Origin of the sequence: Dactylosporangium sp. NPDC000555 (genome assembly GCF_040300025.1) — a bacterium.
In the GTDB taxonomy this organism is placed as follows: Bacteria; Actinomycetota; Actinomycetes; order Mycobacteriales; family Micromonosporaceae; genus Dactylosporangium.
Map to the genome: position 1 here is coordinate 1 of NZ_JBEPDB010000034.1, position 56,893 is coordinate 56,893.

Annotated in this window: 54 protein-coding genes and 1 pseudogene (1 of these 55 cut by a window edge); 25 read left to right on the forward strand and 30 right to left on the reverse strand. The window is 72.0% G+C overall.

The features are described from left to right. Positions 1 to 385: 385 nt before the first annotated feature. From ABT297_RS21080 to ABT297_RS21095, 4 genes are all read right to left on the reverse strand, one after another. A complete protein-coding gene (locus ABT297_RS21080) occupies positions 386 to 913 on the reverse strand; it encodes a YbhB/YbcL family Raf kinase inhibitor-like protein (protein WP_350552062.1) in 528 nt (175 codons plus the stop codon). A 67-nt stretch (positions 914 to 980) separates the two neighbouring features. After that, positions 981 to 2,831: a DUF2207 family protein gene (locus ABT297_RS21085; protein WP_350552065.1), complete on the reverse strand. Its 1,851-nt coding sequence runs from the start codon at positions 2,829 to 2,831 to the stop codon at positions 981 to 983. Between the two features lie 15 nt (positions 2,832 to 2,846). Continuing rightward, positions 2,847 to 3,413, reverse strand: a complete 567-nt coding sequence (locus ABT297_RS21090) for a LemA family protein (RefSeq protein WP_350552068.1) — start codon at positions 3,411 to 3,413, stop codon at positions 2,847 to 2,849. A 59-nt stretch (positions 3,414 to 3,472) separates the two neighbouring features. After that, positions 3,473 to 4,951, reverse strand: a complete 1,479-nt coding sequence (locus ABT297_RS21095; protein ID WP_502885608.1) for an aminopeptidase P family protein — start codon at positions 4,949 to 4,951, stop codon at positions 3,473 to 3,475. A gap of 43 nt (positions 4,952 to 4,994) precedes the next feature. On the opposite strand from ABT297_RS21095, the gene asnB reads away from it, so the two are divergent. Genes asnB through ABT297_RS21115 form a run of 4 tightly spaced genes read left to right on the forward strand, consistent with a single transcriptional unit; the run spans position 4,995 to position 9,769 of the window. After that, the gene (asnB, locus tag ABT297_RS21100) at positions 4,995 to 6,959 is read left to right on the forward strand and encodes an asparagine synthase (glutamine-hydrolyzing) (protein ID WP_350552074.1); all 1,965 of its coding nucleotides are present in this window, start codon (positions 4,995 to 4,997) and stop codon (positions 6,957 to 6,959) included. Positions 6,960 to 6,970: 11 nt separating this feature from the next. Continuing rightward, entirely contained in the window at positions 6,971 to 8,095 is a 1,125-nt protein-coding gene (locus ABT297_RS21105) for an AAA family ATPase (RefSeq protein ID WP_350552077.1), read from the forward strand. A gap of 10 nt (positions 8,096 to 8,105) precedes the next feature. Next, a complete protein-coding gene (locus tag ABT297_RS21110) occupies positions 8,106 to 9,041 on the forward strand; it encodes a carbohydrate kinase family protein (protein ID WP_350552080.1) in 936 nt (311 codons plus the stop codon). Next, a complete protein-coding gene (locus tag ABT297_RS21115; protein ID WP_350552083.1) occupies positions 9,038 to 9,769 on the forward strand; it encodes a hypothetical protein in 732 nt (243 codons plus the stop codon). The genes ABT297_RS21110 and ABT297_RS21115 overlap by 4 nt, the downstream gene beginning before the upstream one ends. A gap of 200 nt (positions 9,770 to 9,969) precedes the next feature. On the opposite strand, the gene ABT297_RS21120 is transcribed toward ABT297_RS21115, so the two are convergent. Continuing rightward, entirely contained in the window at positions 9,970 to 10,260 is a 291-nt protein-coding gene (locus ABT297_RS21120; RefSeq protein WP_350552086.1) for a type II toxin-antitoxin system RelE family toxin, read from the reverse strand. Continuing rightward, positions 10,253 to 10,543, reverse strand: a complete 291-nt coding sequence (locus tag ABT297_RS21125; protein ID WP_350552089.1) for a type II toxin-antitoxin system Phd/YefM family antitoxin — start codon at positions 10,541 to 10,543, stop codon at positions 10,253 to 10,255. Before ABT297_RS21125 ends, ABT297_RS21120 begins: the two co-directional genes overlap by 8 nt. A 320-nt stretch (positions 10,544 to 10,863) precedes the next feature. Between ABT297_RS21125 and ABT297_RS21130 the strand changes: the two genes are divergently transcribed. Further along, positions 10,864 to 11,247, forward strand: coding sequence for a hypothetical protein (locus ABT297_RS21130; RefSeq protein ID WP_350552092.1), 384 nt, complete (start codon positions 10,864 to 10,866; stop codon positions 11,245 to 11,247). A gap of 73 nt (positions 11,248 to 11,320) precedes the next feature. On the opposite strand, the gene ABT297_RS21135 is transcribed toward ABT297_RS21130, so the two are convergent. Then, positions 11,321 to 11,671: a VOC family protein gene (locus ABT297_RS21135; protein WP_350552094.1), complete on the reverse strand. Its 351-nt coding sequence runs from the start codon at positions 11,669 to 11,671 to the stop codon at positions 11,321 to 11,323. Between the two features lie 146 nt (positions 11,672 to 11,817). On the opposite strand from ABT297_RS21135, the gene ABT297_RS21140 reads away from it, so the two are divergent. Beyond that, positions 11,818 to 14,583 carry an aconitate hydratase gene (locus tag ABT297_RS21140; protein WP_350552097.1) on the forward strand — a complete coding sequence of 922 codons (2,766 nt, stop codon included), beginning with the start codon at positions 11,818 to 11,820 and terminating at the stop codon, positions 14,581 to 14,583. 54 nt (positions 14,584 to 14,637) lie between these two features. On the opposite strand, the gene ABT297_RS21145 is transcribed toward ABT297_RS21140, so the two are convergent. Beyond that, positions 14,638 to 17,595 carry an Hsp70 family protein gene (locus ABT297_RS21145; protein WP_350552099.1) on the reverse strand — a complete coding sequence of 986 codons (2,958 nt, stop codon included), beginning with the start codon at positions 17,593 to 17,595 and terminating at the stop codon, positions 14,638 to 14,640. 101 nt (positions 17,596 to 17,696) lie between these two features. Between ABT297_RS21145 and ABT297_RS21150 the strand changes: the two genes are divergently transcribed. Beyond that, the gene (locus tag ABT297_RS21150; protein ID WP_350552102.1) at positions 17,697 to 18,656 is read left to right on the forward strand and encodes a quinone oxidoreductase family protein; all 960 of its coding nucleotides are present in this window, start codon (positions 17,697 to 17,699) and stop codon (positions 18,654 to 18,656) included. A gap of 69 nt (positions 18,657 to 18,725) precedes the next feature. Here the strand turns inward: ABT297_RS21150 and ABT297_RS21155 are convergent, their stop codons facing one another. Together ABT297_RS21155 and ABT297_RS21160 are read right to left on the reverse strand one after the other, a co-directional pair. Next, positions 18,726 to 19,628: a serine protein kinase RIO gene (locus ABT297_RS21155; protein WP_502885606.1), complete on the reverse strand. Its 903-nt coding sequence runs from the start codon at positions 19,626 to 19,628 to the stop codon at positions 18,726 to 18,728. A 140-nt stretch (positions 19,629 to 19,768) separates the two neighbouring features. Further along, a complete protein-coding gene (locus ABT297_RS21160) occupies positions 19,769 to 20,419 on the reverse strand; it encodes an HAD family hydrolase (protein WP_350552105.1) in 651 nt (216 codons plus the stop codon). Positions 20,420 to 20,583: 164 nt separating this feature from the next. Here ABT297_RS21160 and ABT297_RS21165 point away from each other — a divergent pair, with 164 nt between their 5' ends. The 6 genes and pseudogenes from ABT297_RS21165 (at position 20,584) to ABT297_RS21190 (ending at position 24,942) form a co-directional block, all read left to right on the forward strand. Next, the gene (locus ABT297_RS21165) at positions 20,584 to 21,177 is read left to right on the forward strand and encodes a TetR/AcrR family transcriptional regulator (protein WP_350552108.1); all 594 of its coding nucleotides are present in this window, start codon (positions 20,584 to 20,586) and stop codon (positions 21,175 to 21,177) included. An 81-nt stretch (positions 21,178 to 21,258) separates the two neighbouring features. After that, positions 21,259 to 22,185, forward strand: coding sequence for a TIGR04222 domain-containing membrane protein (locus ABT297_RS21170; protein ID WP_350552111.1), 927 nt, complete (start codon positions 21,259 to 21,261; stop codon positions 22,183 to 22,185). Then, a pseudogene (locus tag ABT297_RS21175) lies at positions 22,182 to 22,999 on the forward strand (MbnB/TglH/ChrH family RiPP precursor modification enzyme). Before ABT297_RS21170 ends, ABT297_RS21175 begins: the two are co-directional and overlap by 4 nt. Beyond that, positions 22,996 to 23,388 carry an SCO6045 C-terminal-like domain-containing protein gene (locus ABT297_RS21180; RefSeq protein ID WP_350552114.1) on the forward strand — a complete coding sequence of 131 codons (393 nt, stop codon included), beginning with the start codon at positions 22,996 to 22,998 and terminating at the stop codon, positions 23,386 to 23,388. The pseudogene ABT297_RS21175 and the gene ABT297_RS21180 overlap by 4 nt, the downstream one beginning before the upstream one ends. A gap of 425 nt (positions 23,389 to 23,813) precedes the next feature. Next, positions 23,814 to 24,014, forward strand: coding sequence for a hypothetical protein (locus ABT297_RS21185; protein WP_350552116.1), 201 nt, complete (start codon positions 23,814 to 23,816; stop codon positions 24,012 to 24,014). A gap of 142 nt (positions 24,015 to 24,156) precedes the next feature. Further along, on the forward strand, positions 24,157 to 24,942 hold the full coding sequence (locus tag ABT297_RS21190) for a caspase family protein (RefSeq protein ID WP_350552119.1): 786 nt from the start codon (positions 24,157 to 24,159) through the stop codon (positions 24,940 to 24,942). Positions 24,943 to 25,007: 65 nt separating this feature from the next. Here the strand turns inward: ABT297_RS21190 and ABT297_RS21195 are convergent, their stop codons facing one another. The 3 genes from ABT297_RS21195 to ABT297_RS21205 form a co-directional block, all read right to left on the reverse strand. Next, on the reverse strand, positions 25,008 to 26,969 hold the full coding sequence (locus tag ABT297_RS21195; RefSeq protein ID WP_350552122.1) for an ABC transporter ATP-binding protein: 1,962 nt from the start codon (positions 26,967 to 26,969) through the stop codon (positions 25,008 to 25,010). Between the two features lie 109 nt (positions 26,970 to 27,078). After that, positions 27,079 to 27,855 carry an enoyl-CoA hydratase/isomerase family protein gene (locus ABT297_RS21200; RefSeq protein ID WP_350552125.1) on the reverse strand — a complete coding sequence of 259 codons (777 nt, stop codon included), beginning with the start codon at positions 27,853 to 27,855 and terminating at the stop codon, positions 27,079 to 27,081. After that, positions 27,852 to 28,076: a helix-turn-helix domain-containing protein gene (locus tag ABT297_RS21205; RefSeq protein WP_033359767.1), complete on the reverse strand. Its 225-nt coding sequence runs from the start codon at positions 28,074 to 28,076 to the stop codon at positions 27,852 to 27,854. Before ABT297_RS21205 ends, ABT297_RS21200 begins: the two co-directional genes overlap by 4 nt. A 651-nt stretch (positions 28,077 to 28,727) precedes the next feature. Here ABT297_RS21205 and ABT297_RS21210 point away from each other — a divergent pair. Beyond that, a complete protein-coding gene (locus ABT297_RS21210; RefSeq protein ID WP_350552129.1) occupies positions 28,728 to 29,546 on the forward strand; it encodes a hypothetical protein in 819 nt (272 codons plus the stop codon). Between the two features lie 29 nt (positions 29,547 to 29,575). Here the strand turns inward: ABT297_RS21210 and ABT297_RS21215 are convergent, their stop codons facing one another. Then, entirely contained in the window at positions 29,576 to 31,174 is a 1,599-nt protein-coding gene (locus tag ABT297_RS21215) for an ABC-F family ATP-binding cassette domain-containing protein (RefSeq protein WP_350552131.1), read from the reverse strand. Between the two features lie 196 nt (positions 31,175 to 31,370). On the opposite strand from ABT297_RS21215, the gene ypfJ reads away from it, so the two are divergent. Together ypfJ and ABT297_RS21225 are read left to right on the forward strand one after the other, a co-directional pair. After that, positions 31,371 to 32,312, forward strand: coding sequence for a KPN_02809 family neutral zinc metallopeptidase (gene ypfJ, locus ABT297_RS21220; RefSeq protein ID WP_350552133.1), 942 nt, complete (start codon positions 31,371 to 31,373; stop codon positions 32,310 to 32,312). After that, positions 32,309 to 33,013: a DNA alkylation repair protein gene (locus tag ABT297_RS21225; RefSeq protein ID WP_350552136.1), complete on the forward strand. Its 705-nt coding sequence runs from the start codon at positions 32,309 to 32,311 to the stop codon at positions 33,011 to 33,013. Before ypfJ ends, ABT297_RS21225 begins: the two co-directional genes overlap by 4 nt. On the opposite strand, the gene ABT297_RS21230 is transcribed toward ABT297_RS21225, so the two are convergent. From ABT297_RS21230 to ABT297_RS21270, 9 genes are all read right to left on the reverse strand, one after another. Next, entirely contained in the window at positions 32,967 to 33,614 is a 648-nt protein-coding gene (locus ABT297_RS21230) for a LysE family transporter (protein WP_350552139.1), read from the reverse strand. The genes ABT297_RS21225 and ABT297_RS21230 overlap by 47 nt on opposite strands. Before the next feature lie 398 nt (positions 33,615 to 34,012). Continuing rightward, on the reverse strand, positions 34,013 to 34,339 hold the full coding sequence (locus ABT297_RS21235; RefSeq protein ID WP_350552143.1) for a metal-sulfur cluster assembly factor: 327 nt from the start codon (positions 34,337 to 34,339) through the stop codon (positions 34,013 to 34,015). Continuing rightward, positions 34,336 to 34,797 carry a Fe-S cluster assembly sulfur transfer protein SufU gene (gene sufU / locus ABT297_RS21240; RefSeq protein ID WP_350552146.1) on the reverse strand — a complete coding sequence of 154 codons (462 nt, stop codon included), beginning with the start codon at positions 34,795 to 34,797 and terminating at the stop codon, positions 34,336 to 34,338. The genes ABT297_RS21235 and sufU overlap by 4 nt, the downstream gene beginning before the upstream one ends. Continuing rightward, positions 34,797 to 36,044 carry a cysteine desulfurase gene (locus tag ABT297_RS21245; protein WP_350552149.1) on the reverse strand — a complete coding sequence of 416 codons (1,248 nt, stop codon included), beginning with the start codon at positions 36,042 to 36,044 and terminating at the stop codon, positions 34,797 to 34,799. Before ABT297_RS21245 ends, sufU begins: the two co-directional genes overlap by 1 nt. A 9-nt stretch (positions 36,045 to 36,053) precedes the next feature. Further along, positions 36,054 to 36,830 (reverse strand): Fe-S cluster assembly ATPase SufC, encoded by a 777-nt coding sequence (gene sufC / locus ABT297_RS21250; RefSeq protein WP_350552152.1) that lies wholly within the window; start codon positions 36,828 to 36,830, stop codon positions 36,054 to 36,056. Further along, positions 36,827 to 37,153 carry a bifunctional 3-phenylpropionate/cinnamic acid dioxygenase ferredoxin subunit gene (locus ABT297_RS21255; protein WP_350552154.1) on the reverse strand — a complete coding sequence of 109 codons (327 nt, stop codon included), beginning with the start codon at positions 37,151 to 37,153 and terminating at the stop codon, positions 36,827 to 36,829. The genes sufC and ABT297_RS21255 overlap by 4 nt, the downstream gene beginning before the upstream one ends. After that, positions 37,150 to 38,304, reverse strand: coding sequence for a Fe-S cluster assembly protein SufD (gene sufD, locus ABT297_RS21260; protein WP_350552157.1), 1,155 nt, complete (start codon positions 38,302 to 38,304; stop codon positions 37,150 to 37,152). The genes ABT297_RS21255 and sufD overlap by 4 nt, the downstream gene beginning before the upstream one ends. Beyond that, positions 38,301 to 39,707, reverse strand: a complete 1,407-nt coding sequence (gene sufB, locus ABT297_RS21265) for a Fe-S cluster assembly protein SufB (protein ID WP_350552160.1) — start codon at positions 39,705 to 39,707, stop codon at positions 38,301 to 38,303. Before sufB ends, sufD begins: the two co-directional genes overlap by 4 nt. Further along, complete coding sequence (locus ABT297_RS21270) at positions 39,704 to 40,465, reverse strand: helix-turn-helix transcriptional regulator (RefSeq protein ID WP_502885609.1); 762 nt, start codon at positions 40,463 to 40,465, stop codon at positions 39,704 to 39,706. The genes sufB and ABT297_RS21270 overlap by 4 nt, the downstream gene beginning before the upstream one ends. A gap of 154 nt (positions 40,466 to 40,619) precedes the next feature. Here ABT297_RS21270 and ABT297_RS21275 point away from each other — a divergent pair, with 154 nt between their 5' ends. After that, a complete protein-coding gene (locus ABT297_RS21275) occupies positions 40,620 to 41,564 on the forward strand; it encodes a COX15/CtaA family protein (RefSeq protein ID WP_350552166.1) in 945 nt (314 codons plus the stop codon). On the opposite strand, the gene ABT297_RS21280 is transcribed toward ABT297_RS21275, so the two are convergent. Together ABT297_RS21280 and ABT297_RS21285 are read right to left on the reverse strand one after the other, a co-directional pair. Further along, a complete protein-coding gene (locus ABT297_RS21280) occupies positions 41,516 to 42,019 on the reverse strand; it encodes a GNAT family N-acetyltransferase (RefSeq protein ID WP_350552169.1) in 504 nt (167 codons plus the stop codon). The two genes, ABT297_RS21275 and ABT297_RS21280, sit on opposite strands and share 49 nt — an antisense overlap. Further along, entirely contained in the window at positions 42,016 to 42,762 is a 747-nt protein-coding gene (locus ABT297_RS21285) for a DUF4184 family protein (protein WP_350552171.1), read from the reverse strand. Before ABT297_RS21285 ends, ABT297_RS21280 begins: the two co-directional genes overlap by 4 nt. Positions 42,763 to 42,903: 141 nt before the next feature. Between ABT297_RS21285 and ABT297_RS21290 the strand changes: the two genes are divergently transcribed. From ABT297_RS21290 to ABT297_RS21300, 3 genes are all read left to right on the forward strand, one after another. Then, positions 42,904 to 43,218, forward strand: a complete 315-nt coding sequence (locus ABT297_RS21290; protein ID WP_350552174.1) for a hypothetical protein — start codon at positions 42,904 to 42,906, stop codon at positions 43,216 to 43,218. Between the two features lie 111 nt (positions 43,219 to 43,329). Beyond that, complete coding sequence (locus tag ABT297_RS21295) at positions 43,330 to 43,941, forward strand: ATP-binding cassette domain-containing protein (RefSeq protein WP_350552176.1); 612 nt, start codon at positions 43,330 to 43,332, stop codon at positions 43,939 to 43,941. A 1-nt stretch (position 43,942) separates the two neighbouring features. Continuing rightward, a complete protein-coding gene (locus ABT297_RS21300; RefSeq protein ID WP_350552178.1) occupies positions 43,943 to 44,635 on the forward strand; it encodes an ABC transporter permease in 693 nt (230 codons plus the stop codon). A gap of 49 nt (positions 44,636 to 44,684) precedes the next feature. Here ABT297_RS21300 and ABT297_RS21305 read toward each other — a convergent pair whose 3' ends face one another. The 5 genes from ABT297_RS21305 to ABT297_RS21325 form a co-directional block, all read right to left on the reverse strand. Continuing rightward, positions 44,685 to 45,422 carry a TIGR03089 family protein gene (locus ABT297_RS21305; RefSeq protein ID WP_350552181.1) on the reverse strand — a complete coding sequence of 246 codons (738 nt, stop codon included), beginning with the start codon at positions 45,420 to 45,422 and terminating at the stop codon, positions 44,685 to 44,687. 17 nt (positions 45,423 to 45,439) lie between these two features. Then, a complete protein-coding gene (locus ABT297_RS21310) occupies positions 45,440 to 46,081 on the reverse strand; it encodes a fibronectin type III domain-containing protein (protein WP_350552183.1) in 642 nt (213 codons plus the stop codon). 57 nt (positions 46,082 to 46,138) lie between these two features. Continuing rightward, entirely contained in the window at positions 46,139 to 47,023 is an 885-nt protein-coding gene (locus ABT297_RS21315; protein ID WP_350552185.1) for an ATP-grasp domain-containing protein, read from the reverse strand. A 55-nt stretch (positions 47,024 to 47,078) separates the two neighbouring features. Beyond that, positions 47,079 to 47,402 carry a hypothetical protein gene (locus ABT297_RS21320; protein ID WP_350552188.1) on the reverse strand — a complete coding sequence of 108 codons (324 nt, stop codon included), beginning with the start codon at positions 47,400 to 47,402 and terminating at the stop codon, positions 47,079 to 47,081. 290 nt (positions 47,403 to 47,692) lie between these two features. After that, entirely contained in the window at positions 47,693 to 48,880 is a 1,188-nt protein-coding gene (locus ABT297_RS21325; RefSeq protein ID WP_502885607.1) for a heme o synthase, read from the reverse strand. Positions 48,881 to 49,179: 299 nt separating this feature from the next. On the opposite strand from ABT297_RS21325, the gene tkt reads away from it, so the two are divergent. The 5 genes from tkt to ABT297_RS21350 all read left to right on the forward strand — a co-directional run. Further along, on the forward strand, positions 49,180 to 51,321 hold the full coding sequence (tkt, locus tag ABT297_RS21330; protein ID WP_350552191.1) for a transketolase: 2,142 nt from the start codon (positions 49,180 to 49,182) through the stop codon (positions 51,319 to 51,321). Between the two features lie 17 nt (positions 51,322 to 51,338). Further along, positions 51,339 to 52,448: a transaldolase gene (gene tal / locus ABT297_RS21335; RefSeq protein WP_350552194.1), complete on the forward strand. Its 1,110-nt coding sequence runs from the start codon at positions 51,339 to 51,341 to the stop codon at positions 52,446 to 52,448. A 141-nt stretch (positions 52,449 to 52,589) separates the two neighbouring features. Beyond that, positions 52,590 to 54,146: a glucose-6-phosphate isomerase gene (locus tag ABT297_RS21340; RefSeq protein WP_350552197.1), complete on the forward strand. Its 1,557-nt coding sequence runs from the start codon at positions 52,590 to 52,592 to the stop codon at positions 54,144 to 54,146. Positions 54,147 to 54,493: 347 nt separating this feature from the next. Then, positions 54,494 to 56,011, forward strand: coding sequence for a glucose-6-phosphate dehydrogenase (gene zwf / locus ABT297_RS21345; protein ID WP_350552200.1), 1,518 nt, complete (start codon positions 54,494 to 54,496; stop codon positions 56,009 to 56,011). Positions 56,012 to 56,042: 31 nt separating this feature from the next. Continuing rightward, positions 56,043 to 56,893, forward strand: partial view of a glucose-6-phosphate dehydrogenase assembly protein OpcA gene (locus ABT297_RS21350; protein ID WP_350552203.1) — the 5' portion only. 166 nt of this gene lie beyond the right edge of the window; 851 of the gene's 1,017 nt are visible here — the first part of the coding sequence; its start codon is at positions 56,043 to 56,045; its stop codon lies off the right edge, out of view.

Sequence of the window (56,893 nt, forward strand, 5' to 3'; positions counted from 1 at the left end):
GATGCGCTGCCTCGGCGAACGCGGCTTCGCCATCCTCACCGGCCGTTGGCGAACCCTCCGTCACACCACCGCCAGCCCTCGCACACTCGGCGACACCGTCGCCGCAGCTCTGCATCTCACACACTTCGAATACCGGTACCTACCGCAATCTCGTTGAGATCACGTCACTGCGACGACGCAGCGACTGGCGAGGGCGCTTCTTGTCAAATGCCACTTGCGCTGACACGCTCCCAGCCGTACCGCGTGGTGCCGGCCTGGGGTTCAGTCGCGGCCAGGCAGGATGGATCTCCTCGTCCGGTCGAGGGGTGTGAAGCCGAGGTTCAGCGCCGCGGTCTGCGTGCCGCAGGCCCGCCGGCGGGTGCGCGGCGGGCCTGGCGGACGTGGGTCAGAAGCCGAATGACGAGACGAGGATCGCGCGGGCGAGGGTGTGGGCGGTCAGGTTGAAGCCGACCACGTTCGCTGACGAGTCGGCGTCGACGGCGAGGGAGTCGGTGTCCAGGGCATGTACCACGAAGAAGTATCGGTGCGGCGCGTCTTGCGGTGGGGGTGCGGCGCCGCCGAAGTCGCGGGTGCCGTAGTCGTTGCGGGCGTGGATCGCCTCGTCTGGCATGCCGTCCTTGTCGCCGGTGCCGGCGCCCGTGGGTAGGTCGGTGACGGTTGCGGGCAGGTCGTAGACGATCCAGTGCCAGAATCCGCCGCCGGTGGGGGCGTCGGGGTCGTAGCAGGTCACGGCGAAGCTCTTGGTGCCGGCCGGGTAGCCCGACCAGGACAGGTGCGGCGAGGTGTTGCCGCGCGCGTAGACCTGGGCGTCGGGCAGCGTGCCGCCGTCGGTCAGGTCCTCGCTTCTCAAACTGAACGCCGGCACCGCGGGCAGGAAGTCGTACGGCGACGGCGGGCGCGGACGGTCGGTCATGCGCATTCTCCTTGCGAGGTGGCTACAGCTGTCTACCGGGCATCCTCTTACCCAACGACCGGCCGTCTCAAGTGAGGCGGTTGACCGCGAGTCCGAGCAACCACACCAGGTACGGCTGATGCACCGGCCCCGCGGAGCGCTGCTCGATCCGCACCACCGTCTGCCCGCGCCGGGCGACGGCCCACTTGCCGGACGCGAAGGCCTCGTCGCCGACGCCGGGGACCGCCGTGCCGCCGCGGTTGGCCCGGATCGCCAGCTCCGCCGCAATGCCGGTGGCCACCAGGATGCCGAGCGCCGAGCCGTCCGCCGCCCGGAACTCCGCCATGCTCATCGGGCCGACCGCGACCCCGTGACCCGCGCCGCCGGACACGGACACCGGCCGGCCGAGGACCCGTCCCACCTCCTCGGCGGTGATGAGGTCCGCGGGCGAGACCCGGGCCGGGCGCACCGCCGTGGCCAGGGCGGGTGCCCCGGCGTTCATCGCCCGCTGGATGAGCTGGTCGGTGTTCTCGTCGCCGAAGCTCTGCGAGCCCGACCGCGCGCTGGACTCGACCCGCAGCTCGAGGACCCGCCGGGTCCAGCGCCGCGCGGTCAGCGTCACCACGTCGCCGGGCGAGGCGCGGCCGGCGAGCCCGGACGGGCAGGCCCAGGCGACGGTGCGGTCGGAGGCGCCGGAGTCGACCGCGAGGTAGTGCAGCCAGGGGATGGACGGGCTGTCCTCGCCCTGGCTGCGGGACTTCCAGGTCTCACTCCACAGCACCTCGCCGGTCAGCGTGACCGGGGTGAACAGGTCGACGAGGGTGGCGATCAGGGTGTACCCGCCGTAGAGCAGCGGCCACAGGATGAGCACCCGGACGGCGAGCGTGATCCAGTCGGTGACCGAGCCGGGCGCGAGGTCGAACGCGATCGTGTTGAACCGCACGACGAGCGCGGCGACGGCGAGGCCGGCGAGGGCCTTGAGGATCAGCGGGACCGCCTTCTGGCCGTACCGCGGGAACAGGCTCGGGTAGCTGACCCGCACGCGGTGCCACGTGCCGCCGAACGAGGACCACACCCGGCGGCGGTTGCCCATGCCGAGGTCGATCACGGCGCTGCACACGCGGGTCGCCCCGACGGCGTCGCCGTAGGACAGGTAGCGGTCCCACACCGTCACTGCCGCCGGCGGCAGGTCTTCGAAGCTCTCGTGGGCGCGCAGGAACGTCTTGAGGCCCAGCCAGCGCGCGGCGGCCGCGCGTCCCTGCGGCGTGTCGCGTTCGCCGCGCGACTTGCCGGCGAAGATTCCCAGCGCCGCCCAGGCGAAGACGGCGACCCAGATGGCGCCCGTGGCGTCGCCGCCGGTACGGCGTTCGTGAAGCGCGACGGCCAGGCCGGCCGCGAGCGACGGGATCGCGGCGATCACGGTCAGCGCGGTGACGATCGTGGGCGAGAAGCGGCGCCGGGACAGGCCGCGCGAGCGGGCGTCGGCGACGATCGCGGCGTTGAGCCGCCTGGTCCAGCCCTTGGCCTCGGCCTCGTCGCGGAACGTCAGCGCGGTCAGCGGCACCATGCCGCCCACGGCCAGGCCGCGGATCCGCTCGAAGATCATGGTCTCGTACGCGTTGAGCCCCGACGGCCGTTCCTGCCGGACGTGCACCGTCGTCTGCAACGGGTCGTTGCCCGGCTGGCGGAACTCGAGCACCTTGCGGGCCGCCAGGTCGATCAGCGTCGACTCGGCGCCGTCCTCGGTCAGCTCCCAGCGCCCGGTGATCAGGCTGACCACGGCCGGCGACTCGGGGCCGCCGAAGTCCTGGGTCGGCGGGGGCGCGTCGATCGGACGCGGGCGGGTGAGCAGCAGCGCGCCCCAGAACGCGAGCAGCCACACGCCGAGGCCGGCCAGGGCGATGCCGGCCTCGACCAGCAGCACCGGGTCGATGTCCATCGGCCGCGGGGCCCGTCAGAACCGGACGTTGACGTCGGCGCGCTCGCCCGCGGCGGCCTCGAAGTACGGCCGGGGGTGGAACCCGCCGACGCCCGCGATGAGGTTCGTCGGCAGTGTCTGGATCTTCTGGTTGTACGTCTGGATCGCGCTGTTGTAGAACTGCCGCGCGTAGGCGATCTTCTCCTCGGTGTTGCCCAGCTCGCCCTGCAGTTGCAGGAAGTTCTGGTTGGCCTTCAGGTTCGGATACGCCTCGGCCAGCGCGAACAGCCGGCCCAGGGCAGCCGTGAGGAAGCCCTCGGCCTGGGCCTGCTGGGCCGGGCCGGCGCCGGCCGAGCCCGCGGCGGCGTTGCGGGCGGCGACGACGGACTCCAGGGTGCCGCGCTCGTGCGCGGCGTAGCCCTTGACGGTCTCCACCAGGTTGGGGATCAGCGAGTGGCGGCGCTTGAGCTGGACGTCGATCTGCGCCCATGACGCGTCCACCTGGGTGCGGGCCCTGACGAGCGAGTTGTATGTCGCCACGGCCCACGCCACGAGCGCGATCACGAGCACGAAGAGCACGCCGAGCACGATGACAGCAGTCATGGGCGCATGGTGACCGCTGCGGGTCACCGCCTGCCGGTAAGTGTCGCCGATCCGACAGTTCAGGGCAGGTGATACCCCTCCGAACGGCGTGCGGCCAGCCAGGACTCGACGTCGTCGGCGCTGCGCGGCAGCCCGTCGGAGAGGTTGCGGGCGCCGGTCGGGGTCACCAGGATGTCGTCCTCGATGCGCACCGCCAAGCCGTGCAGCTCGGCCGGGACCAGCTCGTCCTCGGGCTGGAAGTACAGGCCCGGCTCGACGGTGAGCACGTATCCGGCCTCGAGGTGGCCCTCGCGGTAGCGCTCCTTGCGCGCGTGCGCGCAGTCGTGTACGTCGAGGCCGAGCATGTGACCGAACCCGTGCAGGGTCCAGCGCCGGTACAGGATGGCTTCCTTGTCCATCGCCTCGTCGACGCTCACCGGCAGCACGCCGAGGCCGGCGAGACCCTCGGCGAGCACGCGCATGCATGCCTGGTGTACGTCGTCGAACGCCACGCCGGGGCGGATCGTGTCGATGCCGGCCTGCTGGGCGCGGTGCACGATCTCGTAGACCTCCCGCTGCAGCGGCGTGAACGTGCCGGAGACGGGCACGGTCCGGGTGACGTCGGCCGTGTACAGGTTGCGGTTCTCCACGCCCATGTCCATGAGCAGCAGGTCGCCGGGGCGGGTGTGCCCGTCGTTGTGCGTCCAGTGCAGGATCGCGGCGTGGGCGCCGCCGCCGACGATCGAGCCGTAGCCGACGTCGTTGCCGTCGTGGCGGGCGCGCAGCCCGAACACTCCCTCGACGAGCCGCTCGCTGACGGGCCGGTCAGCCGGCAGGGCCCGGGCGGCGTCCTCGAAGCCGCGCACGGTCGCGTCGATCGCGTCCTGCAGCTGCTCCAGCTCCCAGGCGTCCTTGACCAACCGCAGCTCCGACAGCGTCCGGGTCAGCTCCTGGTCGCGCTCCGGGGCGGCGGCGCGCACCCGCCCGTCGACCGACGGGTCGAAGCCGCGCAGCACCCGGGTGCGCCCCGGCGCGCTGTCGTCCAGCGCCTCGGCGAGCTCGTCCAGGTGCGCGGTGTGCAGCTGCAGCTCGGTGGCCTTCTCGGCCAGGGTGTGCCGGCGGCCGATCCACAGCTCGCCGTGGTTGCGGTCGGTGAAGAACTCGTCGGTGTCGCGGGGCGAGCGGGGCCGCACGTAGAGGGTGGCGTCGTGCCCGCCACCGGTCGGGCGCATGACGAGCACCGCCTCCGGGTCGTGCTCACCGGTCAGCCACACGTGCTCGGTCCCGGGCCGGAAGGGGTGGTTCGTGTCGTTGGAGCGGACCCGCTCGACGCCCGCCGGGATGACCAGCGTCTCGCCCGGGAACGCGGCGGACAGCTCGGCACGCCGCTTGGCGTGGTCGGGCGCCTCGACCCGGGGCGCGACGTCCAGCGTCGTGTCGCGCCAGCCCGTGCGCATGAACGCCCTGAACCGTTCGGGGAAGTCGGGGTCGTGCGACTGGCTACCAGCCGATGCCTGACCTGCTGATGCCACCGTGACCCCGCTCTCACCGCCGCGAATTCGTGCTCCACCTGCGACCGTACCCCGTGCGAGGATGCTTGCCATGGCGGGTCTTCTCACGTTCGTCAGCGCGCGCGGCGGCGCGGCGGCGCACCGGGATGCGATCGCCGACGCGCTCGGGCTGCTGCGCCACCGCGGTCCGGACGACGAGCGGGTCGTCGCCAACGACGACGTCGTCTTCGGCGCGGAGCGGCTCGCGGTGACCGACCCGCCGGGCGGGCGCCAGCCGCTGTCGTACCCGCCGACCGGCGTCACCGCCGGGCGATACCTCATCGTGCTCGACGGCGCCGTGTACAACGCCGCCGAGCTGCGCGCGGAGCTGGTGGAGGAGCGCAACGCCGAGTTCGCCACCGACAGCGAGGCCGAGGTCATCCTGGCCGCCTACCACCACTGGGGCCCCAGCGCGGTCAACCGGCTGCGCGGCATGTTCGCGTTCGTGATCTGGGACGGCTCGGCGCGCCGCGCGTTCGGCGCCCGCGACCCGTTCGGCGTGAAGCCGCTGTACCAGCTGCAGACCCCCGCCGGCGTGTACCTGGCGAGCGAGAAGAAGGCGCTGCTGCCCTTCGTCGCCGAGCCGGCCGCCGTCGACACGGTGCGGCTGCAGCACTACCTGACGATGCAGTACGTGCCGGAGCCCGCCACCATGCACCCCGACGTGCGGCGGCTCGGCGCCGGCGAGTCGTTCGTGTACACGCCGGGCGGGCCGCTGGCGAACCGGCGGTACAGCCAGTTGAACTTCCGCCCGGCGCCGGTGACCGACGAGGACGCCGTGGTACGCCGCATCGCCGACGCGCTGCGCGAGAGCGTCCACGCCCACCTGCGCGCCGACGTGCCGGTCGGGGCGTTCCTGTCCAGCGGCATCGACTCGACCGCGATCGTGGCGCTCGCCGCCGAGAAGGACCCGGCCCTGCGCACGTACACCGTCGGCTACGACGCGGTCGGCCCCCAGGCGCAATACTCCGAGATCGACATCGCCGAGCAGTCGGCCCGGGCGCTCGGGGTGCCGCTCATCGACACGGTCGTCACCGCCGCCGACTTCATGCGGGCGCTGCCGCGCATCGTGTGGCACCTCGACGACCCGGTCGCCGACCCGGCCCTGGTCCCGCTGTTCTTCCTGGCCGAGCGGGCCGCGCAGGACGTCACCGTCGTGCTCGGCGGCGACGGCGCCGACGAGCTCTTCGGCGGCTACCCGATCTACCGCGAGCCGCTGTCGCTGTCGACGGTGAGCCACCTGCCCGACTCGATGCGGCGCGGCCTGCGGGCCGTGTCACGGGTCATCCCGCAGGGGGTGAAGGGCAAGAGCTTCCTGGAGCGCGGCACCACCCCGATCGAGGAGCGCTACTACGGCAACGCCCGGATCTTCACCGACGAGGAGAAGGCCGCGCTGCTGCGCCACTACGAGCCCGACGTGCGCCACACCGACGTCACCGCGCCGGTGTTCAAGGAGGCCGGGGCGCTCGACGAGGTCACCACCATGCAGTACATCGACCTGTACACCTGGCTGCGCGGCGACATCCTGGTCAAGGCCGACCGGATGACGATGGCGCACTCGCTGCAGCTGCGCACCCCGTTCCTGGACCGGGCCGTGTTCGAGGTCGCCGCGGCGCTGCCCACCGAGCTCAAGGTGCCGCCGCGCTCGCAGGAGACGAAGGCGGCGCTGCGCCGGGCCCTGGCCGGGGTGGTGCCGGAGCCGATCGTGCACCGCAAGAAGCTCGGCTTCCCGGTGCCGATCCGCCCGTGGCTGCGCGGCGAGATGTACGACTGGGCGCACGGCCTGCTCGACTCCTCCGCCGCCGGCGACCTGCTCGACCTCGACGTGGTCCGCGGCCTGCTCAGGGCGCACCGCAAGAAGGAGGCCGACCACTCCCGCAAGCTCTGGACGGTGCTGGTCTTCTGCGTCTGGCACGCCGTGTTCGTCACGGGGACCATGAGGCCGGGCTATTTCCGTGGTGACCCGGGTGGTGAAACGGGCGCCGAGGCCCGTACCGGGCAGGAGAGCCGCCTCTAGCGTGATCGGCGATGCTGCTCACGTTCCGCGTTCAGAACTTCCGCTCGGTCCGCGACATCCAGGAGCTCACGCTGCTGGCCGTCCCGCCCGAGCCGCCCGGCTCCGGCCTCGTGGCGCCCCTCGTCCACGGCCCGGCGGTGCACGTCTCGCCGCTGGCCGGGGTGTTCGGCGCCAACGCGTCGGGCAAGTCGACCGTGCTGCGCGCGCTGGGTACGCTGCGTGCCCTGGCCGCGTCCGGCAGCGACGCCCGCGACGCCGCCCGCCGCTTCGACCCGTTCCGGCTCGACCCGGCGACCCGGCTGCTGCCGACCCGGTTCGAGGCGGAGGTGCTCGCCGAGGGGGTGCGCCACGTGTGGGGCTGCGCCTACAAGCAGGGCGAGGTCGTCGGCGAGTGGCTGCACGCGTACGGCGGGGACCGCCGCACGGTCTGGTACGAGCGGAACCGGTCCGGCGTGCGCACCCTGCCGCAGGCCCGGCTGGAACCGCTCGCCGTCGCGGTGGCCCGCGACCCGTCCACGACCCTGCTGGCGCTGGCCGCCGACGCCGAGCACGCCTGGCTCGCGCCGGTCGCCGCGACCCTGGCGGCGCTCACCCCGGTGCGCGTCACGCCGGGCGCCCGCCTGGTCCACGACCTCGACCACCTCGCCGCCCGGTGGAGCGATCAGCTGACCCTGCTGGTGGCCCGGGCCGGGCTCGGCATCGCCGGCGTCGACACCGGTGACGGCTCGGTCCGGCTCGTCCACGATGCCGGCCCGGACGCCCGGACCGGCGCCCGCCCGCTCGGCGCGTACGGCGAGTCCGACGGCACCATCGCCTGGCTCGACCTGCTCGCCGCGCTGCTGCCGGCCCTGGAACGCGGCGGCGTGCTGCTCGTGGACGATCTTGACGCGGTCCTGCACCCGAGCCTCGTCGCCGAGGCGCTGCGGTTGCTCGGCGACCCCCGGCTCAACCGGGCCCGCGCCCAGCTGGTCTTCGCCGCCCGGACCGTGCCGCCGACGACCGCCGAGTCGCAGCGCTGGTACGCGGTCAAGTCCGGCGGCGCCACCCGCCTGCTGCGCGAGCCCGGCGGCCCCGGCCTCAGCCCCGGCGAGCTGGCCCGCGAGCTTTGGCTGGCCAAGCGGCGTTCCGCACCGTGATACTGGCCGGATGACTGGTTACGGCGTGGTGATCGGTGAGGCGCTGATCGATCTGCTCGAATCGACGTCGGACGGTGACCTCGTCTACCGGCCCGCCGTCGGCGGCGCCCCGTTCAACGTCGCCGTCGGCATGGCCCGCCTCGGCGCCCCAGTGCACTTCCTCGGCTCGTTCGGCGACGACCCATTCGGCGCCCGCCTGCTGGACTTCCTGGACAAGACCGGCGTCGGTACGGCGGGGACCGTCACCGTCCCCGGCGTGGCCACGACCCTCGCCGTCACCACGTTCCAGGGCCACGAGCCGACGTTCCGCTTCTACGGGTCCCCGCCGTCCTACGGCCTGCTCGACGCCCCCGACGTCGACGAGTCCCTGGTCGCCGGCGCCAGCCTGCTGTACTGCGGCTCGATGTGCCTGCTCGCCCAGCCCGTGCTCGCCGCCGCCCGCCGCGCCTGGGCGGTTCGCGGCCCGGGTCCTGGCCCGGTGCGCGTGTTCGACCCCAACGTCCGCCCGACGGTCGGGCTCAACCCCGACGTCGTCGCCGAGTTCGCCGCCACCGCCGACCTGGTCAAGCTCAGCTCCGCGGACGCCACCGCGCTGTGGGGCGACTCCCCGGAGGCGGCGGCCGGCCGGCTGCTGGACCTCGGCGCCGGCGCGGTGATCGTGACCCTGGGCGCCCAGGGTGCCCTGGTGGCGCACGGTTCCGCGACGGTACTCGTGCCCGCCCCCCGCATCGCCCCGCTCGACACCACCGGCGCCGGCGACGCCACCATGGCCGGCCTGAGCTGGGGAATCCTCAGCCAGGGCCGGCCCGCCGACCTCGGCGGCTGGGCGACCCTGGCCCGCGTCGCCGTCCACGTGGCGGGCGTGGTCTGCGAGTCGCCGGGCGGCGCCGTGTCGATGCCGACGGTCGCCGACCTGCGCGCCCGGTTCGTAGACTTGGCCGTGTGACGCCCGCCCGGTTCGGCCGTTACGTGGTGGCGAGCAGGGCGACGGCCGTAGCAGTCGCCCTGCTGATCGTCGCGCTCCGGGTCGTCTACGAGTTCGGGGTCACGCCCGCCGACACCCCGGTCTGGGCCGCCGTGGCCCTGCTGCTCGCCCCCATCGTGGTGCTGAGCGCCGCGTTCATCGTCTTCGGCATCGTCTTCCGCCCGATCCACCACCCGCCCCCGGCGGCCCTGCGCGTGCGCGGCGACGCGTTCGTCGTGCCCGGCTCGCCGGTCCTGCTGGGCCGGCTCACCATGGGCTGGGCCCTGTTCGGCACCGTGTTCCTGGAGAGCGACGGCACCCTGTCGCCGACCACCCGCCTGGGCATCAACGCCGGCGCCGCGCTCGTCATCGCCTGCGCCGCGCTGCCGCTGCTACGCGGCCCCCGGATCGTGGTGAGCCCGGCGGGCCTGAGCATCCGCGCCGGCGGCCACCGCAAGCTAGGGTGGGACGACCTGGTGCGGGTGCCGATCACGCCGCTGCCGCTGACCGTCCGCGGCCCGAAGCTGGCGCTGAGCATCCGCCGCCCGGACCGCGCCGAGCCCGGCTGGCTGCTCGTGCCGCTCGACCTGCTCGCCGTCGAGCCCGTCTTCCTCGGCTCGGTCGTCGAGCACTACGTGGAGAATCCTGAGCGCCGAGCGGCGATCGGCACCCCGCAGGAGTACGCCCGTCTGACCGGCGTCTCACCCTAATCCGATGCCTTGAAGATTCACCCGAGCAGGTCACCGCGCATCTGGACCGCGCCTACGACACCGGCCCGAGCCGGGACCCTCCTCGCCGAGCTGGGCTTCGACGCCGACATCGCACGCAAGCGCATCCCCGCCCCGGTCCGCGACGAACAGGATGCCGGTCAGGCTGCCCAGCACGGCGGACGCAGTACCAGTGGTCCAGGCTACGAGTGGTAGACGTCGGCACGGTGATCGATGCGCACAACATGCACCGCGCGCGTCTTGTCATCGATTCGGTATACGACGCGGTAGGCGCCGCGCCGGGCCGAGTGATAGGCGGCCAGCTCGTTGGTCAATGGCTTGCCCACGACGTAGGGCCGCTGTAGCAGCGGTCCTAAGATGAACTCCCCGACGGCAGCGGCCACTCCGATGGGCAGGCCGATCGGGGGCCCCTCGGTCAACGATCGGCGCGCGGCCGGCGCAAGCGACAGCTTGTAGGCTTCTTCCTCAGTCACGCCGCTCCCGCTCCGCACGGGCGGCGAGCTGGCGGCGGAGCTCGCCGGCGTCGATCGCATCGCCGGCGGCGATGTCGGCCTCGGCCTGTTGGATCTGCTCCAGCGCGCCCGGAGTGGACAGCAGATCCAAGGTCTCCTCCAGCGCCTCCAAGTCGGACACGGCCATCAGGACCGCCTCCGGCCGCCCGTTACGGGTGATCACCACACGTTCATGGGTGTCGCGGACCTCGTCGAGAACAGCCGACAGCCGCGCCTTGGCATCAGCCAACGGAATCGTCGCCATGACCAGAATTCTAGTCACATCGTGCCACTTCGACAACCGCGTGGCATTCCCGGATTGCGACTGCCAACCGGGCAGTGAGCCCTGGGGTGCTACGCAAGAATGCCGGTGCCTGCTGGTACGACGGCGAGGGCCCGCCCTGCCTGCGGAGAACGCACCCCGTGAGCCCGCCGATCAGGGCGCCCGGCAGTCGACTCCACCACCTACACGTGCACCTCGATGACTGCGAGGCGAACTCGTACAGTACGAACCCGGTTGTCTCGCGCCCATGAGGGAGCGTCGAGGGCAAGCCGTTTGCAAGCCGCCCCGGCCATCCTGTCAACGTGACCGCTTTGCTGTTGGTGCGCCGGGTGCCCCCGGGCCGCTTGGACCTCACCCGTGCGACCGCGCAGCAGTGGAACGACGGCCTCGCCCGCGATGCGGCGCTGCAGTGGTGGGAGCTCGTCGACCCGGCCGCCGAGGACGGCCACCCCGCCGCCGCCCTCGCCGCCGTCCGCCCCGGCCCGGACGTCGTCCGGCTGGCCGGGGTGGCCTCGCCGCCCGGCCGGCGCGACCGCGCCGTGCAGGTACTGATGGCCCTGGTGGATGCCCTGCGGGCCACCTCGGCCCGCACCCTCGAGGCGGCGCCGTCCGCCGAACTCCTCGGCATTCTGCGCGACGCGGGTTTCCGCGCGGCCGGGGACGGCCGGGAGGTCGTCGAGCTGTAAACGTTGGTACCGCGGCGCCACGCCCGCCTGCACGCCGGGCACGTGTCCGGCGCGCAGGCGCATCATCGAAGCGCTAGACGGGGGCCAGGAACTCCAGCCGGTTGCCGTGCGGGTCGAAGGTGTGGAACCGGCGATGCCCCGGCAGCTCGTCACTCCACGTGAGCTCGTAGCCGGCGGCAGACAGGCGGGCGGCCAGGCCGTCCAGGTCGGGCCACAGCAGGCCGGGGTGGGCCTTGCGGGCGGGTGCGAAGGGCTCCTCGACGCTCAGGTGCAGCTCGATGCCCTGGCCCTTGAACCAGCACCCGCCGCGGACGGCGAGCGCCGGCGGCTTGGCGACCTCGGCCAGGCCGAGCAGGTCCGCGTAGAACGCGCGGCAGGCCGGCTCAGAGCCTGCCGGACAGGTGATCTGAACGTGGTGAATCATGGCTCACAGCTTGATACAACCTTGCCTATTTAACAAGACGGACGTACGGTTTTCTTGACACCCCGAACCCCGCGGCTTCGGTCGGCGCGCGCTGGGGAAGACTGGCATACGGGAAACACGAACTTGACGGAAGAGGAGCACACGCCGTGGCGAGCCTCGACTCCTTCGGAGCAAAGAGCCAGCTGAGCGTCGGTGACGCCAGCTACGAGATTTACCGGATCGGCAAGGTCGAGGGCGCCGGGCGGTTGCCGTACAGCCTGAAGATCCTGCTGGAGAACCTGCTGCGGACCGAGGACGGCGCGAACATCACCGCCGAGCACATCCGCGCGCTCGGCGGATGGGACGCCTCGGCCGAGCCCAGCGTGGAGATCCAGTTCACCCCCGCGCGGGTGCTGATGCAGGACTTCACCGGCGTACCGTGCGTGGTCGACCTGGCCACCATGCGCGAGGCGGTCGTGGAGCTCGGCGGCGACCCCAAGCGCGTCAACCCGCTCGCGCCGGCCGAGCTGGTCATCGACCACTCCGTCATCGCCGACCTGTTCGGCCGCCCGGACGCCTTCGAGCGCAACGTCGAACTGGAGTACGGCCGCAACCGGGAGCGCTACCAGTTCCTGCGCTGGGGCCAGACCGCGTTCAACGAGTTCAAGGTCGTGCCGCCGGGCACCGGCATCGTGCACCAGGTCAACATCGAGTACCTCGCCCGGGTGATCATGGCGCGCGGCGGCCAGGCCTACCCGGACACGGTCGTGGGCACCGACTCGCACACCACGATGGTCAACGGGCTGGGTGTGCTCGGCTGGGGCGTCGGCGGCATCGAGGCCGAGGCCGCGATGCTCGGCCAGCCGGTGTCGATGCTGATCCCGCGGGTCGTGGGCTTCAAGCTCTCCGGCGAGCTGCCGGAGGGCACCACCGCCACCGACCTGGTGCTGGTCATCACCGAGATGCTGCGCAAGCACGGCGTGGTCGGCAAGTTCGTGGAGTTCTACGGGCCGGGTGTGAGCGCGGTGCCGCTGGCCAACCGGGCCACGATCGGCAACATGAGCCCGGAGTACGGCTCGACGGTCGCGATCTTCCCGATCGACGACGAGACCATCAAGTACCTGAAGCTGACCGGCCGCGACGAGGCGCAGGTCGCCCTGGTCGAGGCCTACGCCAAGGAGCAGGGCCTCTGGCACGACCCGGCCGCGGAGCCGGACTACTCCGAGCGCCTCGAGCTCGACCTGAGCTCGATCGAGCCGTCGCTGGCCGGTCCGAAGCGGCCCCAGGACCGGGTGCCGCTCAAGACCGCGAAGCCGCTGTTCCGTTCGGTGCTGAAGGACTACGTCGGCGACGGCGTGGAGGGCCCGGCCGACGAGGCCAGCGCCGAGTCGTTCCCGGCCAGCGACCCGCCGGCCAACCACCTGGTGAGCGACGGCGACCGCCCGCACGAGCTGGTCTCGGCGGCCGCCGGGTCGAACGGCCGGTTGTCCAAGCCGGTGCGGGTCGAGGACTACGAGCTCGACCACGGCGCGGTCGTCATCGCCGCGATCACGTCCTGCACCAACACGTCCAACCCGCAGGTCATGATCGGCGCGGCGCTGCTGGCCCGCAACGCCGTGGAGAAGGGCCTGACCCGCAAGCCGTGGGTGAAGACCACCCTGGCCCCGGGCTCGAAGGTGGTCACCGACTACTACGAACGGGCCGGCCTCACCCCCTACCTCGACAAGCTCGGCTTCAACCTGGTCGGCTACGGCTGCACCACCTGCATCGGCAACTCCGGCCCGCTGCCGGAGCCGATCAGCGCGGCGGTCAACGAGCACGACCTCACCGTCGTGTCGGTGCTGTCGGGCAACCGCAACTTCGAGGGCCGGATCAACCCGGACGTCAAGATGAACTACCTGGCCTCGCCGCCGCTGGTGGTCGCCTACGCGCTGGCCGGGACGATGGACGTCGACCTGACCAACGACCCGCTGGGCATCGGCTCCGACGGGCAGCCGGTCTACCTGCGCGACATCTGGCCGGACACGAAGGAGATCGAGGACACCATCGCCGCGGCCATCGGCGCCGATCTGTTCTCGACCCGCTACGCCGACGTGTTCGCCGGCGACGAGCAGTGGCGATCGCTGCCGACCCCGACCGGCGACACCTTCGACTGGGCGGGCGACTCCACCTACGTGCGCAAGCCCCCGTACTTCGAGGGCATGGCCACGCAGCCGGCCCCGGTGAGCGACATCGCCGGCGCCCGGGTGCTGGCGAAGCTCGGCGACTCGGTCACCACGGACCACATCTCGCCGGCCGGCTCCATCAAGGCCGACTCCCCCGCCGGGAAGTACCTCGCCGAGCACGGCGTGGAGCGCAAGGACTTCAACTCCTACGGCTCCCGGCGCGGCAACCACGAGGTGATGATCCGCGGCACGTTCGCCAACATCCGGCTGCGCAACCAGCTCGCGCCGGGCACCGAGGGCGGCGTGACGGTCAACCACCTCACCGGCGAGCAGACCACCATCTACGACGCCTCGGTCGCCTACGCCGAGACCGGCGTGCCGCTGGTGATCCTGGCCGGCAAGGAGTACGGCTCCGGCTCCTCGCGCGACTGGGCGGCGAAGGGCACCGCGCTGCTGGGCGTGCGGGCCGTGATCGCCGAGTCCTACGAGCGCATCCACCGCTCCAACCTCATCGGCATGGGCGTGCTCCCGCTGCAGTTCCCGCAGGGTGAGTCGGCCGACTCGCTGGGCCTGTCCGGCACGGAGACGTTCACGATCACCGGGGTCGAGCGGCTCAACGAGGGTTCCACCCCGCGCACGGTGAAGGTGAGCACCGACACCGGCATCGAGTTCGACGCGGTCGTGCGCATCGACACCCCCGGCGAGGCGGACTACTACCGCCACGGCGGCATCCTGCAGTACGTGCTGCGCAAGATGATCGAGGCGTAACCCGCTCCGGTCGCCAGGCGGCGGCGGGCGTCCACCTCGGACGCCCGCCGCTCGCTATTTGGCCGCGGGAATGCCGAACCGGTACACCTTGGCGTTCTTGTCGTCGAACAGCACCATCGAGTCGTCGCTGACCGAGACGTCCAGCAGCAGGGTGGGCACCTGGCCGGAGCCGACCGGCTTGCCGTCGAGGGTGTAGACGCAGGCCATCCAGGTGCTCGTGCCCGGCTTGATGGTTTCGATGACCACTTTGTTGCCGTAGCCGGCCTGAACGTTGCGGGCGGGCAGGCCCTGGCCCAGTGGGGTCTGGTCGTTGCCGTTCGCCGGGTCGAGCACGGCCGCGTCGCCGATGGTGGTGAACACGCCGTGGCCGCCGACGAGCTTGCCGTCCAGCACGTACCAGTTCGGCTTCTCGGTGCCGGAGATGACGCCGCCGCGGTCGCGGATCGAGATCTTGGTCCACTTCGTCTGGCCCTCGGCGGTGTCGATGGCGATCAGCACGTCCTTGCCGGAGGTCTGCTTGCCCGCGACGCAGACGAGCTTCTCGCCGCACGGGCGCAGGTCGTCGATCGTGGTGCCGGCGACCGACTTGTACTCCCAGGCCTTGCTCCAGTCCGAGATCTTGTACGCCACGACGTTGCCGTCCGCCTCGGGCTTGAACATCGCCAGGTCGTTGTAGACCAGCCAGGATTTGGCACCGGAGTCCTTGCTGATGGTGCCGCTGGAGCGCTGCTTGCCGGTGTTGAGGTCGATGGTGGCGGCCTTGGTGTCGCTCATCAGCTGCACGGCGCTGCCGGCGTCGGCGGACAGCGACTCCTGGAACGGCACTTGGCCGGCGAAGTTGAGCTGGTAGGTGGGCACCCGCAGGTCGGTCGGGGCATTGGTGCCCGGCCAGCGCACCGATGGCTTCGCGCCGCGATCGCCGCCCATGCGGTGACCGTTGGGGTCGCCGGGGCTGCTCCACTTGACCGAGCCGTCGGCGAGGTTGACCCGCTCGATCGCGGGCTTCTTCCAGTCACGATTCTCGATGATCGCGTCAGTGCCGATGTAGACCATGTCGATGCGGCTGCCCCACTCCTTGGTCCACTTGGCGGTGTGGGTGGCGAGATCGATGACCGAGCGGGACGCCTTCTTGCCGTCGCCGCCGGCCTTGGCGTCGTTCTCACCATCGACGAGCAGCAGGTTGCCCACGACGGTCAGGCGGACCTTCGCCGGCTCCATCTGCAACTGCACGGTCCAGGACTGGCTGCCGGTGGTCTCGTAGGCGGCCACCACCGTGGTGCCGGTGCTGACCTGGGCGGTGTAGATGCTGCCGTTGCCGGCCACGGCGGCGATCGCCCCGTCGGAGCTGAGCTGGATCGGCGTGCCTGCCTTGAGCCGGTCGACCTGCCCCGGCCCGTCGGTGCTGTCGAACCCGGGGATGCCGTTCTTCACCGACTGGACCTGGTCGCCGACCCAGGTGAAGATCTTGTTGCCGCCCCACACGCACGAGCCGATGATGGCCAGCACGATGACCAGCGCGATCCACGGCCCGGTGCGCCGCCGCGACCGCACCACCGGCGGGGTCGGCCCGTAAGCGGGCGGGGCCATGGCCGGCGCCGCCATCCCGGCCTGGGCCATCCCGGTCTGAGGCAACCCCGGTTGGGCCGGTGGGTTGACCGGGCGCTGGGGGGACAGCGGCGGCTGGCCGCCGGGTGGGACGCCGGGCGAGGCGGGCGCGACCGGAAGCGTCGTCGAGGCCATGCTCGAGGCTGGGCCGGCCGGCGAGCCATAGCCGCCCGGGGAAGTCGGCGCGCCCGGCACGCCGGAGACCGGGACCGCAAAGCCGCCGGAAACGGGGTAGGACGGGCCGGAAGCGAAGGCCGAGGGGGAGACGGGCGTGCCCGGGACCGGGCGCGGGCGTGGCGCCGGCGGGGCGTCGAACTGCTGTTGCGGCGAGGCGCCCACGGCGAGCATGCCGCCGTAGGCGACCGGGAGCTCGGGCTGCTCGGGCACGACCGGGGCGACCCCGAACCGGGTGTGCAGGCGGCTGGCGACCAGCGGGATGCGGCTGGAGCCGCCGACGAGGAAGATGCCGGCGAGCTGGCGCACGTCGACCCCGGCGCGCTCCAGCACCCGGCGGGTCTCGTCGACGGCGCGGTCGATGAGCGGCCCGGCGACCCGATCGAGCTCCTCGCGGGTCAGGTGCAGCGCCTCGTCGGTGCCGGGCAGGTGCACGGGGGCGGAGGCGGACCGCGACAGCATCTCCTTGGCCGCACGGACCTCGCTCCACAGCTCCCGCCGGTCGCGGTGGGCGGCGGTGCTGTCCGGGTTGGACAGCCGCTGCCACAGCTCCGGGTTGCGCAGGTGGATCAGCTGACCCAGGTGCCCGACGAGGGCCGCGTCGATGTCGACGCCGCCGAGGTCGTCGAGGCCGCCGAGGCCGAGCACGCGCAGCCCGTCGAACTCGCGACGCACCACCGACACGTCCAGGGTGCCGCCGCCGAAGTCGAACACGGCGAGGGACTGCAGCGGGGCGACCTGGTGGCCGAGCACGCGCAGGCAGTAGGTGGCGGCGGCGATCGGCTCGTCGACGAGCACGACCGGGCCGAGGTTGGCCGCGCGGGCGGCCTCCAGCAGCACGCCCCGCCGCTGGCCGCCCCAGTCGGCGGGGCAGGTGAGCACGGTCGAGCCGACCGGGTTGACGCCGGCCTGCAGCGACTCCTCGGCGGCGCGGCGCAGCAGGGAGGCCAGCATCTCCACGACGGTGACCTCGGCCTGGCCGAGCAGGACCGAGCCGGCGTCGACGCTGCGCTTCGGATATGGCTCGAAACGCTCCGGCGCGAGCTGGGAGCGCCGCTCGGCGTCGCGGCCCACGGTCAAGCGGCCCTGCTCATCGGCGTAGATGCCCGACGGCATGACGGGCGAGCCGTCGAACAGCAGCGCCCGGGGCGCCTCCTCGCCGCGGTGCACGACCGCGACGGTGTGGCAGGTGCCGAGATCGATCGCGAGACGATGGGTCGGGGTCGGCCCCACGCGCTCACCTCCAAAGACCCCCGGATGCTACGGCAGCGGTACGACAATTCCGATCGACGGCTGGGGTAGACAAGAAACCTGACATTCGAGGAGGCGACCCGATGCGCGCGGTGGTGTTCGAGGAGTTCGGCGATCGTTCGGTGCTGCAGGTGCGGGACCGCCCCGACCCGGCGCCCGACCCGGGCCAGGCCCTGGTGCTGGTCGGCGCCAGCGGGGTCAACTACATGGACGTGTACCAGCGCAGCGGCATCTACCAGGTGCCGCTGCCGGCCCCGCTGGGCAGCGAGGGCGCGGGCACGGTCCTGCGGCTGGGCGACGGCGTGCGGGGCATCGCGCCCGGCGACCGGGTGGCGTGGACCGGCGTGCCGGGCAGCCACGCCCAGCAGGCGCTCGTGCCGGCCGAGCGGCTGGTGCCGGTGCCGCAGGAGATCTCGACCGAGCAGGCGGCCGCGGTACTGCTGCAGGGGCTCACCGCCCACTACCTCACGCACGACTCCTTCGCGGTGCGCCCCGGCGCCACGGTCCTGGTGCACGCCGCGGCCGGGGGCATGGGCCAGCTACTCACCCGGATCGTCACGCACCTCGGCGGCCGGGTGGTCGCGACCGCCTCGACGCCGGACAAGCGGGCCCTGGCGGAGGCGGCGGGTGCGGTACGCGCGGTGGAATACTCCGCGGCCCTCGACGCGGTGCGCGAGCTGACCGGCGGCGCCGGGGTGGACGCGGTCTACGACGGGGTTGGCGCGGACACCTTCGACACCAGCCTGCAGGCCCTGCGCCCGCGCGGCACCCTGGTGCTCTTCGGCGCGGCCAGCGGAAAGGTCCCGCCGTTCGACCCGCTGCGCCTGATGGCCGGCTCGTATTTCCTCACCCGCCCGACCCTGATCCATTTCATCGCCACCCGGGCGGAATTGCTGGAACGCTCCGAAACGCTCTTCCGGTGGGTGGCCGACGGCGTTGTCGACGCCGCCATCACCGGCCGCTATCCGCTGGACGAGGTCGCCGACGCATACGACGCGCTGGAGGGTCGCCGGAGCACGGGAAAGCTGCTCATCATTCCCTGACGGCGATCTTGCGGACACCCGCACCGCGACGGCCCGCCCGGCCACGAAGCCGGGCGGGCCGCGGCCCCGTCAGCGCACCCCGGCGTCGTGCAGCAGCTCGCCGATCAGCAGCTCCGGGTCGACGGGCAACCCCTTGCCGGTGAACCAGCGCGCCACGTTGGTGACGTCGCGGGCCAGGAAGGCGGTGCCGTTCGGGTTGACCACCACGTCGACGATCTGCGGCAGGTCGATGAGCACCAGGCGCTCACCGTCCACCAGCAGGTTGTACGGCGACAGGTCCCCGTGCGCCAGCCCCGCCCGCGCCAGGACGCGCAGTGCGTCGGCGAGCTGCCGCCACAGGCTCTCCAGCGCCTCCCGGTCGGGACGGGTCTGGGCCAGGCGGGGTGCCGCGGTGCCGTCCGGCGCGCCGACGAACTCGAGCATGAGCTCGGTTCCCAGCAGCTGCACCGGATACGGCACGGCGACGCCGAGCTGCCACAGGTCTGCCAGCGCGGCGAACTCGGCCGCCGCCCACTGGCCGGCGATCGCCTCCCGGCCGAACCCGGTGCGCCCGGCCATGGCGCGGGTGACCCGGGAAGCGCGGACGCGGCGGCCCTCGAGGTATCCGGCGTCGCGGTGGAACATCCGGTGCTCGGCCGCCCGGTACCGCTTGGCGGCGAGCAGCATCCGCCGGTCGGTGCCGGGCACGCCGCGCTCCACGAGGTGAACGTCGGCCTCCTTGCCGGTCTTAAGCACGCCGCGGTCGACGTCGCGGGCACCGAGGTCGGTGACCACCCAGTCGGGGACGGGCTCCGGGCCGTGCTGGACGCCGGGCGAGTCCCAGCTGGTCCACTCGCCCTCGCTGGCCTCGCCGGCCGGCTCGTCGGCGGCGTCCCAGGCGGCGTCGAAGTCGTGGGAGAGGCGCTTCAGGAAGGTCGGGTCGTCGTCGTCGAAGCGACGACGGCGGGGTGCATCGAAGTGTTGGTCGCGCAACGCGAGTTCTCCTGAGTCAACAGAAAAGGAATCGGTCCGGGCATGCGGAAGCGCGCCGTGACGGCAGCCATGCGTACCAACCCCCTCTCGACTCGAAGCTCAGCTCACCATGGGTACTGGAGGAAAATGGCGCAACCGGATTACCAGCGCGAGGCCATGACCTCGGCGATCGCGGCGATCACGCCGTCGGCGGTGCGGGTCGGCGCGTAGCGCCGCTCGCTCCAGCGGCGGCCCCGGTGCAGCCAGACGCTGTGCACGCCGGCCGCGTCCGCGCCGCCGATGTCCGCCTCGGGGCTGTCGCCGATGAGCCAGGCGCCGCCGAGGCGCATCCGCGCCCGCTCCGCGGCGATGGCGAAGATGCGCGGGTTGGGCTTGCGCACCCCGGCCTCCTCGGAGATGACCCAGTCGGCGAGGTAGCGATCGAGGCCGGTCTTTCTGAGCTTCTCCTCCTGCGTTCGCGCCTCGCCGTTGGTCACGACCACCGGCACCCAGCCGGAGTCCTCGGCGATGGCGAGCGCGCAGGCGGTCATCGGGTCGAGCCGGATCCGCTCCATGATCGCGCGGTGGATCTCCTCGACGAGGTCCAGCGCGCTGCACCGCAGGCCGTAGCGCTTGCGCAGCGCCTCGGCGACGTCCCAGACCGAGCCAATGCCGTCGGCGTCGACGGCCAGCAGCCAGTCGATGTCGTACTCGGGCGCGCCGAGCCGCCCGAGGAACTCGCCCGCCCACGCGCGGAACGCCCCGGCCCTGTCTAGCAGCGTGTCGTCCAGGCTGAGCAACAACAGGGGCACGCGGGCAGGGTACGTGACCAAATAGACATCGAACAGATCCTCATTTTCGCTCGGACGGGCGCCGGCCTCGACAAACCACCGCAAACGCGACCAAGCAGATGCGAGAAATATGCTCGCAACGCCCCAGTATGCAAACCGTATGTACGGCTTGCATAATCGACCCTGTGCCGAGGGTGAGCCAGAACCAGCTCGATGCGCGCCGGAACGAGATCCTCACCGGCGCCCGGACCTGTTTCGCCCGCCACGGCTACGAGGGCGCGACCGTGCGGCGGCTCGAGGAGGAGATCGGCCTCTCCCGCGGGGCGATCTTCCACCACTTCCGCGACAAGGAATCGCTCTTCCTGGCCGTCGCCGAGGACGACGCCGCCACCATGGTAGCCACCGTCGCCGAGCACGGTCTCGTGCAGGTCATGCGCGACCTGCTCAGCGCCGCCTCCACCGCGGCGTCCGACACCGGCGAGCCCGACGTGACCGGCTGGCTCGGCAGCCAGCTCGAGGTCTCCCGGCGGCTGCGCACCGACCCCGAGTTCGCCAAGCGCTGGGCCGCCCGCTCCGAGGCCGTCGCCGCCGCCACCCGCGAGCGCCTGCAGCGCCAGCTCGAGGCCGGCGTGCTGCGCGCCGACGTGCCGATCGGCATCCTCGCGCAGTTCCTCGAGCTCGCCTACGACGGGCTCGTGCTGCACCTGGCCACCGGCCGGCCCGTGCAGGACCTGGAGGCCGTGCTCAACCTCGTGGAGGCGGCCGTGCGGCGCAGGTGAGCCCCGCCATCCACCACAAGGTTTCCTCAAGTGTCCAAACGGTGACATGCCGCGCTCGACACCCGCGCCCACACTGAGCCCATGACGACATCGATCGTGGCGGGGCCGGGCGACACCTGGGGGATCCCGGGCCCGCAGTTCCTGTGGCTCTACTTCGGCCTCGCCGCCGTTGCGATCATCGGCGTGCTCATCTGGCGGCGCACGTACACCGCCGGCCCGTCGCTGCGCAACGCCCGCGACCTCACCGCAACCCAGGCCGCGCTGATCAACGGGGATCGCCGGCTCGCCGTCTACAGCTCCCTCGCCGCGCTGCGCGCCGCCGGCTCCATCGAGAGCGACAAGCGCGGCTACCTGCGCCAGGTCGCCCACCCCCCGACCGGCGCCTCCGAGCTGGACCGGGCCGTGTACGCGGTCACCCGCAACGGCATCACCACCACCGGCGTGCAGACGCACCACAGCGTGCGCGAGGTGCTCGACCGCAGCGAGGCCGAGCTGGCCCGCGACGGCTGGATCCTCGACGACCAGGCCCGCCGCGCGGTGCGGATGGGCGCCCTGGTCGTCTTCGCCGTCCTCGCGATCGGCATCGCCCGCCTGTTCGCCGGCATCAGCAACGACAAACCGGTCGGCAACCTCGTCCTGCTGCTCATCCCCGTCGGCATCGCCTCGTTCGCGCTGCTGTCCGTGCGGCGCGTCTCCGGCGCCGGCAAGCGAATCCTCACCAAGATGCGGCGCGACGTACGGCACCTCTCGCCGAGCCAGAAGCCGTCCTGGACCACGTACGGCCCGCAGGCCGCGGCGCTGAGCGTCGGGCTCTTCGGTGTCGGCGCGTTCTGGCTGGCCGACCCGGCCTTCGCCCAGGCGGCCGAGCTGCAGCGCCACGTCGCCCAGACCGGCCTGTCCTCGTCGTCGGACTCCGGCAGTACCTGCTCCTCGTCCTCCAGCTGCTCGTCGTCCTCCAGCGACTCCGGCGGCTCGAGCTGCGGCGGTGGCGGCGGATGTGGCGGATGACGACCTCCGCCCACGGCGTCGGCATCGGCTGGCGCCCCGAGATCGCCGGTTACGTGGCCGGCCTGCCCGGTCTGCGGTTCACCGAGGTTGTCGCCGAGTCCCTGCACACGCACGCGCCCCTGCCCGACGGCCTCGCCGAGCTCGTCGGGCGCGGGGTCCGCGTGATCCCCCACGGCGTCAAGCTCTCGCTCGGCGGCGCCGAGCCGGTCTCCGACGAGCGCGCCGCGCACCTGCACCGCTGCGCCGAGTTGCTCGGCGCCCCGCTCGTCAGCGAGCACATCGCGTTCGTGCGGGCCGGCGACCTGGAGGCGGGCCACCTGCTGCCGGTCCCCCGCACCCGCGAGGCGGTCGACGCGATCGTCGCCAACGTGCGGCGCACGCAGGCGGCCCTCGGCGGGGTGCCGCTCGCCCTGGAGCCGATCGCGGCCCTGTTCGACTGGCCCGGCCCGGAGCTCACCGAGGGCCAGTTCCTCACCGAGATCCTCGACCGCACCGGCTGCGGGCTGCTGCTCGACATCGCCAACGTGTACGCCAACGCCCGCAACCGCGGCGAGCCCCCGGCCGCGCTGCTCGACGAGCTGCCGCTGGAGCGCATCGCGTACGTCCACGTCGCCGGGGGCGTGCAGCAGGGCGGCTACTACCACGACACGCACACCGACCCGATGCCGCCGGAGGTCCTGGCCCTGGTCAAGGAGCTCTGCGCGCGCACCCCGCGCTCATGCTCGAGCGCGACGGCGACTACCCGCCGGCGTCCGCCCTGACCGCCGAGCTCGACGCGATCGCCGCCGCGGCGGGTTGGCCGGCGATCACGTGACCCCGCCCCCGGATCTCGCGGCCCGGCAGCGGGCGCTGGTGGCCGCGCTGGTCGCCGGCGGCGAGGTGCCCGCCGGTTTCGATGCCGCGGCGGTACGGGCGACGACCGCCGCCCTCCGTCGCAAACGGGCCGGCGAGGTGGCCGCCCGGTGGCCGTTTCTCGCCGCGTCCTACGGCGACGCGTGGGTGCCGGCGTTCGCCGCGTGGGCCGCGGGCCGCCCGCCGAACGGCTCGCTGCGCGACGGCTGGGACTTCGCGCGCTCGGCCGGCGACGCCCTGCCCGACCTGGCCCGCGAGGAACTGGCCGCGCGCGAGGCGGACTACGCGTACGACGGCGAAACGGCCCCCGTCCCCCGCCGTCGCGGCCTCCTGTCCCGCCGCCGCCGCTGACTGCTCCGGGTCTCGCCCCCGGCCCCTGCTCACCCGCGGTTTGGCTTCCTAGGAGGCTAGGTCGTGGGCATGGCAGCCCTTCGCCCGATCCGCGCGAACGTCAGGATCCAAACGACTGCGGAGGCCCGGCCGGTCCGGCCGGCAGAACCAGAACGACCCGCCACGATGTCGCGATCCGGACGCCGGGACGCCGGCCGTGATCGACCGCCGCAGATCGAACGGACCCGAACGACAGGAACCCGACGATCTGTGCCGCCGTGTATCAGGGGCGTCGGGCCGGCCCTCTACTCAGCGAATCGGCGCCGCCCGTGCAGCAGCAGCGGCGCCCACACGGGGACGGAGACCTCCATGAAGCCATGCCAACGCCGCAGACCGGGCGCTGGAACCGCGAACGGGCCCGCCGACGACGCGCATAAGGGCCGCATGTGGCCCGCCATCCCATGAGCGCCGCCGCCGACGCCGACGAGGCGCTGCTGGCCGAGCTGCGCCGGGTGGCCGCGCTGGCCGATCCGATGCCGCCCTGCCGATGTCGCCGCGCGGCGCCCCCGCCCCGGCGGCCCGATACGCCCGGCGGCACGACCCGGCCGGCCGCGCCGACCCCGCGCCGCTCGCCGCCGGGAGCGTGACGCCTGGCCCGGGAAACATGGCGTAACGCCCGATTTGCGCGTTTCGACGAAGGGCGTCGATTCGCGGGTGTCGCTGCCAACCTTGCCCACCTTACGTGACGCCATCAGTACGTCAGGTCCGCTTCGATCCCACGGGGGAACGATGAAACTCGCACTGTGTATCGGGATCAACGACTATCCCGGCACCGAGAACGACCTCACCGGCTGCCGCAACGACGCCGACGACTGGGCCGCCGCGCTGATCGCCCGCGGCTTCGACACCCGTCGCCTCATCGACAGCGCCGCGTCGGGTGCCGCGATCCGCGCCGGCATCCACGATCTGCTGAGCCGCTCGGCCGACGGCGACGCGGTCGTCATCACGTACTCCGGCCACGGCACCTGGGTCCCGGACGAGGACGGCGACGAGCCCGACCACCGCGACGAGGCGCTGTGCCCGTACGACATCGCTGCGAACGGCCCGCTGCTCGACGACGAGCTGCACGAGCTGTTCGCCCTGGCCGCCCCGGGCGTGCGCACGGTACTGATCTCCGACTCCTGCCACTCCGGCACCCTGACCAGGCTCAACCACCCGATCGGCGACCGCCCCGGCCGGACCCGGTTCCTGCCGCCGTCGACGTTCCTGACCTCGCGGCAGCGCCTGCGCGCCTCGCTGACGACCGGCCCGAGCACGTCCCGGAACCAGGCCTCGACCACGGTGCTGCTCGCCGGCTGCCGCGACGCCGAGTACTCCTACGACGCCTCCTTCGACGGCCGCCCGAACGGCGCCTTCACCTACGTGGCGCTGTCGTCGCTGGCCGCCCTGCCGGGGTCCGCGACCTACCGCGACTGGCTGCACGCCATCCGAGGCCGGCTCCCCAGCCAGGACTACCCGCAGACCCCGGTGCTGCAGGCCACCAGGGCCCAGCTGGCCTGGCCGGTCCTGACCTGACGGCCGTCACGACCACCTGGTCAACGAGGCGGGCTTCCCCGGCGCCGGTGCCCGGCACAGGAGTGTCACGGCGCCGGAACCGGGGGAACCGCCGGGACTGCCGGGGCCGGGGAAGACCGGGGGACGGACGGGTGGGCCAGCGGGGAATCGACGACGGCGAACTGGGTGCGATACAGCTCGGCGTAGAGGCCGCCGGCCGTGACCAGTTCATCGTGGGTGCCGCGCTCCACGATGCGGCCCGCGTCGACGACCAGGATCTGGTCGGCGTCGCGGATCGTCGACAGGCGGTGGGCGATCACCAGGGCGGTGCGGCCGGTCAGGGCCTCGGACAGCGCGCGCTGCACGGCGGCCTCCGACTCGGAGTCCAGGTGGGCGGTGGCCTCGTCGAGGATGACGATCGACGGGGCCTTGAGCAGCAGCCGGGCGATCGCGATCCGCTGCTTCTCGCCGCCCGAGAAGCGGTATCCGCGCTCGCCCACGACCGTGTCCAGGCCGTCGGGCAGGGACTCGACGAGCTCGCCGACCTGGGCGCGGCGCAGCGCCGTCCACAGCTCGTCGTCGGTGGCGCCGGGCTTGGCGTATCGCAGGTTTTCCGCGATCGTCTCGTGGAACAGGTGCGAGTCCTGCGTGACGACGCCGATGGTGTCGCGCAGCGACTGCAGGGTCGCGTCGCGCACGTCGATGCCGCCGATGAGGACCGCGCCCGAGGTCGCGTCGTAGACGCGCGGCAGGAGCATCGCGGTCGTGGACTTGCCGGCGCCGGACGGGCCGACGAGGGCGACCATCTGACCGGGGGCGACGGAGAACGTGACGCCGCGCAGCACCTCCTCGGTAACCGTGCGATCGAGGCCGGCGACGTCCTCGAGCGAGGCCAGCGAGACCTCCGCGGCGCTGGGGTAGCGGAAGTGCACGTCGCGGAACTCGACGGTGGCCGCGCCCTTGGGCACCTCGCGCGCGTCGGGGCGCTCGGCGATCGACGGGGCGAGGTCGAGGACCTCGAAGACGCGCTCGAAGCTCACCAGCGCGCTCATCACGTCGACCCGCACGTTGGACAGTGCGGTGAGCGGCCCGTAGAGCCGGGTGAGCAGCAGGGCCAGGGCGACGACCGTGCCGGCGGTGAGGCTGCCGCCCACGGCGAGCCAGCCGCCGAGGCCGTAGGTGAGCGCCTGAGCCAGCGAGGCGACCAGCAGCATGCTCACGAAGAAGACGCGGCTGTACATCGCGGTCTGGATGCCGATGTCGCGGACCCGCCCGGCCCGCTCGGCGAAGCGCTCGGCCTCGTCGTCGGGGCGGCCGAAGAGCTTCACGAGCAGGGCGCCGGCGACCCCGAAGCGCTCGGTCATGGTGGCGTTCATCTTCGCGTCGAGCTGGTATGCCTCGCGGGTGATGGCGGCCAGGCGCCGGCCGACCCGGCGGGCCGGCAGGATGAACAGCGGGAGCATCACGAGCGACAGCAGCGTGATCTGCCACGACAGGGTGAGCATCACCGCGGCGGTGAGCACCAGCTGGATGACGTTGCTGACCACCCCGGACAGGGTCGAGGTGAACGCGCGCTGGGCGCCCTGCACGTCGTTGTTGAGCCGGCTGACCAGCGCCCCGGTCTGGGTGCGGGTGAAGAACTGCAACGGCATGCGCTGGACGTGGTCATACACGAGCCGGCGCAGCGCCAGGATGATGCCCTCGCCGATGCGCGCCGAATACCACCGCTGGACCAGCGACAGCAGCGCGTCGACGACGGCGAGGCCACCGATGAGCAGCGCGACCCGCACGACCGCCGTGCCGGCGCCGGGTCCGCCAATATTGATCTTGTTGATGACGTCGCCGGCGAGATAGGGCGTGGCGACCCCGGTCGCGGCCCCGAACACGACGGTGACCAGGAAGACCGCGATGTCGCGCCGATAGGGCCGGGCGAAGCGCATGATCCGCCGGGTGGTGTCCCGCCCGAGCCGCTTCCCGGCGAGCTCGTCGGCCTTGCGCAGCGCACGCAAGGTCTCCCAACCCGCCATGCCGCTCATGGGCGAGGACATGCCACACACCTCCGGAAGCCAGTCGTACCTGCCGGGCTAAGTGTGCCCGGCAGGTACGACAACTTTTCGGGGGCGGCGTAGCTTCCCGATGGCGCGCGGGCCCTTGCGCCTACTCGCCGAGTCCCGAAAGGTCCGCGATCCGGCGCAGCTGCGCGGCGCGCTCCGCCGCCTCCTGCTGCGCGAACGTGTGCGCCGCGGCCTGCCCGATCAGGGCCTTGATCTCGATCACCGCGTCGCGCGGGCCGGCGAGGACGGCCGCCGCGAGATCCCGGGTGGCCTCGTCGAGCTCGGCACGCCCTACCACGACATTGGCCAGGCCGATCTGTGCGGCCTCGGCGGCCTGCACGCGGCGGCCGGTGACGCACAGCTCGAGCGCCCGGGCGTAGCCGACGAGCTCCACCAGCCGCTTGGTGCCGCCGAGGTCGGGCACGAGGCCGAGCTTGATCTCGGCCATGCTGAACGAGACGTCCTCGGCCACGACCCGGAAGTCGCAGGCGAGGGCCAGCTGGAAGCCGGCGCCGATCGCGTGCCCCTGCACGGCGGCGACGGAGATGAGCGACGGCCGGCGCAGCCAGGAGAAGGCCTCCTGGTATGCGGCGATCTGCGCGTCGCCGCCGGGCGAGGTCGCGAGCGCGCCGAGGTTCTTCGCCGCGGCCGCGGTGTCGAGGCCGGAGGAGAAGGCCCGCCCCTCGCCGCGCACGATGACCACCCGCACGTCGCCCGGTAGCGAGCGCCCGAACTCACGCAGGGCCGCCCAGAGTTCGGGCGTCTGCGCGTTGAGAACCTGGGGCCGGCACAACGTCACTGTTGCGACCGGCCCGTCGAGGTCGAATCGCGCCTCTCCCGGAGTGGGATCGGCGCTTGCCGAGGAGAGACTCGCGTTCACGCCTTCTTGCGGCGCCGGGCGCCGCCACGCTGACGAAGCTGAACGCCGGATTCGGTCAGCACCCGGTGCACGAATCCATAGGAACGGCCGGTGGAAGCGGCGAGTGCACGGATACTCTCACCGTTCGTGTACCGCTTCACGAGGTCCTTCGCCAGAGTCTGCCTTTCGGCGCCGACGATCCGGCGACCCTTCTCGGTGCTGGTGGTGGCGGTGGCTGCCATGCTGATCCCTCACGTCCCAGACAGAGCGGTTGGTGCGGTCCCACCTATTAGACCGCCTCGGACGATCATGCGCTAGATATCGACGGGACGCCAACCGACACGCACGGCATTGTCGCCTACCCGATACCGTGATGCGCCGTGATGTGCGAACCGCCCACCGACCGACCACGGAGTACACACCGTGAGCGCCGCGATGCGCTGTGCTGGCTCCTGCTCGCCCTCTTCGGTCTCGCGCTCGCCGCGCTCGCGGTGCAGCTAGACGCCCGTCTGGGCACCGCCGGCGCCCCCTTCCTCGGCCGGTACAGAATCAGGGTCGGGGTGGGGTCGATCCTGGCACCCACCGTAGCCGCCGTGACGCTCTGGCTCGCCGCGGCGGGCCGGTTCACCCGGCTGAGGTGGTCAGAAATTCAGCTATTCGGGTACGCGGCCGGCCTGGCGTGGGCAATTGCTTTGGCGCTTGTCGATGGTTGGGCGGGCCTTACGAAAGCCCTTGGCTCTCCGGAGGAATATCTGGGTGACGTAAGGCAGGTGGGGGACGATCCGCTCAGATACCTCAGACATTTCACGACGGACGCCGTGTACCACTCGTCGGCCGCGCGGGGTCATCCGCCGGGCCCCGTGCTCTTTTTGTGGGTGCTGCAGCGAATCGGCGTGACCGACCTCATTGTCCTCGGGTTCCTCGTCACCGCGGTATCGGTGCTGACGATTCCGCTGGTGCTCGCCGCGGTGCGCGACTCGGTCGGCGAGGAGGCCGCCCGGCGGTACCTTCCGTTGCTCGTACTCGCCCCTTACGCGATCTGGACCGCGGTCAGCCTCGACGGCCTCGTGGCGGTCCTCGGCGCGGCCGCGATCGTCTCCGGGCTACGCGCGAGCCGCCGCCGGGTGCGCGGGTGGGCGGCCACGGGCTGGGCGGTGCTGGCCGGCCTGCTGATCGGCGTGGCCTCGCTGTTCTCCTACTCCGCGCCCTGGCTCGGGCTCTCGCTCGTCTGCGTGTACTTCGCCCGCCGCCGCGCCTCGCTCAACATGCTCAGCGGCGTGGGGGCCCTGCTGCCGGTGCTGGGCGCGCAGTTGCTCGGCTTCGGCTGGGCGGACGGCCTGGTGGTGGCGGAGACGGACTACGCGAGCCGGGTGGCGCCGTATCGCTCGGTGGCGTGGTGGAGCGCGATCAGCATCGTCGTGCTGCTGCTGGCGGCGGGCCCGCCGCTGGTGGCCAGCGCCCGCAAGGTACGCCGCACGGCGATGTGGCCGTTCCTGGTCGGCGCGGGCGCGGCGGTGGTGTTCTCGATCGCGGCCGGCCTGACCCGCGGCGGCGTCGAGCACGCCTGGCTGCCGTTCTTCCCGTGGCTGACGGTGGCCGCGGTGGCGCCGGAGGTGGCCGGCGGAGATCCGCCGCCGACCCCGCTCCTGCTGGTGGGCATCGGGGCGGTGGCCGCGGTGGTGATCGAGGGGCTGCTCATCACGCCCTGGTAACGGCTGCCCGAGAGGGGAACGGAGGCGGGTCAGGCGAGCTCGACGAGCTCCAGGAGGTCGTCGCTCCAGGCGTCCTCCACCCCGTCGGGCAGCAGGATCGCGCGGTCGGGCTTGAGGGCCTGCACGGCGCCCGGGTCGTGGGTGACGAGCACGATCGCGCCAGGGTAGCGGGCGATAGCGTCGAGCACCTGCTCGCGGCTGATCGGGTCGAGGTTGTTGGTCGGCTCGTCGAGCAGCAGGACGTTGGCGCCGGAGCAGACCAGGGTGGCCAGCGCCAGCCGGGTCTTCTCGCCGCCGGAGAGCACGCCGGCGGGCTTGTCCACATCGTCGCCGGTGAAGAGGAACGCGCCGAGGATCTTGCGCAGCTCGGTGTCGTTCTGCTGCGGGGCGGCCGAGCGCATGATCTCCAGGATGGTGCGCTCGACGTCGAGCTGCTCGTGCTCCTGCGCGTAGTAGCCGCGCTGGAGGCCGTGGCCGGGGATGACCTCGCCGGTGTCCGAATCGAGCTCGCCGGCCAGCATGCGCAGCAGGGTGGTCTTGCCGGCGCCGTTGAGCCCGAGGATCGCGACCCGGGAGCCGCGGTCGACGGCGACGTTCACGTCCATGAAGATCTCGAGCGAACCGTACGACTTCGACAGCCCGCGCGCGGTCAGCGGGGTCTTGCCGCACGACTTGGGCTCGGGGAACCGCACCTTGGCGACCTTGTCGGCGACGCGCACGTCCTCCAGGCCGTCGAGCATGCGCTCGGCCCGGCGGGCCATGTTCTGCGCGGCGATGGTCTTGGTGGCCTTGGCCCGCATCTTGTCGGCCTGAGCGAGCAGGGCGCCCGCCTTCTTCTCGGCGTTGGCGCGCTCCCGCCGCCGGCGCTTCTCGTCGGTCTCGCGCTGCTGCTGGTACAGCTTCCAGCCGACGTTGTAGAAGTCGATGGTCGAGCGGTTGGCGTCGAGATACCACACCTTGTTGACGATCGCGTCCAGCAGCTCGACGTCGTGGGAGATGACGACGAGCCCGCCCTTGTGGGTGGACAGGAAGCCGCGCAGCCACGAGATGCTGTCGGCGTCGAGGTGGTTGGTCGGCTCGTCGAGCAGCAGGATGCCGCCCCCGGTGGCGCTCGCGTCGCGGAACAGGATGCGGGCCAGCTCGATGCGGCGCCGCTGGCCGCCGGACATGGTGCCGATGGTCTGGCCGAGGACCCGGTCGGGCAGGCCGAGGTTGGCGCAGATGCGGGCGGCCTCGGCCTCGGCCGCGTAGCCGCCCAGGCCGGCGAACTGGTCTTCGAGCTGCCCATACCGCCGGATGAGCCGCTCGTCGTCGCCGAGCTTCGCCTCCAGGGCCTTCATCTCGGCGTAGATGGTGTCCAGCCCGCGCGCGGAGAGCACCCGGTCGCGGGCGGTGACCTCGAGGTCGCCGGTGCGCGGGTCCTGTGGCAGGTATCCGACAGGGCCACGCCGCTCGACCTGGCCGGCGTGCGGCGTGCCTTCCCCGGCGAGCACCTTGAGGGTCGTGGTCTTGCCGGCGCCGTTGCGCCCGACGAGGCCGATGCGGTCCCCGGGCTGTACGCGCAGGTTGATGTCGCTGAGCAGGATACGCGCACCAGCACGCAGCTCAAGTCCGGTCGCCGTGATCACAGCGGAAACTCGCTCTCTGGCAGAGGTTGGAAACGGACAGACTCCGGGTGTGGTACCGCGGGTCACTCCCTCTGCGTGATCACGGCGATATTCTACCGTGCGATCCGGGTTGCCCCGCCACAGGATTACGTCACAAGATCAACGGGTACCTTGCCGCTCAAGCCGACGCCGGTCGATATCAACCCCGAGGTGTGCGATGCAGTTCAACGACGACGCCGATCTCGACACCAGCCAGGTCAACGACCTGCGCGGGTCGGGCGGCGGCGGTGGTAGCGGCTTCGGTGGCTTCGGCGGCCTGGGCGGCTTACCGATCCCGCTCGGCGGTGGCCGCGTCGGCTGCCTGATCACGATCGTCATCCTCGCGATCGTGGTCTGCGGCGGGTACTTCGGCCGCAACATGGTCGGCGGGGGCGGCAACAGCGCGAAGCCCGACAACTCCAAGATCAACCAGCAGTGCGACAAGTCGAACCCCAAGCGCTTCCAGAACGCCGACTGCCGCAACGTGCTCTACATCAACTCGGTGCAGGCCTACTGGAAGACTGAGTTCCCCAAGGCGTTCGGCAAGCAGTACCAGCCGGCGAAGACCAACTTCTTCAAGCAGTCCGTCAGCACCGCGTGCGGCGCGGCCGACTCCGGCGTCGGGCCGTTCTACTGCCCGGCGGACAGCCAGGTGTACATCGACCTGACCTTCTACAACGATCTTTCGAGCCGCTTCGGCGCCACCGGTGAGTTCGCGGCGCCGTACGTGATCGCCCACGAGTACGGCCACCACGTGCAGAACCTGCTCGGCACCAGCGCGCAGGCGCAGCAGGGCTCCCAGAAGGGCGCCAGCTCCGCGTCGGTGCGCCTGGAGCTGCAGGCCGACTGCTACGCCGGCACGTGGGCCAACCACGCGACGGAGACGAAGGACCCGAAGGGCGACGCGCTGTTCAAGTCCATCTCCGAGCAGGACATCGCGGAGGCCCTACAGGCCGCGGAGGCCATCGGCGACGACGCGATCCAGAAGAAGGCCGGCGGCCGGGTCAACCCCGACGGGTTCACGCACGGCACGTCCGCCCAGCGCAAGAGGTGGTTCCTGCAGGGGTACAACACCGGCGACCCGCGACAGTGCGACACGTTCCGCGCGACCAACCTGTGATCGACGCGCTGCTGGAGCGCTTGCGTTCCGCGTTCGGCGCGGCCGCCGACCCGCGGCGTGCCGCGGCGATGAAGGCGTACATGCGCGACCGGTTCGAGTTCCTCGGCATCCCCAGCACGCCGCGCCGCGAGCTTACCCGCCAGGTGCTGCGCGAGCTGCCCCGCCCGAGCGAGCGCGACCTCACCGAGGTCGCGCTCGCATGCTGGGCGCTGCCGGAGCGGGAGTACCAGTACTTCGCCTGCGACCATCTGCGCCGCCACGCCGCGCTGCTCACCCCCGCGTCGATGCCGGTCGTCAGCGCGCTCGTCACGACGAAGTCGTGGTGGGACACGGTCGACATCCTCGCCGCGCACGTCGTCGGCCCGATGGTCGCCGCGCACCCCTCGCTGGTGTCCACGATGGACTCCTGGACGGCGCCCGGGACCGATCTGTGGCTGGTGCGCACGGCGATCCTCCATCAGCTGCGGTACCGCGACAGGACCGACTTCCCCCGCCTGGCGGACTACTGCGCGCGCTGGGCCGGCGAGCGGGACTTCTTCATCCGCAAGGGGATCGGGTGGGCGCTGCGCGAGCACGCGAAGACGGACCCCGGCGCCGTGCGCGACTTCGTAGCCGCGCACCCCGACCTGTCGCCGCTGTCGGTGCGGGAGGCGCTCAAAAACCTCCCGGGACCACCAGCGGCACCGCCAGCACCGCGATGACCGCGCTGGAGGTCAGCGCCGTCCACAGCCGCCCACGGGGCCCGGTCAGCAGCCGGCCGAGCAGCGTGCCGCCGCCGGCGAGCAGCAGCTGCCAGCTCGCGGACGCGGCGAACGCGGCGCCGACCCACACGGCCTCGGCCCCGAGGGACAGCCCGTCGTCGGCGCGGCGGCCGAGCACGAGCGCCCCGAAGTACACGATGGTGGCTGGGTTGAGCAGCGTCAGGCCGAGCAGCGCCAGGTAGGCCCCGCCGGGCCGGCCCATCCGCCCGTCCGCCCGGCGGGCCGTGGCCGCCTCGCCCCGGTGCCGCAGCGCGTCCCGGGCCGTCTTCGCGGCCAGGCCGAGCAGCACGGCCGCCGCGACCCAGCGCAGCGGCCCGGAGACCGGCGCGATGAGCCCGGCGAGCGCCGCGCCGCCGAGCACGGCGACGACGGCGTAGATGGCGTCCGCGGTGGCCACCCCGAGGGCGGCGGACGCACCGACCCTCCAGGACGTACGCGCGGCGAGGGTGACGATGAGCGCACCGATGGCGCCGACGGGCACGGCGACGCCGTACCCGGCGAGGAGGCCGCCGACGACCACCTCACCCAACCCAGCGCTCACGCCGGCATCTCCGCTTCGCTCCGGCGGCGGCGTGAGTCAACGCTGAGCCAATGGTGAGCGGCCCCTCTGCTTCGCTCCGGACCGCTCACGGGTGCTGCTTGCGGCTCGCCTCCGTCACGGCGCCGGACTGTCGCTTCGGACCCTCGCCGGCGGCGACGGGCCGGGGCAGCGATGGCGGGCGGAGACGACTCATGCCGGGCATGATGCCCGGCACGAGTCGTGGCCCGCCAGCGGTTTAGCGCCTGTTTCATGACTGAGGCGGGGCTGCGGCGGGCCCAGATTCCGCCTGGCGGCGTCCCGCGCAAGCCCGGTTACAACACCGGTAGCCTGGCTCCCGCGGGCCACCACCAGACGAAATCTGGACTCCGCCTCGCTCCCACCCCAGTCATGAACAGGCGCTAGACGTTGAAGCCCAGGGCGCGCAGCTGGTCGCGGCCCTCGTCGGTGATCTTGTCCGGGCCCCACGGCGGCAGCCAGACCCAGTTGATGCGGATGTCGGACACCAGGCCGCCGCCCGGGCCGGTGCACAGGGCCTGGCGGGCCTGGTCCTCGATGACGTCGGTCAGCGGGCACGCCGCCGACGTCAGGGTCATGTCCAGCGTCGCGACGTTCTCCTCGTCGACGTGGATGCCATACACGAGGCCGAGGTCGACGACGTTGATCCCGAGCTCGGGGTCGACGACGTCCTTCATCGCCTCTTCGATGTCGGCGAGCGCCGTTGTCATGGGGTCTCCTCAGCAGATGGTGCAACCGAACCGGCGCGCGCCAGTGCGTCCTTGTACGCCATCCACGGCAGCAGCGCGCACTTCACACGGGCCGGGTACTTCGCCACGCCGGCGAACGCCACGGCGTCCTCCAGCAGCGCCTCGTCCGGCTCGACCTGACCCCGCCCACCCATCAGCTCGGCGAAGGCCTCGTGCCGGCGCAGTGTCTCCTCGACCGCGGCCCCCTTGAGCAGGTCGTAGAGCACGCTCGCCGACGCCTGGCTGATCGAGCAGCCCATGCCCTCGTAGGAGATGTCGGCGACGCTGCCGGCCTTGAGCGCCACGCGCAGCGTCACCTCGTCGCCGCAGGTCGGGTTGACGTGGTGCGCCTCGGCGTCGAAGGGATCGCGCAGGCCGCGGCCGTGCGGGCGCTTGTAGTGATCCAGGATGATCTCCTGGTACAGCTCGTCGAGCTTCATCAGGCGAAGACCCTCCGCACCCGCTCCACGCCACGGACCAGGGCGTCGATCTCCTCGGTGGTCGTGTAGAGGTAGAACGACGCGCGGGTCGTGGCCGGTACGCCGAACCGCACGCAGGTCGGGCGGGCGCAGTGATGCCCGACGCGCACCTGCACGCCCTCGTCGTCCAGGATCTGCCCGACGTCGTGCGGGTGCACGCCCTCGACGGCGAACGAGATGGTCGCGCCGCGGTCCACCGTGGACGCCGGGCCGATGATCCGCACGTCCGGAATCGAGCCGAGGGCGTCCAGCGCGTAGGCGGTGAGCGCCTTCTCGTGCGCCACGATGTTGTCCATGCCGACCGCGGTCAGGTAGTCCACGGCCGCGCCGAGCCCGACGGCCTCCGCGATCGGCGGGGTGCCGGCCTCGAAACGGGCCGGCGGCGGCATGAAGGTCGTGCCGGTCATCGACACGGTCTCGATCATCGAGCCGCCGCCGAGGAACGGGGGCATCGCGTCAAGCAGCTCGAAGCGGCCCCACAGCGCGCCGATGCCGGTCGGGCCGAGCATCTTGTGGCCGGTGAACGCGACGAAGTCGACGCCGAGCGCGTTGACGTCGACCGGCACGTGCGGCACCGACTGCGAGCCGTCGAGCAGCACCAGCGCGCCCACCTGCCGGGCCTTCGCGACGAGGACGTCGACCGGGTTGATCGTGCCCAGGATGTTGGAGTAGTGCACGACCGACACCAGCTTGGTGCGCGGCGTGATCAGCTCGTCGATGTCGGACAGGTCGAGCCGGCCCTCGTCGGTCAGGCCGAACCAGCGCAGCGTCGCGCCGGTGCGCTGCGCGAGCAGCTGCCACGGCACGATGTTGGAGTGGTGCTCCATCTCGGTCACGACGATCTCGTCGCCGGGGCCGAGGCGCAGCCGCGGGTCGTCGGCGACGGCGGAGAAGGCGTGCGCGACGAGGTTGATCGCCTCGGTCGAGTTCTTCGTGAAGACGATCTCGGCCGCGGAGCTCGCCCCGACGAAGGCCGCGATCCTCTCGCGGGCCCCCTCGAATGCCTCCGTGGACTCGGTACCCAGGGTGTGCACCGACCGTGCCACGTTCGCGTTGTGCCGCTCGTAGTGCTCACGGACCGCGTCGATCACCTGGCGCGGTTTCTGCGAGGTGTTCCCGGAGTCCAGGTAGACCAGCGGGTTGCCGTTGATCGTGCGGTCCAGGATCGGGAAGTCCTTGCGGATCGTCTCCACGTCGAGAGCGTTCAATGTAGGCCCCTAAGCGATCGATGCCGGGCCGGCGCCGGCGAGGTAGCGCTCGTACCCGGTGTTCTCGAGCTCCTCGGCGAGCTCGGGCCCGCCCTCCTCCACGATCCGCCCGCCGACGAACACGTGGACGAATTCCGGCTTGATGTACCGGAGGATTCGCGTGTAGTGCGTGATCAGCAGCAGTCCGGTGTCGCCCTGCTCGCGGACCCGGTTGACGCCCTCGCTGACGACGCGCAGCGCGTCGATGTCCAGGCCGGAGTCGGTCTCGTCGAGCACCGCGATCTTCGGCTTGAGCAGCTCCAGCTGCATGATCTCGTGGCGCTTCTTCTCGCCGCCGGAGAAGCCCTCGTTGACGTTGCGCTGGGCGAACGCCGGGTCCATCTGCAGCTTCTCCATGGCGCCGCGCAGTTCGCCGGCCCAGGTGCGCAGCTTGGGCGCCTGGCCGTCGATGGCCGTCTTCGCGGTGCGCAGGAAGTTGGCCACCGAGACGCCGGGGACCTCGACCGGGTACTGCATGGCGAGGAAGAGCCCCGCCCGGGCGCGCTCGTCGACGCTCATCGTGAGGACGTCCCGGCCGTCGAGGGTCACCGCGCCGCCGGTCACCTCGTACCGCGGGTGCCCGGCGATCGAGTAGGCGAGGGTGGACTTGCCGGAGCCGTTCGGCCCCATGATGGCGTGGGTCTCCCCCGCCCGGACGGTGAGGTCCACGCCGGCGAGGATCGGCTTGAGCTCACCGTCGGGCAGCTTCACCGAGACCTGCAGGTTGCTGATCGAAAGTTCGCTCACTTCGTGACTCCGTTGCTCGGGTTCAGGTCGATGTACACGTCGCCGTCGCGGACCTCGACGGGGTAGACCGGGACCGGCTCGGTGGCCGGCAGGCCGGTGGGCTCGCCGGTGCGCAGGTCGAAGCGCGAGCCGTGCAGCCAGCACTCCAGGGTGCAGCCATCGACCTCGCCCTCCGACAGCGCGACCGAGGCGTGCGAGCACTCGTCGTAGACGGCGTAGAAGTTGTCGTCGTCGGCGTGCACCAGCGCGATCTCGGTCTCCTCGACCGTGACCTGCACAGCCTCGCCCTTCGCCACGTCGGCCGCGGCACAGACTCGGATCATGCTCCGGCTTCCTCCAGCCGCGCCTCGATCGCCGCGCCCAGGCGGTCGCGCAGCTCCTCGACCGGGATCTTGTGCAGCAGCTCGTGGAAGAAGCCGCGCACGACCAGCTTGCGGGCCTGCTCGTCCGGGATGCCCCGGGACATGAGGTAGAAGAGCTGCTCGTCGTCGAAGCGGCCGGTGGCGCTGGCGTGCCCGGCGCCGGCGACCTCGCCGGTCTCGATCTCCAGGTTGGGCACCGAGTCGGCGCGCGCCCCGTCGGTCAGGACCAGGTTCCGGTTGATCTCGTACGTGTCGGTGCCCGTGGCCTCGGCCCGGATCAGCACGTCGCCGACCCACACGGTGTGCGCGCCGGCGCCCTGCAGCGCGCCGCGGTAGGCGACGTAGCTGCGGCAGTCGGGCACCGAGTGGTCGACGAGCAGCCGGTGCTCCAGGTGCTGGCCGGCGTCGGCGAAGTACAGCCCGTACGCGTCGATCTCACCGCCGCGGCCGGCGTAGTCGACGCTGGTGTACTGCCGCACCAGGTCGCCGCCGAGGGTGACCTGGATGTGGGTGACCTTCGCGTCGCGGCCCAGCCGGAACCGCAGGTGCTGCGCCTGCACCGCCTCGGGGTCCCAGTCGGTCACGGTGACGAGGGTGAGCTGGGCGCCGTCACCGACGAGCACCTCGACGTTGTCGGCGAGGGTGACCGTGCCGACCTGCTCGATCACCACGGTCGCCTCGGCGAACTGCCCGATCTGCACGACCGTGTGGCCGTAGGCGAGCTCGCTCGTCGAGCCGGACAGCCGAACCTGGGCCGGTGCGTCGAGGACCGCGCCGCGGGCGACCGAGACGACCAGCGCCTCCGCGGCCGCGCCGGCGGCCAGCGCGCTGATCCGGTCGAACGGGGTCAGCGCCGAGCCGACCCGCGGGTCGCCGCGCTCGACCATCGTGACCTCGACGCCGGCCGGCAGCTCGCCGGCCAGCGCCTTCGGCGCGGCGGCGCCGGGGCCCGACGTCGCCGAGGCGAGCCCGCGCAGGCGCTTGAGCGGCGTGAACCGCCACTCCTCCTCGCGGCCGGTGAGCGCCGGGAAGTCCTCGACGTCGAACGAGCGGACCTGCTGGGCGCGGGTCTTCGGGGGGACCAGTACCTGGCCGCTGGCGGGAGCGCTCATCCGACCGCGCCCTCCATCTGCAGCTCGATGAGCCGGTTGAGCTCCAACGCGTACTCCATGGGCAGTTCCTTGGCGATCGGCTCGATGAAGCCGCGCACGATCATCGCCATCGCCTCGTCCTCGGTGAGGCCACGCGACATGAGGTAGAACAGCTGGTCGTCGCTGATCTTCGACACGGTCGCCTCGTGCCCCATCGACACGTCGTCCTCGCGGATGTCGACGTAGGGGTAGGTGTCCGAGCGGGAGATCGTGTCCACCAGCAGCGCGTCGCACTTGACCGTCGACTTCGAGTGGTGCGAGCCCTCCAGCACCTGCACGAGGCCGCGGTACGAGGTGCGGCCGCCCGCGCGGGCGATGGACTTCGACACGATCGTCGAGGAGGTGTGCGGCGCGCTGTGCACCATCTTGGCGCCCGCGTCCTGGTGCTGGCCCTCGCCGGCCATCGCGACGCTCAGCACCTCGCCCTTGGCGTACTCGCCGAGCATGTAGACCGACGGGTACTTCATCGTGACCTTGGAGCCGAGGTTGCCGTCGATCCACTCCATGGTCGCGCCCTCCTGGCAGACGGCGCGCTTGGTGACCAGGTTGTACACGTTGGTCGACCAGTTCTGGATGGTGGTGTACCGGCAGCGGGCGTTCTTCTTCACGATGATCTCGACGACCGCGGAGTGCAGCGAGTCGGACGAGTAGATCGGCGCGGTACAGCCCTCGACGTAGTGCACGTAGGCGCCCTCGTCGACGATGATCAGGGTCCGCTCGAACTGGCCCATGTTCTCGGTGTTGATCCGGAAGTACGCCTGCAGCGGGATCTCCACGTGCACGCCCTTCGGCACGTAGATGAAGCTGCCGCCGGACCAGACCGAGGTGTTGAGCGCGGCGAACTTGTTGTCCCCGACCGGGATCACGGTGCCGAAGTACTCCTTGAAGAGCTCCTCGTGCTCCTTGAGCGCCGTGTCGGTGTCCAGGAAGACGACGCCCTGCTCCTCGAGGTCCTCGCGGATCTTGTGGTAGACGACCTCGGACTCGTACTGCGCGGCGACGCCCGCGATCAGCCGCTGCTTCTCGGCCTCGGGGATGCCCAGCTTGTCGTACGTGTTCTTGATGTCCTCGGGCAGCTCTTCCCAGCTCGCCGCCTGCTTCTCGGTGGAGCGGACGAAGTACTTGATGTTGTCGAAGTCGATGTGCGACAGGTCGGCGCCCCACGCCGGCATGGGCTTGCGGCCGAACAGGCGCAGACCCTTGAGCCGCAGGTCGAGCATCCACTGCGGCTCGTTCTTCTTCGCCGAGATGTCGCGCACGACGTCCTCGTTCAGGCCACGGCGTGCCGAGGCCCCCGCCGTGTCGGAGTCGGCCCAGCCGTACTCATACCGGCCGAGACCGGCAAGCTGTTCGGCAGTCGTCATCTCACGATCCTTTGCCTATCGGGACGGGCTCCGGGCTGTACCGGGGCCGGAATGTGGGTGGTGCAGACGCCGTCGCCGTTGGCGATGGTGGCGAGGCGCTGGACGTGCGTGCCGACGAGCCGCGAGATCACCTCGGTCTCGGCCTCGCACAGCTGGGAGAATTCCGCGGCGACGTGGGCCACTGGGCAGTGGTGCTGACACAGCTGCCCGCCGGTCGCGATCGTCGTCGCGCCGGCAGCGTAGCCCTCGGCGGTCAGCGCCCGGGCGAGGGCCTCGGCCCGCGCGAGCGGGTCCACGCCGGCCTCGGCCATGGCCGCCCGGCAGCGCTCCTCCAGCCCCGCGACCTGCGCGGCGGCGAAGGCGGCGACCTCGGCCGGGCCGCCGTGGTCGGCGATCCAGTGCAGAGCGGCGGCGGCGAGGCCGTCGTAGGTGTGCGGCAGCGTCTCCCGCGCGGCCGCGGTCAGCGTGAACACGCGCGCCGGCCGCCCCCGGCCGCGCCGGCCGCGCTCGGGCCGCTCGCGGCTCTCCACGAGGCCCTCGGCGAGCATGGCGTCCAGGTGGCGGCGCACGCCGGCCGGGCTCAGCCCGAGGGCGTGCCCCAGCTCGGTCGCGGTCGCGGAACCCTCCTGCAGCAGCAGCTCGGTCACGCGGTCGCGGGTGCGGACGTCCAGCGCGACCGACGGAGGGCCCGCCTCGGCGACGTCGTGCGGCACGGGCGCGGATCGCACCTGCGCACGCTGCGCCGCCGCACTGAGCATGGCGTCGGCGTTTTTCACAACACCAACGTTACGTAATTCACCGAGCACGGGCAAACCACCGCCCGGGTGATCCACCGCACGGAAGGTAACCCTAACCAAACCCGCCCGCGCCCGACCCCGAGGGCGATATGTAGCCTCGCGTAGTATCGCCGCCGTGGGGCGAATCGTGAGCAGGGTGAACGAGTGGCTCGACCGGCCGGCGACGCTGCGCCGCGCCGCGCTCGCGCTGCTCGTGGCCAACATCGGCATCGTGGGCACCGGCGGGCTCGTGCGGCTCACCGGTTCGGGGCTGGGCTGCCCGACCTGGCCGCGGTGCACCGACGAGTCGTACGTGACCACGACCGAGATGGGCTACCACGGCGTCATCGAGTTCGGTAACCGGACGCTCACGTTCGTGCTCAGCGCCTTCGCGCTCGTCGCGCTCGCCGCGGCCTGGCGGCAGCGGGCCCGCTCGCGCGGGGCGTTGCGCGGTGCCCTGTGGGTGCTCGCCGGCATCGCCGCGCAGGGCGTGCTCGGCGGGATCACGGTGCGCATGGCGCTCAACCCGTGGACGGTGGCCGCGCACTTCCTGCTCTCCATGGCGCTCATCGCGGTGGTGTTCCTGTTCTGGGACAGCACCCGGCCGGAGCGGCCCCGCTGGACGGCGCCGCGGGCGATGCGCTCGGCCGGGGCGGTGATCACGGCGGTGTCGGCCCTGGTGCTGGTGCTGGGGACCGTGGTCACGGGCAGCGGGCCGCACTCGGGCGACACCCAGGCCAGCCGCACCGGCTTCGACCCGGAGACGATGTCGCAGCTGCACGCCGACGCCGTGTTCGTGCTCGTCGGGCTCTCGGTGGCGATGTGGTTCGGGCTGCGCGCGCTCGGCGCGCCGCTGCGGGTCACCCGGGCGGCGGCGATCCTCGTCATCGTCGAGCTGGCGCAGGGCGTGGTGGGCTTCGTGCAGTACTTCACCGGCCTGCCCTGGCCCGTCGTGATCCTGCACATGCTGGGCTCCTGCCTGGTCTGGACCGCGACGCTCAACCTCATGGCCGCGGTGACGCCGGGCCGGGCTCAGGCCGGCTCCGGGGACCGGGACCACTCGCTGGCCAGCACGGCGTAGCGCAGCTCGTCGGTCCACTCCCCCTTCCACCAGCAGCTGCACAGCTCCAGACCCTCGCGCCGGAAGCCGCAGCGCTCCAGCAGCCGGGCCGAGCGGGCGTTGCGCGCGTCGAGCGAGGCGTGCACCCGGTGCAGCCCGTCGGTGACCAGCAGGTGTGTCACGATCCGCCGGACCGCCTCCGTGCCGTAGCCGCGCCCCTGCCACGCCGGCGCGAGCGTGAAGCCGATCTCCGCCTGGCGGCCGGCGTCGTGGCGGTTGACCCCGACGTCGCCGACCAGCGTGCCGTCGTCGCGGCGCTCGACGGCGTACTGGAACCAGCCCTCCGCCCCGGGGTCGCGGCCGGCCAGCCCCTCGACGAACGCGACGGCAGCGCCCAGCGGGAACGGGGCGTCCCACCGACTGGTAACGGGCGACGTCCGGGTCCGAGCGATAGGCGGCCAGGGCGGGCGCGTCATCGGCGCGGAACCGGCGCAGCAGCAGCCGTCCGGTCTGCAAGAACATTGGCCGACTGTACGGCGAGGGCGCCGGCCAGCGGCCCGACGGTGCCCGCCACGATGAGCCGGACCCCGAGCACGTGCACGTGCTCGGGGTAGCCGAACCACGGCCAGGCCAGGCTGTGGTCGCCGAGGGCCCACGTGAGCAGCACGCCCGCGGCGGTGATGGCGGCCGTGGCGCCCCAGAAGAGCACCGGGCGCCGCGGCACCGGCGGCGGGTCGCCGTGCCACTGGCGCAGCAGGTGGCGGCGGCCGCAGTACCACAGCAACAGCGGCATCAGCACGAGCGCGGCACCGTCGCTGGCCTGGCGGATCGCCCACCACGCCGCCACCGGGCCCGGGTGCGTGACCAGGTCCCACAGCAGGTGGCTGGCGGCGCCGAGCACGGCGGACAGCGCGGTGACGAACCAGGCGTGACGGACCCGGCCGAGCACGCCGTACTCGCGCAGCCAGCCGGGCAGGTGCGCGGCGACGACGGGCGCGCCGCGGCGGATGAGCCACGCGGTCGCCACCGCGCAGGGCAGGCTCCACCACACCACGGCCGCGACGGTATGGCTGTGGATGCGCACGCCGGTGCCGTCGAGGGCGTAGGCGTAGTCGGGGGCGCACGCCCCGGTGGCGAGGGCCACCCCGTCGAACCAGCGGGGGCGCCAGAGCTTCAGCGGCAGTACGGCGAGCGGATGCGTCGGCAGCGTCGAGGGCACGGCCCGATGCTGTCAGCGGAACCGGCGCGATCGTGCCACATCCACCGGATCATCACTAACCTCTCACACGTCAGCATTGCCATAATGTAAATTCATCTGCACTTTCTGGAGCACGGATCATTGTTGTGCAACCCTTCTGCGATGGGGCACACGGAACCGCTCATCATGCAGATCTACTGCCGCCTGGAGGTTGCGGTCACCGATCCGGAGACCGTTGCGAAGCTGGCCGGTCAGCAGCTGCGTGAGGCAGACATCGACTGGTCACGGCGGGAGGAGGACCTCGACGAGGCGGTCCACCAGCTCGAATCCGATCTGACGCAGGCATTGGCGTGCGTAATTGAACACGATCGCATGATCGAACACCTGCCGGGCGTGGAGCCGCGCGGCGGTCTGGTGTTCACGACATTCGGCGAGCCCGATGACCGATTCCGGCCGGGATTCACCGATTTCCTGTAGGCGCTCCGGCGCCGGCCCGGGTGGGCCGGCGCCGGGCGAGTCGTCCCCCGGTTCGCCTCCCGGCCAACCGACGGGCGGCCCCGAGTCGTTGATCCCAGTATGGTGAACAGCGTGGAGAACGGACGCGTGCGGCTGCGGGCTGCCGGGGTCTCGAAACGGTACGGGCGCAGGAGCGTCCTGCGGGGCGTCGACCTCACGGTCCACGCGGGGCAGGTCGCGGCGATCGTCGGGGCGAACGGCGCCGGCAAGTCCACGTTCCTGAAGATCTGCGCCGGCCTGATCAGCCCCGACGAGGGCACGGTCACCGTCGGCGGCACGGTCGGTTACTGCCCGCAGCAGGCTGGCTTGTTCCAGTTCCTGCGCCCGGACGAGCACTTCGAGCTCTTCGGGGCCGGCCGGGGCGCGGGACGGACGGCGTCGCGGCGCGCCGGCCGGCGCATGGCGCGCCAACTGTCCTGGGACGCGAGCGCGCCGACGACGGCCCGGCACCTGTCGGGCGGCACCCAGCAGAAGCTCAACCTGGTGCTGTCCGCGCTCGGCGACCCCGACCTGATCCTGCTCGACGAGCCCTACCAGGGCTTCGACCGCGGCTCGTACACCGACTTCTGGGAATGGGTCTTCCGCTGGCGGGCCGAGGGGCGCGCGGTCGTCGTCGTGACCCACATGCTCAACGTCCTCGACCGCGTCGACACCGTGCTCGACCTCACCCCGGTGGCGGTGTGACGTGCGCCGGACGCTGATCGTCGCCGAGATGGTGGCCCGCGACCTGCTGCGCCGCCGCGGCGCCCTGGCCCTGCTGGCCCTCGTGCCGCTCGCCTTCTACCTGGCCCGGCACAACGACAAGGTGGGACAGTCGATCCGCTTCGCGAGCCTTGGCCTGGCCTTCGCGGTGTGCACCCTGGCCCTGTTCTCCAGCACCGCGGCGAAGGGCCTCGAGCCGCGCCTGCGCGTCGGTGGCTACCGGGCATGGGAGCTCTACATCGGCCGCCTCACCGCGCTGATCGGCATCGGCCTCGCGCTCGGCACCGTCTACTGGTGCATCATCGCCGTGGACCAGGACCTGCGCCGGCCCGGCGCGGTCGGGCTGATGATGGCGATGACGGTCGTGGTCGCCGCGCCGCTGGGGTTGCTCATCGGCGCGATCGTGCCGCGTGACCTGGAGGGCGCGCTGCTGTTGATCACGCTGATCGGCCTGCAGTTCCTGATGGACCCGGCGAAGCAATCGGCGCGGCTGCTGCCGCTGTGGTCCAACCGGGAGCTGGGCACCTACGCGATCGACGTCACCGACGCCGGGTACCTGCAGCGGGGCCTGGCGCACGGCGCCGGCTGCGCGCTGCTGCTGGTCGGCCTGACGGCGACGCTGACGTCGATGCGCCTGCGCCGCCGCCGGCACATGCGGCTCAGCTCAGCGGCTTGACCAGCGGCACCGCGGGCGATCACGACGGTGGGCGCCACGATGGTCGTGTTCAGAGCGTGTGGCTGACGCCCTCGTCGCCGGCGCGGGCCCGCAGCGCCTCCTTGGTCGCGTTGGCGCACACGACCACCGAGGCCCCCGCGAACAGCGGCGCGAGCAGCCACTTGACCGGGTGGTCGTCCTCGGCGGCGTCGACCAGCAGTCGGTCCCCCGCCCGCAACCCGAGCCGCTCGGCGATGCCGGCGGCGATGGTGCCCCACTGCCCGTAGCTGGTCCCGTCGACGCTGGCCGCGTCGGTACCGCGGGTGCGCCCGTACGCCGGCACGTGCGGCGAGTACGCGGCGAGCTCGGCCCGGAAGTCGCGGTACCCCTCGGGCGGGCTCCCGGTGAAGAACGCGAACTGATGGGTCGCCGCGGGGATGTCCTCCAGCCATGAGCCGATCCGGTCGGCGGCGACGAAGGTCGCGTCGAACGGCCCGTCGCCGCCGGCCTCGAGCACGGGCAGCCCGGCGGTCGCCCGGCCACGGAACGACAGCGCGATCCCGGCGGACCAGGCGCCCAGCAGCGCCGCGGCGGTGAGCCAGTGCGGCGGGAGCAACACCGCGGCGCGGTCGCCGGCGCCGAGGCCGCAGCCCTCGCGCAGCAGCCCGGCGGCGCGGGCGGCCCACCCGCCGAGCTCGGTCGCGGACAGCTCGGTGCGCTCGCCGGTGGCGTCGTCGCAGTAGGTGAGCAGGGGCGTCTCGACGCCGGCGGGCGCCGCCGCCCGCTGGAGCACCAGGTTCTCGGACATACGCGCCAGCCTATCCGTCACCGCATGCGCACCGCCTCGCTGCGGGCCACCTCGGGCGCGGTCGGCGGCAGCGAGTCGTACCGCTTGAGCACGGCGTGGATCACGAACACGTACGGCACGCCGGAACTCAGCCCGCTCACCGTGGCGCTCACCCGGGCGCATCCCTTGCCGGGCGGCACCCGCTGCCAGGTCCACGCCGGCTGCGGCCCGCCGTACAGGTCCTGCGAGACCGCGGCCAGCTGATACTCGATGATCGCCGGATCCCCGATGTTCCACCAGCTGACGACGGCGGAGGTGGTGCCAGGCGCGACGTCGGCCCCGTTCACCACTCCCTGACGGATCGCGCCCGTGCAGTCGGCCGGGCTGCTGTAGACGGGCGTCGCGGTCGAGCGGGTCCGGCTGGGCAACGGGGAGAGCGACGCGATCGGGCCGCGCACCGGCGTCCCCGTGGCCTGGCCCGCCGACGGGGCGGCCGCCTCCCCGCGCAGGTACACGGTTCGCTCCGGCAGGTCCACCGCCCGGCCGGCCCCCGGCCTGCCCGAGCCCGAACCGGTGCCGTCCGAGGATCCGCCGCCGAGGCCGGGCAGCACGCCGCAGCCGGCCACCCCGGCCAGCAGCGCGGAGGCCAGCACGAGACCCGCGCCGATGCGCCGTTTCACCCACGCCACATCGGCACGCCGCCCCGCCACCTGAGGACGAGCCCGCGCGGGGGCGCGCTATCCGAGGAGGCGTTCGACGGCTGCGGCGAAGCGGTCGGCCGAGCCCGGGGCCTGCGCGAAGAACAGCGAGGGCTCGGTCAGCTCCACCTCGATCACGACCGGGCCGTCCGGCGAGGGCAGCAGGTCGACGCGCGTGTACAGCAGCTCGCCCGCCGGCACCGGCAGCGCCTCGAGTACGCGCGTGCCGAGGGCGAGCTCCTCCGCCGATGGGACGCGCGGCGAGATGTTCTCGTTCTGGTACAGCGCGTCCACGCCCACGTACGGCCCGGTGAGGATGGCGCCCTTGCGGATCGCGTGGCTGAAGACGCCGGCGAAGTAGAGCAGCGAGGTCTCCCCCGCCGTGTCGACCTCGCCGAGGTACGGCTGGATCATCACCAAACGGCCGGCGTCCTGCAGGCGCCGCACGTGCGCGACGGCGAGGCCGGCCTGGGTGACCGGGTCGTACCGGCCGGTGTCGATGCTGCCGACGCTGATCGCGGGCTTGACGACGATCTCGCGCTCGCCCTCGGGCCGCCACTCGTCGCCGGGGTGGACCCAGGCGGTCGGCACGATCGGGACGCCGGCGGTGGACAGGTCGAGCAGGTAGCGCTTGTCGGTGTTCCACTCGATCACCGCGGCCGGGTTGGCCAGGCGGGGCACCGCGGCGGACCAGGCCACGAACTCGTCGCGCCGCCTGGCGTAGTCCCAGGTGTTGCGCACGACGGCGAGGTCGTACGCGGCCCAGTCGGCCTCGGCGGTCCAGACGACCGGCTCGGCGGTGATCCCGCGGGCGGCGAGGGCGGGGATGAGTGCCCGGTCGTCCTCGTCGAGGTCGGGCAGGTCGGCGCAGGTAACGAGAGCGACCCGGGCGGCGGCCCGGGTCGCGGCTGATACGAAGGTCACGCCATGACGATCTTGGTTCACCCGGCGAAGATACCCACGGAGGGCGGGCTCGGCGCTACCGGGAGAGCGTGCGACGCCCCATGGAGCGCCACAGGTCGTTACTGGGCCGCATCTGCTCCAGCAGCTCGCGCTCCCAGGCGTTCTCGATCGTGACTCCGGCCTGCGCGCAGGCGGAGCGCGCCACGTCCGTACCCTCGGCGAACTGGTCGCCCCAGACGCCGTCCTCTCCGACGAGCACGATGCGGGCACCGCGCCGGCCGACGTACTCGATGACCGCCTTGGCGCCGCCGTGGTCGTCCGCGAAGGACTTGATGCCGGCGATCAGGCTGCCGGGCACCGGGCGGCTCAGGGTCATCGTCGTATCGGAACCATCTGCCATGAGCGCCACATTAGAGGGACTTAAAGCGAGCCGCGGGTGTTCTGCGCGTCCGTTGTGATCGTTGTAACCAACGGGTTTACAGAGGCCGTCGTCGATTCGCCCCGCTATGTCGGCAAATATCCGGATTTTTCTCATGGCGTGTCGCGCCAGACTGCGAGACGCGGGTCACGTGCTGTGCGCCGTGACGAACTTGGCGGAGAATTCGGGCGTTTCTGGTTTAACTTTCGCTTAGAGGCCCATTTCGCGCGCGGTTAGGGCCATCGGTGCTTGCCGTGGCGCGTGGCCGGCGATCACTGGATCAGCGCGTCGATGGCCACCGCGACGAACAGCAGCGTCAGGTACGTCACCGACCAGTGGAACAGCCGCATCGGCTTGAGCGGCTCCTCGCGCCGGGCCCGACCGTACAGCCGGTGCGCCTCGACCAGCAGCAGCGCGCCGACGACGACCGCGACGACGCCGTACACCGGGGTCATCCCCAGCGGCCAGAGCGCGACGGAGGCGGCGACGGTGAGCCAGCTGTACACCACCGTCTCGAGGCCGACCCGGCGCATGCTCGCCACCACGGGCAGCATCGGGATGCCGGCCCGCGCGTAGTCGTCCTTGAACTTGATGGCCAGGGCGTAGAAGTGCGGCGGCTGCCACAGGAACACGACCGCGAAGAGCACCCACGCCTGCCACGACAGCCCGCCGGTGACCGCGGCCCAGCCGATGAGCACCGGCGCCGCACCGCAGGCGCCACCCCAGACGGTGTTCTGCGGGGTGGTCCGCTTCAGCCACAGCGTGTAGACGAGGTCGTAGTACACGATCGCGCCGACGGTGAGCAGCGTGGCGAGCAGGTTGGTGAACGTCGCCATGAGCACCGTGGACACGACGGCGAGCGTCAGGCCGAAGATCAGCGCGCTGCGCGGCGACACGGTGTGCGTGGCCAGCGGGCGCCGCGACGTGCGCTTCATCACCTGGTCGATGTCGCGGTCGATGTAGCAGTTCAGCGCGTTGGCCGCGCCGGCCGCCAGGGAGCCGCCGACGAGCACCACCAGGACCAGCCACAGCGACGGCAGGCCGCGGGCGGCGAGGAACATCACCGGGACGGTGGTGATCAGCAGCAGTTCGACGATGCGCGGCTTGGTGAGCGAGACATACGCCTTCACCACCGCGGCGATGCCGGCGCGCCGGCCGGCCTCCCGCGCCTGCTGTGCCCGGGCCAGGGCTGCCGCCGACGTGGGACGGACCGGCTCGGACGCGCGCTTATCAACGACTCCATGGTCGACGAGCTGCGTCACGTCTGAATTGCCACCTTCCGGCGTCGGCCGCGCCCGCTTCCCGGCGGCCCTGGCCTGGCGACAGGCCTTGCGACCGGCGGGACGAGGTGTGCGGCGGAGCGAGAGTCCCGCCGCGTCGGCGGTCCCCTCCTGTTGGGACGCATCGTAGAACAGGATCGGCGCAGGTCGGACGGCGCCCCCGGCCGTGTGTGCGGTCACGGGGTGGCACGAATCACGGCCTACCGAATCCGATGGATCTCCGGAAGACGGCGGGCGTCGATTTCGCGCAGGGCTGAACCGGTCGAGGTGCGAAGTCCTCGTCCCGGTCGCGGCTCATCGGGCCGGTCGGGCCCGATCCGACCATCGACTACGGTGGCCGCAGACAGTGTCGCCGATGTCCGAAACATGGTCGAAACATGGTCGGCTGAGCGTGCGGCCACCCGATCGTGGGTAGGGTCGACCTGATAACCCTTCGAGGAAAACACGCAACCTCGCCGTTCGACAGGAGCAGCACCGCCGTGAGCGATGAAGAGGTCAAGGGTCCCGAGTTGTCCTGGTCCGACGTCGACCGACGCGCGGTCGACACGGCCCGGGTGCTGGCGATCGACGCCGTCGAGAACGCCGGCAACGGCCACCCTGGCACCGCCATGAGCCTGGCACCGGCCGCCTACCTTCTGTTCCAGAAGGTGATGCGGCACGATCCGACCGACCCCGGATGGCTCGGCCGCGACCGCTTCGTGCTCTCCTGCGGTCACTCGAGCCTGACGCTGTACGTCCAGTTGTACCTGGCCGGCTACGGGCTCAGCCTGGACGACCTGAAGTCGCTGCGGCAATGGGGCTCGCTCACCCCGGGCCACCCCGAGCACGGGCACACCGCCGGCGTGGAGACCACCACCGGCCCGCTGGGCCAGGGCATCGGCAACGCGGTCGGCATGGCGATGGCGGCCCGCCGCGAGCGCGGCCTGTTCGACCCGGAGCCCGCGCTCGGCGAGAGCCTGTTCGACCACCATGTCTACGTGCTGTGCTCCGACGGCGACATCGAGGAGGGCATCAGCCACGAGGTCAGCGCGCTCGCCGGGCACCAGAAGCTGGGCAACCTGGTCGTCATCTACGACGACAACGAGATCTCGATCGAGGACGACACCAGGGTCGCCAAGAGCGAGGACGTCGCCAAGCGTTACGAGGCGTACGGCTTCCACGTGCAGGTCGTCGACTGGCGCAAGGGCCACGACTCGGGCGAGGGCGTGTATGCCGAGGACGTCCACGCGCTGTGGGACGCCATCCAGGCCGCGAAGGCGGTCACCGACAAGCCGTCGTTCATCGCGCTGCGCACGATCATCGGCTGGCCGGCGCCGAAGAAGCAGAACACCGGCAAGATCCACGGCTCGGCGCTGGGCGCCGACGAGGTCGCGGCGACCAAGCAGGTCCTCGGCTTCGACCCGGCGCAGTCGTTCGAGGTCGCCGAGGAGGTGCTCGCGCACAGCCGCGCGGCCATCGAGCGCGGCCGGGCCCTCCACGAGGAGTGGGAGAAGGCCTTCGCGCAGTGGCGGTCCACCGCCGCCGACCGCGCCGCGCTGCTGGACCGGCTGCTGGCCGGCACCCTGCCGGAGCACTGGGAGAAGGCGCTGCCGGAGTTCCCGGCGAGCGAGAAGGGCATCGCGACCCGCAAGGCGTCCGGCGACACGCTGGGCGCGCTCGCCCCGGTGCTGCCGGAGCTGTGGGGCGGCTCGGCCGACCTGGCCGAGAGCAACAACACCACGATGGAGGGCGAGCCGTCGTTCCTGCCGGCCGAGCACGCCACCAAGGCCTTCCCCGGCAACGAGTACGGGCGCACCCTGCACTTCGGCATCCGCGAGCACGGCATGGGCGCGATCCTCAACGGGATCGCGCTGCACGGCCCGACCCGTCCGTACGGTGGCACGTTCCTCGTCTTCTCCGACTACATGCGCCCGGCGGTGCGCCTCGCCGCGCTGATGAAGCTGCCGGTCGTCTACGTGTGGACGCACGACTCGATCGGCCTGGGCGAGGACGGCCCGACGCACCAGCCGATCGAGCACCTCTCGGCGCTGCGGGCGATCCCGGGCCTGGCGGTGGTGCGCCCCGGCGACGCCAACGAGACCGCGCAGGCGTGGAAGGCCGCCCTGGAGCGCCGCGACCAGCCGGTGGCGCTCGCGCTCACCCGGCAGAACCTGCCGGTGCTGGACCGCACCGTCTACGCCTCGGCCGACAACGTCGCCAAGGGTGGCTACGTGCTCAAGGACGCCTCCGACGGCCAGCCGAAGGTGATCATCGTCGCCACCGGCTCCGAGGTGCAGCTCGCCGTCCAGGCGCAGGAGCGGCTCGAGGCCGACGGCACCCCGACGCGGGTGGTGTCGATGCCGTGCCAGGAGTGGTTCGAGGAGCAGGACGCGGCGTACCGCCAGCAGGTCCTGCCGACCGGCGTCAAGGCCCGCGTCACCGTCGAGGCCGGCATCGCGATGTCCTGGCACAAGGTGCTCGGCGACAGCGGCGTAGCCGTGAGCATCGAGCACTACGGCGCGAGCGCCCCCTACACGGTGCTGTTCGAGCAGTTCGGCTTCACCGTCGACAAGGTAGTCGCGGCCGCCCACGCCTCCCTGGCCAAGGTCGGCGAGATCACCGGCAGCACCACCGGCAACTGACAACCAAGGAGACCGCGATGAGTTCCGATCGGCTGGCCGAGCTCGCCGCCGCTGGTGTGGCGATCTGGCTCGACGACCTCTCCCGGCAGCGGCTGAACACCGGCGGGCTGGACAAGCTCCGCCGCGAGCAGCACGTCGCCGGCGTGACCACCAACCCGACGATCTTCGCCAAGGCCGTCACCGCGGCCGAGGAATACGCCGACCAGGTCCGCGAGCTGGCCCTGCGGCAGACGGCCGTCGGCGAGGCGATGCGCTCGATCATGGGCTACGACGTGCGCTGGGCGTGCGACGTCATGAAGCCGGCCGCGGACGCCAGCAAGGGCATCGACGGCCGCGTGTCGATCGAGGTCGACCCGGCGCTGGCGAACGACACCGCCCGCACCGTCGCCGAGGCGAAGGCGCTGTGGTGGCTCGTCGACCGCGACAACCTGTTCATCAAGATCCCGGCGACGAAGGAGGGGCTGCCGGCGATCACCGCGACGCTGGCGGAGGGCATCAGCGTCAACGTGACGCTGATCTTCTCGCTCGAGCGCTACGGGGCCGTGATCGACGCCTTCTTCGCCGGTCTCGAGCAGGCCAAGGCCAACGGGCACGACCTGTCCAAGATCGGATCGGTGGCGTCGTTCTTCGTCTCGCGCGTCGACACGGAGTACGACAAGCGCCTCGACAAGATCGGCACGGACGAGGCCAAGGCGCTGAAGGGCAAGGCGGCCATCGCCAACGCGAAGCTCGCCTACAAGCTCTACGAGGAGAAGTTCTCCTCCCCGCGCTGGCAGGCGCTGGCCGACGCGGGCGCGAACCCGCAGCGGCCGCTGTGGGCCTCGACCTCGACGAAGAACCCGGAGTACCGCGACATCATCTACGTCGAGGAGCTCGTCGCCCCCGGCACGGTCAACACCATGCCGGAGCCGGTGATCCACGCGTTCGCCGACCACGGCGAGGTGCGCCTGGACGCCGTCACCGGCGGATACGCCGAGGCGCAGCAGGTCATGGACGCGCTGGCCGCCCTCGGCATCGACTACGACGACGTCGTCGAGGTGCTCGAGCGCGAGGGCGTCGAGAAGTTCGGCGTCTCGGGCAAGGAGATGATCGAGACGGTGCAGAAGGCGATCGACTCGGCGTCCTGATCGGCCCGCCGCGCCCGAGGTTTTCACGGGTTCTTGAAGCGCCCGTCACGCGTTGAGCGCCAAGATGGTGGCGTACACCGCGGGTGGCGGGGGTGCAAGCGCATAGGGCGTGGCGGGGCAGGAGCACACAGGGGGTTGCGGGTGTCTGACTTGCTCGACGACGTCGTGGCGGCGGCCGGACTGACGGTGTTCGGCGCCGCTCCGGCGGCGGGCCCGGTCGGCGCCCGCACTCCGCTCGCCGGCCCGCTGCCGGATGCCGCGCTGGCGGCCCGCATCGACGCCCTGCGCGCCAAATCGCGCGCGCAGGGCCTGGACACGGTCGTGCTCTGCGCGACCGGCGCCCCGGCGGCCGCCGCCGCGGCGATCGCCCGCACCCTCGGCCTGCGGCTGACGGTGCTCGGCGCCGCCGACCCGCACCGGGCACGCTCGGCCCTGGCCGACCGCCTGGAACGGACGGTGGTGGTGCTCGCCGCCGCTTCCGGCCCGCCGGTGGACACGGACGCCTACCGCCGGGCATACCTGCGGGCGTTCGAGGACGCCGGCCTGCACGACGTGGGCCGGCGTTTCGTCGTGGTGACCGCGCCGGGCTCGCCCCTGGAGGTGTTCGCCCGCGAGACCGGCGCCGAGATCTTCCGCACCGGCGCCGCGCCGGAGTCGGCCCTGAGCGAGTACGCGCTGGTCGCGGCCGGCCTGGCCGGCGCCGACACGGCCACGCTGCTGGCCGAGGCCGCCGCGCTGCTGGCCCCTCCTCCCCCGGCCGTGCACGCCACCGCGGGCTTCGCGATGGCCCCGCCGGCCCGGCAGGCCGTGACCGCCCCCGGAGCCCGGCCCACGCCCCGCCTCGAGGACGTCACCCGCGCGCCCGGGGTCGCCCTCGGCGACGCGATCGCCGCGGCCGCGCGCGAGGGGCGGGACAAGCTCGCCGTCGCGCCGGACGGCACCGGGATCGACGGGCTCGGCGAGTGGATCGAGCGGCTGTTCGCGGCCCTCGCACCCGGGGTGGTGCCGGTGACGCTGGAGAATCCCTCGTCCTGGGGACACGAGGGCCCCGACGTGCTCAGCGTGACGGTCGGCGGCGCGCTCGGCATGGGGCTCATGCCCGGCGGCGGCATCGCGCCCGACCTGTCGGTCAACGGCCCGCTCGGCGCCCAGTTGCTCGCCTGGGAGCAGGCCGCCCGGGTGGCCGGCGCGGGCTCAGGGACCGGCCCGCAGACCGGTCCCGAACACGACGACGCGCGCACGCTGGACGCCCTCGAGTCCGGGCCGCCGGCGCAGGCGCCTGCCCTGGTCGAGGGGGCCGTCGAGGTGTACGGCGAGACGAGCGCCACGACCCTGATCGACGCGATCGACGCCCTCGTGCGTGGCGTGCCGGCGGGCGGCCACGTGACCGTCGCCGCCTACCTCGACCGTGCCGGCGACGCCGCGGCAGCCGGCGTGCGCGACGCCCTCGCCGGACGGGTCGCGCGCGCCGTGACGTTCGGCTGGGGCTCACCCGCGCCGCGGCCCGGGCTCGGCGCCACCCTGCAGATCACCGGCGCGGTGACCGGCGACGTGCGGGTGCCCGGCCGGCCGTACACGTTCGCAGAGCTGCAGGCGGCGCGGGCCGCCGGCGGCCGCGAGGCGTCACCGCTGCTGCGGCTCCATCTGACCGACCGGGCAACCGGTATCGAACAACTGTTGGCCGCCCTCGGAGGGTGAGATCTGTTGACATCTCCCCCAGCTGAAGCAGGGGGATTCAACCCTCGCGGGTTGAGCTTTCTGCTTCACCGACAACAGCCGACCCGGACTACCGGCGAGGGACGGTGTACCGCCCATCGGTCTTACATCGTCTCCACAGACGTCACTTCCCGCCAGCCCGACGGTAGGCCCGACCGGCTTGGTTATCACCGTCCGGGCAGCACGAAACTAGCACATCTGTTCGCTTGCGCACCACGGACGATAGACGCCGGATTCGCCTTGGCGGCGAATTGGCTTTCTCTGCCCTGCTCCGCAGGAGATCCGTTTCCTCTCCGGCCTGAAGGCCGGAGTATCCACGGAGGTATCCGATGACCAATCCGCTGCGGGACCCGCAGGACCGGCGACTGCCTCGGATTCCCGAGCCGTGCGCGCTGGTCATCTTCGGTGTCACCGGTGACCTGGCCCGCAAGAAGCTCATCCCGGCCGTCTACGACCTGGCCAACCGGGGTCTGCTGCCGCCGAGCTTCGCCGTGCTCGGGTTCGCCCGGCGCGACTGGGGCGACGGGGACTTCGAGGACCTGGCCCGCAAGGCGGCCCAGAACGGCGCCCGCACGACGTGGCGGGAGGAGGTGTGGTCCCGGCTGGCCGCCAACATCAAGTTCGTGCCCGGCTCGTTCGAGGACGACGCCGCCTTCGACCACCTGGCGCAGACGCTCAACGACCTGCACGACGACGCCGGGATCCACGGCAACGCCGCGTTCTACCTGTCGATCCCGCCGTCGGCCTTCCCGGTCGTGCTCAAGCAGCTGGAGCGCACCGGCATGGCGGACAACGCGAAGTCCGGCGGGTGGCGCCGGGTCGTGGTGGAGAAGCCGTTCGGATACGACCTGTCCTCCGCCCGCCAGCTCAACGACCTCGTCGACGACGCGTTCACCGCGCAGGACGTGTTCCGCATCGACCACTACCTGGGCAAGGAGACCGTCCAGAACATCATGGCGCTGCGCTTCGCCAACAACCTGTTCGAGCCGGTGTGGAACTCCAACTACGTCGACTCGGTGCAGATCACGATGGCCGAGGACGTCGGCATCGGCACGCGCGCCGGCTTCTACGACACGGTGGGCACCGCCCGCGACGTGCTGCAGAACCACCTGCTGCAGCTGCTCGCCCTGGTGGCGATGGAGGAGCCGACGGCCTTCGACGCCGACGCCATCCGCACCGAGAAGCTCAAGGTCCTCAACGCCATCAAGGTGCCGGAGGACGTGTTCACGCAGACGGTTCGCGGGCAGTACCTGACGGGGTGGGTGGCCGGGGAGCGCGTACCGGGGTACCTGGAGGAGAAGGACGTCCCGGCGGACTCCAAGACCGAGACGTACGTCGCGGTGCGGCTGGGCATCCAGAACCGCCGCTGGGCCGGGGTGCCGTTCTACATTCGGGCCGGCAAGCGCCTGCCGCGGCGGGTCACCGAGCTGGCGGTGCTGTTCAAGAAGGCGCCGCACCTGCCGTTCAACGATGCGGACGTGGAGATGCTCGGCAACAACCAGCTGGTCATCCGGGTCCAGCCGGACGAGGGCATGATGCTGAAGTTCGGCTCGAAGGTGCCGGGCACCACGATGGAGGTCCGCGACATCGCGATGGACTTCCAGTACGGCGAGGCGTTCACCGACGCGAGCCCGGAGGCGTACGAACGGCTCATCCTCGACGTGCTCATCGGCGATAAGACGCTGTTCCCGGACTCGGCCGAGGTCGAGGCGAGCTGGAACGTGATCGACCCACTGGAGGCGGCGTGGGAGGGCTCGACGCCCGAGACGTACCGCGCGGGCGAGTGGGGTCCCCGGGCCGCCGACGAGATGCTGGCCCGCGAGGGCCGCGCCTGGCGCCGGGCCTGACACCGGACAGGCGTGGAGGGAGAACGTAGACATGATCGGTTTGTGGGACACCACCGGCATCGAGGTCGTCAAGGCTCTCGCCAACGAGCGGCGCAGCGCCGGCGGGCTGACCAGTGGCCTGGCGCTGACGCTGGTCTCGGTGGTCGACGAGCGGCAGGTCCGCGAGGCCGAGGCGGCCGCCACGATCGCCGCCTCCGCGCACCCGTGCCGGCTGCTCATCATCGTGCGCGCCGACGTGACCCAGCAACGGTCACGGCTCGACGCGGAGATCGTCGTCGGCGGGCGCTTGGGCCCGTGCGAGGCGGTCGTGATGCGCATGCAGGGCCGCCTCGCGCTGCACGCCGAGTCGGTCGTGATGCCGCTGCTCGCCCCGGACGTGCCGGTGGTGACGTGGTGGCAGTGCGCGGCGCCGGATCGCATCGCGTACGACCCGCTCGGCGTCGTCGCCGACCGGCGCATCACCGACAGCGCCCAGGCCGACGACCCGGTCGCCGCGTTGCGGGTGCGCTCGGACGACTACGTGCCCGGCGACACCGACCTCGCCTGGTCGCGGATCACGCCGTGGCGCACCCTGCTGGCCGGGGCGTTCGACGGCAACCGGGTCGGCGTGCGGTCCGCGACGATCGTGGCGCCGGAGCACGACCCGACGGCGCTGCTGATGGGCGGCTGGCTGGAGGCGGGCCTCGGCGTGCACCCGGCGCGCCGCACCGGCACGAGCAGGATCATGGAGGCGGTCGAGGTCGAGTTCGAGGACGGCGACACCATGAGCCTGGCCCGCGACCTCAACGCGGGCATCGCCCGCCTGCAGCGCACCGGACAGCCGGACCAGATCCTGCCGCTGACCCGCCGGCCGCTCGGCGACGAGCTCGCCGAGGAGCTGCG

Excerpts from the sequence above, each read along its gene's own strand:
- ABT297_RS21170 (WP_350552111.1), top strand. The coding sequence starts at position 21,259 with ATGACGACATCGATCGTGGCGGGGCCGGGCGACACCTGGGGGATCCCG.
- ABT297_RS21125 (WP_350552089.1), bottom strand. The coding sequence starts at position 10,543 with ATGGCGACGATTCCGTTGGCTGATGCCAAGGCGCGGCTGTCGGCTGTT.
- ABT297_RS21110 (WP_350552080.1), top strand. The coding sequence starts at position 8,106 with ATGACTGGTTACGGCGTGGTGATCGGTGAGGCGCTGATCGATCTGCTC.
- sufU (WP_350552146.1), bottom strand. The coding sequence starts at position 34,797 with ATGAAGCTCGACGAGCTGTACCAGGAGATCATCCTGGATCACTACAAG.
- asnB (WP_350552074.1), top strand. The coding sequence starts at position 4,995 with ATGGCGGGTCTTCTCACGTTCGTCAGCGCGCGCGGCGGCGCGGCGGCG.
- ABT297_RS21290 (WP_350552174.1), top strand. The coding sequence starts at position 42,904 with ATGGGGCACACGGAACCGCTCATCATGCAGATCTACTGCCGCCTGGAG.
- ABT297_RS21205 (WP_033359767.1), bottom strand. The coding sequence starts at position 28,076 with ATGGCAGCCACCGCCACCACCAGCACCGAGAAGGGTCGCCGGATCGTC.
- ABT297_RS21255 (WP_350552154.1), bottom strand. The coding sequence starts at position 37,153 with ATGATCCGAGTCTGTGCCGCGGCCGACGTGGCGAAGGGCGAGGCTGTG.
- ABT297_RS21105 (WP_350552077.1), top strand. The coding sequence starts at position 6,971 with ATGCTGCTCACGTTCCGCGTTCAGAACTTCCGCTCGGTCCGCGACATC.
- ypfJ (WP_350552133.1), top strand. The coding sequence starts at position 31,371 with ATGCAGTTCAACGACGACGCCGATCTCGACACCAGCCAGGTCAACGAC.
- ABT297_RS21085 (WP_350552065.1), bottom strand. The coding sequence starts at position 2,831 with ATGGACATCGACCCGGTGCTGCTGGTCGAGGCCGGCATCGCCCTGGCC.
- zwf (WP_350552200.1), top strand. The coding sequence starts at position 54,494 with ATGACCAATCCGCTGCGGGACCCGCAGGACCGGCGACTGCCTCGGATT.
- ABT297_RS21195 (WP_350552122.1), bottom strand. The coding sequence starts at position 26,969 with ATGTCCTCGCCCATGAGCGGCATGGCGGGTTGGGAGACCTTGCGTGCG.
- ABT297_RS21080 (WP_350552062.1), bottom strand. The coding sequence starts at position 913 with ATGACCGACCGTCCGCGCCCGCCGTCGCCGTACGACTTCCTGCCCGCG.
- sufB (WP_350552160.1), bottom strand. The coding sequence starts at position 39,707 with ATGACGACTGCCGAACAGCTTGCCGGTCTCGGCCGGTATGAGTACGGC.
- ABT297_RS21280 (WP_350552169.1), bottom strand. The coding sequence starts at position 42,019 with ATGACGCGCCCGCCCTGGCCGCCTATCGCTCGGACCCGGACGTCGCCC.
- ABT297_RS21090 (WP_350552068.1), bottom strand. The coding sequence starts at position 3,413 with ATGACTGCTGTCATCGTGCTCGGCGTGCTCTTCGTGCTCGTGATCGCG.
- tal (WP_350552194.1), top strand. The coding sequence starts at position 51,339 with ATGAGTTCCGATCGGCTGGCCGAGCTCGCCGCCGCTGGTGTGGCGATC.
- sufD (WP_350552157.1), bottom strand. The coding sequence starts at position 38,304 with ATGAGCGCTCCCGCCAGCGGCCAGGTACTGGTCCCCCCGAAGACCCGC.
- ABT297_RS21135 (WP_350552094.1), bottom strand. The coding sequence starts at position 11,671 with ATGATTCACCACGTTCAGATCACCTGTCCGGCAGGCTCTGAGCCGGCC.
- ABT297_RS21320 (WP_350552188.1), bottom strand. The coding sequence starts at position 47,402 with ATGGCAGATGGTTCCGATACGACGATGACCCTGAGCCGCCCGGTGCCC.
- ABT297_RS21150 (WP_350552102.1), top strand. The coding sequence starts at position 17,697 with ATGCGCGCGGTGGTGTTCGAGGAGTTCGGCGATCGTTCGGTGCTGCAG.
- ABT297_RS21190 (WP_350552119.1), top strand. The coding sequence starts at position 24,157 with ATGAAACTCGCACTGTGTATCGGGATCAACGACTATCCCGGCACCGAG.
- ABT297_RS21270 (WP_502885609.1), bottom strand. The coding sequence starts at position 40,465 with ATGCTCAGTGCGGCGGCGCAGCGTGCGCAGGTGCGATCCGCGCCCGTG.
- ABT297_RS21305 (WP_350552181.1), bottom strand. The coding sequence starts at position 45,422 with ATGTCCGAGAACCTGGTGCTCCAGCGGGCGGCGGCGCCCGCCGGCGTC.
- ABT297_RS21235 (WP_350552143.1), bottom strand. The coding sequence starts at position 34,339 with ATGACAACGGCGCTCGCCGACATCGAAGAGGCGATGAAGGACGTCGTC.